This window comes from Dawidia soli (assembly GCF_018598185.1).
GTDB lineage: Bacteria > Bacteroidota > Bacteroidia > Cytophagales > Cyclobacteriaceae > Ohtaekwangia > Ohtaekwangia soli.
In genome coordinates this window covers 57,672-115,342 of sequence record NZ_JAHESC010000014.1, presented here as the reverse complement: position 1 = coordinate 115,342, position 57,671 = coordinate 57,672, and the positions used below count along the sequence as shown (strand labels likewise).

General features: G+C 52.7%; 55 protein-coding genes and 3 tRNA genes (2 of these 58 cut by a window edge). 28 read left to right on the top strand and 30 right to left on the bottom strand.

All coding sequences use genetic code 11. The features are described 5' to 3' along the window. The 6 genes from mreC to KK078_RS11640 all read left to right on the top strand — a co-directional run. A protein-coding gene (gene mreC, locus KK078_RS11665) for a rod shape-determining protein MreC (RefSeq protein WP_254090452.1) crosses the window boundary here: on the top strand, positions 1–366 show its end. 501 nt of this gene lie to the left of the window's left edge; the window shows 366 of its 867 coding nt (coding positions 502–867); its start codon lies beyond the left edge, outside the window; its stop codon occupies positions 364–366. After that, positions 363–875: a Rod shape-determining protein MreD gene (locus tag KK078_RS11660; RefSeq protein ID WP_254090451.1), complete on the top strand. Its 513-nt coding sequence runs from the start codon at positions 363–365 to the stop codon at positions 873–875. Before mreC ends, KK078_RS11660 begins: the two co-directional genes overlap by 4 nt. A 39-nt stretch (positions 876–914) precedes the next feature. Then, positions 915–2,735 carry a penicillin-binding protein 2 gene (gene mrdA, locus KK078_RS11655; RefSeq protein ID WP_254090450.1) on the top strand — a complete coding sequence of 607 codons (1,821 nt, stop codon included), beginning with the start codon at positions 915–917 and terminating at the stop codon, positions 2,733–2,735. A gap of 25 nt (positions 2,736–2,760) precedes the next feature. Next, positions 2,761–4,038 (top strand): rod shape-determining protein RodA, encoded by a 1,278-nt coding sequence (rodA, locus tag KK078_RS11650; RefSeq protein WP_254090449.1) that lies wholly within the window; start codon positions 2,761–2,763, stop codon positions 4,036–4,038. 295 nt (positions 4,039–4,333) lie between these two features. After that, positions 4,334–5,206 (top strand): SDH family Clp fold serine proteinase, encoded by an 873-nt coding sequence (locus tag KK078_RS11645; protein ID WP_254090448.1) that lies wholly within the window; start codon positions 4,334–4,336, stop codon positions 5,204–5,206. 2 nt (positions 5,207–5,208) lie between these two features. Next, positions 5,209–5,421 carry a hypothetical protein gene (locus KK078_RS11640; protein ID WP_254090447.1) on the top strand — a complete coding sequence of 71 codons (213 nt, stop codon included), beginning with the start codon at positions 5,209–5,211 and terminating at the stop codon, positions 5,419–5,421. Between the two features lie 138 nt (positions 5,422–5,559). Here the strand turns inward: KK078_RS11640 and frr are convergent, their stop codons facing one another. The 3 genes from frr to KK078_RS11625 form a co-directional block, all read right to left on the bottom strand. Beyond that, positions 5,560–6,114, bottom strand: coding sequence for a ribosome recycling factor (frr, locus tag KK078_RS11635; protein WP_254090446.1), 555 nt, complete (start codon positions 6,112–6,114; stop codon positions 5,560–5,562). Positions 6,115–6,179: 65 nt separating this feature from the next. After that, complete coding sequence (gene pyrH / locus KK078_RS11630) at positions 6,180–6,887, bottom strand: UMP kinase (protein WP_254090445.1); 708 nt, start codon at positions 6,885–6,887, stop codon at positions 6,180–6,182. A 67-nt stretch (positions 6,888–6,954) separates the two neighbouring features. Further along, positions 6,955–7,473: a biotin/lipoyl-containing protein gene (locus KK078_RS11625; protein WP_254090444.1), complete on the bottom strand. Its 519-nt coding sequence runs from the start codon at positions 7,471–7,473 to the stop codon at positions 6,955–6,957. A 254-nt stretch (positions 7,474–7,727) separates the two neighbouring features. Between KK078_RS11625 and KK078_RS11620 the strand changes: the two genes are divergently transcribed. Then, a complete protein-coding gene (locus KK078_RS11620) occupies positions 7,728–10,085 on the top strand; it encodes a TonB-dependent receptor (protein WP_254090443.1) in 2,358 nt (785 codons plus the stop codon). A 108-nt stretch (positions 10,086–10,193) separates the two neighbouring features. Continuing rightward, positions 10,194–11,054 (top strand): geranylgeranylglycerol-phosphate geranylgeranyltransferase, encoded by an 861-nt coding sequence (locus KK078_RS11615; RefSeq protein ID WP_254090442.1) that lies wholly within the window; start codon positions 10,194–10,196, stop codon positions 11,052–11,054. Between the two features lie 118 nt (positions 11,055–11,172). Here KK078_RS11615 and KK078_RS11610 read toward each other — a convergent pair whose 3' ends face one another. The 8 genes from KK078_RS11610 to KK078_RS11575 form a co-directional block, all read right to left on the bottom strand. Beyond that, positions 11,173–12,459: a PDZ domain-containing protein gene (locus KK078_RS11610; RefSeq protein WP_254090441.1), complete on the bottom strand. Its 1,287-nt coding sequence runs from the start codon at positions 12,457–12,459 to the stop codon at positions 11,173–11,175. 19 nt (positions 12,460–12,478) lie between these two features. Next, entirely contained in the window at positions 12,479–13,810 is a 1,332-nt protein-coding gene (locus KK078_RS11605; RefSeq protein ID WP_254090440.1) for a DUF58 domain-containing protein, read from the bottom strand. Next, positions 13,810–14,787 carry an AAA family ATPase gene (locus tag KK078_RS11600; protein WP_254090439.1) on the bottom strand — a complete coding sequence of 326 codons (978 nt, stop codon included), beginning with the start codon at positions 14,785–14,787 and terminating at the stop codon, positions 13,810–13,812. The genes KK078_RS11605 and KK078_RS11600 overlap by 1 nt, the downstream gene beginning before the upstream one ends. A gap of 17 nt (positions 14,788–14,804) precedes the next feature. Further along, complete coding sequence (locus KK078_RS11595; protein WP_254090438.1) at positions 14,805–16,001, bottom strand: DUF4350 domain-containing protein; 1,197 nt, start codon at positions 15,999–16,001, stop codon at positions 14,805–14,807. Continuing rightward, positions 15,998–16,780, bottom strand: a complete 783-nt coding sequence (locus KK078_RS11590; protein WP_254090437.1) for a DUF4129 domain-containing protein — start codon at positions 16,778–16,780, stop codon at positions 15,998–16,000. The genes KK078_RS11595 and KK078_RS11590 overlap by 4 nt, the downstream gene beginning before the upstream one ends. Then, complete coding sequence (locus tag KK078_RS11585; RefSeq protein WP_254090436.1) at positions 16,767–17,774, bottom strand: hypothetical protein; 1,008 nt, start codon at positions 17,772–17,774, stop codon at positions 16,767–16,769. The genes KK078_RS11590 and KK078_RS11585 overlap by 14 nt, the downstream gene beginning before the upstream one ends. After that, on the bottom strand, positions 17,752–18,720 hold the full coding sequence (locus KK078_RS11580; RefSeq protein WP_254090435.1) for a stage II sporulation protein M: 969 nt from the start codon (positions 18,718–18,720) through the stop codon (positions 17,752–17,754). The genes KK078_RS11585 and KK078_RS11580 overlap by 23 nt, the downstream gene beginning before the upstream one ends. 96 nt (positions 18,721–18,816) lie before the next feature. After that, complete coding sequence (locus KK078_RS11575; protein ID WP_254090434.1) at positions 18,817–20,082, bottom strand: dipeptidase; 1,266 nt, start codon at positions 20,080–20,082, stop codon at positions 18,817–18,819. 38 nt (positions 20,083–20,120) lie between these two features. On the opposite strand from KK078_RS11575, the gene KK078_RS11570 reads away from it, so the two are divergent. The 5 genes from KK078_RS11570 to KK078_RS11550 all read left to right on the top strand — a co-directional run bounded on the left by KK078_RS11570 (position 20,121) and on the right by KK078_RS11550 (position 23,471). Beyond that, complete coding sequence (locus tag KK078_RS11570; protein ID WP_254090433.1) at positions 20,121–20,834, top strand: RDD family protein; 714 nt, start codon at positions 20,121–20,123, stop codon at positions 20,832–20,834. After that, positions 20,831–21,079: a cytochrome b5 domain-containing protein gene (locus KK078_RS11565; protein WP_254082265.1), complete on the top strand. Its 249-nt coding sequence runs from the start codon at positions 20,831–20,833 to the stop codon at positions 21,077–21,079. The genes KK078_RS11570 and KK078_RS11565 overlap by 4 nt, the downstream gene beginning before the upstream one ends. Before the next feature lie 161 nt (positions 21,080–21,240). Then, positions 21,241–22,092, top strand: a complete 852-nt coding sequence (locus KK078_RS11560) for an N-acetylglucosamine kinase (RefSeq protein WP_254090432.1) — start codon at positions 21,241–21,243, stop codon at positions 22,090–22,092. A gap of 7 nt (positions 22,093–22,099) precedes the next feature. After that, positions 22,100–22,903, top strand: a complete 804-nt coding sequence (murQ, locus tag KK078_RS11555; protein WP_254090431.1) for an N-acetylmuramic acid 6-phosphate etherase — start codon at positions 22,100–22,102, stop codon at positions 22,901–22,903. 1 nt (position 22,904) lies between these two features. Beyond that, entirely contained in the window at positions 22,905–23,471 is a 567-nt protein-coding gene (locus KK078_RS11550) for a hypothetical protein (protein WP_254090430.1), read from the top strand. Here KK078_RS11550 and KK078_RS11545 read toward each other — a convergent pair. The 4 genes from KK078_RS11545 to era all read right to left on the bottom strand — a co-directional run bounded on the left by KK078_RS11545 (position 23,453) and on the right by era (position 26,639). Beyond that, the gene (locus KK078_RS11545; protein ID WP_254090429.1) at positions 23,453–24,079 is read right to left on the bottom strand and encodes a SprT-like domain-containing protein; all 627 of its coding nucleotides are present in this window, start codon (positions 24,077–24,079) and stop codon (positions 23,453–23,455) included. The genes KK078_RS11550 and KK078_RS11545 overlap by 19 nt on opposite strands. A 59-nt stretch (positions 24,080–24,138) precedes the next feature. Next, positions 24,139–24,330 (bottom strand): hypothetical protein, encoded by a 192-nt coding sequence (locus tag KK078_RS11540; protein ID WP_254090428.1) that lies wholly within the window; start codon positions 24,328–24,330, stop codon positions 24,139–24,141. A gap of 74 nt (positions 24,331–24,404) precedes the next feature. After that, a complete protein-coding gene (gene der, locus KK078_RS11535; protein WP_254090427.1) occupies positions 24,405–25,715 on the bottom strand; it encodes a ribosome biogenesis GTPase Der in 1,311 nt (436 codons plus the stop codon). Between the two features lie 33 nt (positions 25,716–25,748). Continuing rightward, positions 25,749–26,639 (bottom strand): GTPase Era, encoded by an 891-nt coding sequence (gene era, locus KK078_RS11530; protein WP_254090426.1) that lies wholly within the window; start codon positions 26,637–26,639, stop codon positions 25,749–25,751. Positions 26,640–26,943: 304 nt separating this feature from the next. On the opposite strand from era, the gene KK078_RS11525 reads away from it, so the two are divergent. From KK078_RS11525 to KK078_RS11500, 6 genes are all read left to right on the top strand, one after another. After that, positions 26,944–27,016: transfer RNA gene (locus tag KK078_RS11525), tRNA-Met, on the top strand. Positions 27,017–27,074: 58 nt separating this feature from the next. Beyond that, positions 27,075–27,326, top strand: coding sequence for a GIY-YIG nuclease family protein (locus tag KK078_RS11520; RefSeq protein ID WP_254090425.1), 252 nt, complete (start codon positions 27,075–27,077; stop codon positions 27,324–27,326). Positions 27,327–27,328: 2 nt separating this feature from the next. Next, a tRNA-Met gene (locus KK078_RS11515) sits at positions 27,329–27,406 on the top strand. A gap of 58 nt (positions 27,407–27,464) precedes the next feature. Continuing rightward, a complete protein-coding gene (locus KK078_RS11510; RefSeq protein ID WP_254090424.1) occupies positions 27,465–27,716 on the top strand; it encodes a GIY-YIG nuclease family protein in 252 nt (83 codons plus the stop codon). Position 27,717: 1 nt separating this feature from the next. Then, a tRNA-Met gene (locus KK078_RS11505) sits at positions 27,718–27,796 on the top strand. A gap of 305 nt (positions 27,797–28,101) precedes the next feature. Further along, a complete protein-coding gene (locus KK078_RS11500; RefSeq protein ID WP_254090423.1) occupies positions 28,102–28,566 on the top strand; it encodes an SMI1/KNR4 family protein in 465 nt (154 codons plus the stop codon). Between the two features lie 547 nt (positions 28,567–29,113). Here the strand turns inward: KK078_RS11500 and KK078_RS11495 are convergent. The 4 genes from KK078_RS11495 to KK078_RS11480 all read right to left on the bottom strand — a co-directional run bounded on the left by KK078_RS11495 (position 29,114) and on the right by KK078_RS11480 (position 35,229). Beyond that, positions 29,114–31,411: a tail fiber domain-containing protein gene (locus tag KK078_RS11495; RefSeq protein WP_254090422.1), complete on the bottom strand. Its 2,298-nt coding sequence runs from the start codon at positions 31,409–31,411 to the stop codon at positions 29,114–29,116. Positions 31,412–31,570: 159 nt separating this feature from the next. Then, positions 31,571–32,044 carry a T9SS type A sorting domain-containing protein gene (locus KK078_RS11490; protein ID WP_254090421.1) on the bottom strand — a complete coding sequence of 158 codons (474 nt, stop codon included), beginning with the start codon at positions 32,042–32,044 and terminating at the stop codon, positions 31,571–31,573. A gap of 425 nt (positions 32,045–32,469) precedes the next feature. Beyond that, positions 32,470–33,564, bottom strand: a complete 1,095-nt coding sequence (locus KK078_RS11485) for an adenylate/guanylate cyclase domain-containing protein (RefSeq protein WP_254090420.1) — start codon at positions 33,562–33,564, stop codon at positions 32,470–32,472. Between the two features lie 99 nt (positions 33,565–33,663). Next, positions 33,664–35,229: a T9SS type A sorting domain-containing protein gene (locus KK078_RS11480; RefSeq protein WP_254090419.1), complete on the bottom strand. Its 1,566-nt coding sequence runs from the start codon at positions 35,227–35,229 to the stop codon at positions 33,664–33,666. 241 nt (positions 35,230–35,470) lie between these two features. Here KK078_RS11480 and KK078_RS11475 point away from each other — a divergent pair, with 241 nt between their 5' ends. The 3 genes from KK078_RS11475 to KK078_RS11465 all read left to right on the top strand — a co-directional run bounded on the left by KK078_RS11475 (position 35,471) and on the right by KK078_RS11465 (position 38,854). Beyond that, entirely contained in the window at positions 35,471–36,088 is a 618-nt protein-coding gene (locus tag KK078_RS11475; RefSeq protein WP_254090418.1) for a short chain dehydrogenase, read from the top strand. Further along, entirely contained in the window at positions 36,085–36,306 is a 222-nt protein-coding gene (locus KK078_RS11470; protein WP_254090417.1) for a hypothetical protein, read from the top strand. Before KK078_RS11475 ends, KK078_RS11470 begins: the two co-directional genes overlap by 4 nt. 115 nt (positions 36,307–36,421) lie before the next feature. Further along, positions 36,422–38,854, top strand: a complete 2,433-nt coding sequence (locus tag KK078_RS11465) for an ABC transporter permease (RefSeq protein WP_254090416.1) — start codon at positions 36,422–36,424, stop codon at positions 38,852–38,854. Here the strand turns inward: KK078_RS11465 and KK078_RS11460 are convergent, their stop codons facing one another. Beyond that, positions 38,855–39,727 (bottom strand): DUF808 domain-containing protein, encoded by an 873-nt coding sequence (locus KK078_RS11460; protein ID WP_254090415.1) that lies wholly within the window; start codon positions 39,725–39,727, stop codon positions 38,855–38,857. 93 nt (positions 39,728–39,820) lie between these two features. Continuing rightward, entirely contained in the window at positions 39,821–40,744 is a 924-nt protein-coding gene (locus KK078_RS11455) for a WD40/YVTN/BNR-like repeat-containing protein (protein ID WP_254090414.1), read from the bottom strand. A gap of 60 nt (positions 40,745–40,804) precedes the next feature. Here KK078_RS11455 and KK078_RS11450 point away from each other — a divergent pair, with 60 nt between their 5' ends. The 3 genes from KK078_RS11450 to KK078_RS11440 all read left to right on the top strand — a co-directional run bounded on the left by KK078_RS11450 (position 40,805) and on the right by KK078_RS11440 (position 44,309). Continuing rightward, complete coding sequence (locus KK078_RS11450; protein ID WP_254090413.1) at positions 40,805–43,330, top strand: ABC transporter permease; 2,526 nt, start codon at positions 40,805–40,807, stop codon at positions 43,328–43,330. A 148-nt stretch (positions 43,331–43,478) separates the two neighbouring features. Continuing rightward, positions 43,479–43,865: a DoxX family protein gene (locus KK078_RS11445; protein WP_254090412.1), complete on the top strand. Its 387-nt coding sequence runs from the start codon at positions 43,479–43,481 to the stop codon at positions 43,863–43,865. 66 nt (positions 43,866–43,931) lie between these two features. Next, complete coding sequence (locus KK078_RS11440; protein ID WP_254090411.1) at positions 43,932–44,309, top strand: cupin domain-containing protein; 378 nt, start codon at positions 43,932–43,934, stop codon at positions 44,307–44,309. A gap of 79 nt (positions 44,310–44,388) precedes the next feature. On the opposite strand, the gene KK078_RS11435 is transcribed toward KK078_RS11440, so the two are convergent. After that, positions 44,389–45,042 carry a hypothetical protein gene (locus tag KK078_RS11435; protein WP_254090410.1) on the bottom strand — a complete coding sequence of 218 codons (654 nt, stop codon included), beginning with the start codon at positions 45,040–45,042 and terminating at the stop codon, positions 44,389–44,391. Between the two features lie 41 nt (positions 45,043–45,083). Between KK078_RS11435 and KK078_RS11430 the strand changes: the two genes are divergently transcribed. Next, positions 45,084–46,436, top strand: coding sequence for a hypothetical protein (locus KK078_RS11430; RefSeq protein WP_254090409.1), 1,353 nt, complete (start codon positions 45,084–45,086; stop codon positions 46,434–46,436). Between the two features lie 14 nt (positions 46,437–46,450). Here KK078_RS11430 and KK078_RS11425 read toward each other — a convergent pair whose 3' ends face one another. The 3 genes from KK078_RS11425 to KK078_RS11415 all read right to left on the bottom strand — a co-directional run bounded on the left by KK078_RS11425 (position 46,451) and on the right by KK078_RS11415 (position 52,162). Then, on the bottom strand, positions 46,451–47,284 hold the full coding sequence (locus tag KK078_RS11425) for a helix-turn-helix domain-containing protein (RefSeq protein ID WP_254090408.1): 834 nt from the start codon (positions 47,282–47,284) through the stop codon (positions 46,451–46,453). A 166-nt stretch (positions 47,285–47,450) separates the two neighbouring features. Next, positions 47,451–48,941 (bottom strand): SusD/RagB family nutrient-binding outer membrane lipoprotein, encoded by a 1,491-nt coding sequence (locus KK078_RS11420; protein WP_254090407.1) that lies wholly within the window; start codon positions 48,939–48,941, stop codon positions 47,451–47,453. A 23-nt stretch (positions 48,942–48,964) separates the two neighbouring features. Next, positions 48,965–52,162 carry a SusC/RagA family TonB-linked outer membrane protein gene (locus KK078_RS11415; protein WP_254090406.1) on the bottom strand — a complete coding sequence of 1,066 codons (3,198 nt, stop codon included), beginning with the start codon at positions 52,160–52,162 and terminating at the stop codon, positions 48,965–48,967. Positions 52,163–52,451: 289 nt separating this feature from the next. Here KK078_RS11415 and KK078_RS30800 point away from each other — a divergent pair, with 289 nt between their 5' ends. Further along, positions 52,452–52,670, top strand: coding sequence for an isochorismatase family protein (locus KK078_RS30800; protein WP_394370561.1), 219 nt, complete (start codon positions 52,452–52,454; stop codon positions 52,668–52,670). A 53-nt stretch (positions 52,671–52,723) separates the two neighbouring features. Here the strand turns inward: KK078_RS30800 and bla are convergent, their stop codons facing one another. Next, entirely contained in the window at positions 52,724–53,599 is an 876-nt protein-coding gene (gene bla / locus KK078_RS11410; RefSeq protein ID WP_254090405.1) for a subclass B3 metallo-beta-lactamase, read from the bottom strand. 111 nt (positions 53,600–53,710) lie between these two features. On the opposite strand from bla, the gene KK078_RS11405 reads away from it, so the two are divergent. Next, positions 53,711–54,904, top strand: a complete 1,194-nt coding sequence (locus KK078_RS11405) for a winged helix-turn-helix domain-containing protein (RefSeq protein ID WP_254090404.1) — start codon at positions 53,711–53,713, stop codon at positions 54,902–54,904. An 8-nt stretch (positions 54,905–54,912) separates the two neighbouring features. Here KK078_RS11405 and KK078_RS11400 read toward each other — a convergent pair whose 3' ends face one another. From KK078_RS11400 to KK078_RS11385, 4 genes are all read right to left on the bottom strand, one after another. Continuing rightward, a complete protein-coding gene (locus KK078_RS11400) occupies positions 54,913–55,554 on the bottom strand; it encodes an ankyrin repeat domain-containing protein (RefSeq protein ID WP_254090403.1) in 642 nt (213 codons plus the stop codon). 114 nt (positions 55,555–55,668) lie between these two features. Continuing rightward, a complete protein-coding gene (locus KK078_RS11395) occupies positions 55,669–55,941 on the bottom strand; it encodes a hypothetical protein (RefSeq protein ID WP_254090402.1) in 273 nt (90 codons plus the stop codon). 118 nt (positions 55,942–56,059) lie between these two features. Then, complete coding sequence (locus tag KK078_RS11390) at positions 56,060–56,824, bottom strand: SDR family NAD(P)-dependent oxidoreductase (RefSeq protein ID WP_254090401.1); 765 nt, start codon at positions 56,822–56,824, stop codon at positions 56,060–56,062. Between the two features lie 110 nt (positions 56,825–56,934). Next, positions 56,935–57,671 carry the 3' portion of a helix-turn-helix domain-containing protein gene (locus KK078_RS11385; protein ID WP_254090400.1) on the bottom strand. It continues 181 nt past the right edge of the window, so the window shows 737 of its 918 coding nt (coding positions 182–918); the start codon falls outside the window, past its right edge; its stop codon occupies positions 56,935–56,937.

The window sequence follows — 57,671 nt, the reverse complement described above, 5'->3', positions numbered from 1 at the left end:
GTAGTGACCTCGCTGCTGCACATCGACGTGATGGTATCGTCTGTATTGAAGCGCACCGGGCACTTCGGCTCCGTACAGTGGGATGGCCGTGACCCCGGCGTGATCCGCTTTAACTTTATACCGCGCCACGTAAAGCCGCTCGTCGGCGACACCGTGGTGACGTCGGGCTTCAACTCTGTCTTCCCCGAGGGCATCATGATCGGCACCGTGTCGGAAGTAAACCTCAGCAACGAGGCCCTGACGTACGACCTGCGGGTAAAACTGTCGCAAGACTTCCGCAAGCTGTCGTTCCTCACGGTGGTCAAGAGCGTGTATAAAAGTGAGCAGGACTCACTGGAACAGGTCGTAAACGCAATGGCGAAATGAGCAGGATCGGCATTCCCCAAATCATAGCGTTTTTTGTTTACCTGCTGTACCAGGTAATGATCCTCCAGAACGTGGTGTTGTTTCACACCGCCTTCTGCTTTTTGTATGTAGCATACCTGTTGCTGCTGCCGGTAGAGACCAATCCGCTTACGCTGATGGGCATCGGCTTCGTCATGGGCTTTGCTGTCGACATGTTCTATGAAAGCATCGGCTTGCATGCCTTTGCTTGTGTGTTTGTAATGTACGTACGCAACTATTGGCTAAGCTCCATCACACCGCAAGGCGGCTATGACAGCAACGTCACGCCGTCCATGGCCCTGGGCGGCTTTCAATGGTTTGTCGTATATGCGTTGCCGCTGGTGTTCATTCACCACCTCATGCTGTTCTATATGGAAGCAGGTGGTTTCGGAATGTTCTGGTTCACGTTGTGGAAGAGCATCGTGAGCACATTTTTTACCACGCTGGTAATTTTAATCGCGCAATTTTTGTTTCCTGGCAGAAGGCGCTAAGACGTCTGGTGACGCACTGCTAAAATTTGGAGAAACGACATGAACGAAGGCAGGAAGGAAATCATACAATTTGTATTCGTGCTGATAGGCTTTGTGTTCCTGGTAAAGCTATTTTTTATCCAGATCATCGAAGACAGCTACAAAAACCTCGCGGACGTAAACGCTATCCGCAAAGAGGTACAATACCCTATTCGCGGGATCATCAAAGACCGCAACGGCAAGCTCATCGTGTACAACAACCCGGAGTTTGACCTCATGATCATTTTGCGCGAGGTGAAGAATCTCGACAGCGCCCGCTTCTGCCAGGTGTTTGAGATCAGCCAGGACCAGCTGCGCGCCCTGTTCAAAGGCTTTCACACCGAGATCAGAAACCGCAAGGCCAACGAGCTGCAGCCCTACCCGTTCATCCGCCAGTTGTCCAACTATGATCTGGCGCGCATCCAGGATAACATCGACGAGTTCCGGGGCTTCTTCATCCAGGTGCGGACCACGCGCGCGTATGCCAGTACCGCCGCCGCCAACGCCATCGGCTACGTTAGCGAGATCTCCAAACGTCAGCTGGACAATCAAAAGGAACATTTCTACCGCCAGGGAGACTACATTGGCAAGAGCGGTATTGAAGCGTATTATGAACAGTACCTACGCGGCACACGTGGCGTCAAATACCTTATGCGCAACAAGGACGGCGTAATCAAAGGCGCGTATGAAGAAGGCAAGTATGATACACTCTCTGTGCCGGGTCAGGACCTTACATCCACGATCGACCTGACACTGCAAGAGTATGGCGAGTTCCTCATGAAAGGAAAGGCCGGTAGTATCATTGCCATCGAGCCGTCGTCGGGAGAAATTCTGGCCATGGTGTCAGGACCGTCATACGACCCTAACCTACTTACAGGTAAGAATTATAGCGAGAACTTCGTGCTCATCAGCAACGACAGTCTCAAGCCGTTGTTCAATCGTCCGCTCATGGCCCAGTATCGGCCGGGCTCTATCTTCAAAGTGGCGCAAGCCATGGTGGCGCTGCAGGAAGGAGTAATTACACCGGAAACACGCATACGCTGCGACCGTTCCATCATCAACTGCCACGGCGCGCATACCAACGAAGACCTGCGCGGCGCGATCACCAACTCGTGCAACCCCTACTTCCGCGAAGTGCTGCGGCGCATGTTGCAGAAGGGCAAAGCCAACAACCCGTTTGACGACACACGCATCGGCCTGGAAGAGTGGGACAAACACATCATGAGCTTTGGTTTCGGCAAACGCCTGGGCATCGACCTGCCCAACGAGAAACGCGGCCTGGTACCAAGCCCGGCATACTACGACCGGGCCTATACCGGCCGCCCGTGGAAGTTCTCGAACATCTACTCCATCGCCATCGGCGAAGGTGAGAACCTGGTGGTACCGTTGCAGATGGCCAATTTCGCCGCCACCATTGCCAACAAAGGCTATTACATTACCCCGCACCTGATAAAGTCGATCGGCAACAGCGGCGTACCACTGCCGCAGTATACCGAGCGGCACTATACCACGATCGACTCCGCCAATTTTCGCATCGCCGCCGATGCCATGCGCCAGGTGGTAGAGTCGGGCACGGCACAATATCGCGCCAAGCTGAAAGACATCGTGGTGTGCGGCAAGACCGGTACCGTGCAGAACGAACCAAAGTCCGACCACTCCGTGTTCATCGCTTTTGCGCCCCGCGTGAATCCGAAGATCGCCGTATCGGTATATGTAGAGTATTCCGGTCAGGGTGGCCGCGCCGCCGCGTCTATCGCCAGCCTCATGATCGAGAAATACCTGCTGGGGGGAACACAGCGCCCCAATATCGAAGACTATGTGCTGAAAGGGAAATTCGAATAACACTATCGCATAACGGAACGATACCGTGAGAAGAGAAAGAGAAGAGATCATAACCAATAAGATAGACTGGGTCACGGTGATGATCTATGGCTTCATGGTGTTCTGGGGCTGGCTGAACATATATTCCGCTACCTACGACGAGCATCAGTCCATCTTCGACTTCTCGATCAACTCGGGCCGGCAGTTGATGTTCATCGTCACCTCCGTCTTCCTGATCCTGGCGATCCTGATCATCGACATGCGCTTCTACGAAGCCTTCGCCTATATTATATACGGCCTCATCATGTTCCTGCTGTTGCTGGTGCCCTTCATCGGTAAAGAAGTGGGCGGCAACCGGTCCTGGCTGGGCTTCGGCTCCTTTGGCGTACAGCCCTCGGAGTTTGCCAAGTTCGCCACTGCGCTTGCCGTAGCGAAGTTTATGGGCACGATCGGTTTTCGCATGGATAACATCCGCAACCAGGCAGCCGTCTTTGCGCTGATCGGCGGCCCGATCCTCCTCATCCTGATGCAGAAAGACTACGGTACGGCCATGGTGTTCCTTGTGTTCCTGCTTGTACTGTACCGCGAAGGCATGTCGCCGTTCCTGCTGCTGGTAGGCCTGGGGGTAGCCGTCATCTTTATCCTTACACTGCTGGTAGAGAACAACTGGTACCTGTTCGGAGCCATTGGCGCCGCGTGGGCGATGACAATCTTTATGAACCGCCGCAAGAAAATAAAACGACTGATCGTCATTACCGTCGGCGCGGCGGTGCTTGTAGTGACTATCCTAAGCGTGGAGTTTATTTTCTCCAACCTGCTGGAGCCCCACCATCAGCGTCGCGTGATGGTGCTGCTCAATCCCGACCTTGATCAATTAGGCGCAGGCTACCACGTGTACCAGTCCAAGGTGGCGATCGGTTCGGGCGGCGTTATCGGCAAGGGTTTTTTGAAAGGCACACAGACCAAGCTCAAATTCGTACCCGAACAATATACCGACTTCATCTTTTGTACCATTGGTGAAGAGTACGGCTGGCTCGGCAGCCTGATCATGGTGGGGCTCTTCATGGCCTTGCTCTTCCGGGTTGTATTCCTCGCCGAGCGACAGAAGAACCGCTTTGCGCGCGTGTATGGCTACTCCGTGGCGTGTATATTTTTCTTCCACTTTGCGACCAATATTGCCATGACCATTGGTCTCTTTCCGGTGATCGGCATACCCCTGCCGTTCTTCAGCTACGGCGGTTCGTCGCTGTGGGCCTTCACGGCGTTGCTGTTTATTTTGCTGAAGCTGGATGCGCACCGGATGCACGTACTGCAACGATTGTAATCTCTCTATATTTTAGAGTTTTTTATAGTTCTGGTGCGCCTCCGTTGAAAAGGAATTTCTAGGGAGATATTGATAAAGTATTAAAGGTCAGTGAGTTAAAATTGTATTTTGTATTTCACTATATAATAGTAACTCCGAAGTCCACCGACACGTACATGGAGTAAATTATTCCCTCAAAGATCAAATATGTCAATTTTGATAAGAAATTGGTATATGAAAAATCGCGTAAACGTTTGTATATTGATGGTGGCAATGTCTAGCTTTTAACGAATAGCGGTGATTAAAAATTACTTTGATGAATCCAGCAGTTGATACTTCGATCCAAGAATTGCTAACAAAAAGGCTAATTGAGATAGAAAAGCATTTTGATAGTGATGTCCTCGTTTACTACGGTCCAATTCAAGACGGGATTGAAAATTCAATTCTTCAGATTATTGAAGAATTGGCTACTGATAAAGCAAAAAAGGAAAAGCTGCTCATTATCTTGACAACAGGTGGCGGAAGCGCCATTGCTGTTGAACGATATGTCAACATTATAAGACATCACTATAAAGAGGTGAATTTCCTCGTTCCTGATTACGCTTTCAGTGCGGGCACGATTTTTTGCATGAGTGGTGATAATATTTACATGGATTACTTGTCAGTGTTGGGGCCGATTGATCCTCAAGTTCAAAATAAGGAGGGCAAATTTGTTGCTGCCTTAGGATATCTTGATAAAGTAAACGAGTTGCTCGAGAAGGCAAAAAATGGGCAAATGAGCCAGGCGGAGTTCCTAATTTTAAAAGATTTTGACTTAGCTGAATTGCGAGGCTACGAACAGGCAAAGGAACTAACGATAGATCTTTTAAAGAAGTGGCTTGTAAAGTACAAGTTTAAGAATTGGAATGTTCATCACACTAATCCTCAGTTGCAAGGGCAGCCGGTGACGGAGGTCCAGAAGCTTGACCGAGCTAAGGAAATTGCAGATATGCTGAGCGACAACAATCGTTGGAAGTCGCATGGCCGACCAATCAATATTGAAACGTTAGATAAGGAACTCAAATTGCAAATTGAAGACTACAGCAAGGCAGAAAGCCGGCCTTTGATAAGGTCTTATTATGAGCTTCTAGCTGATTATGTATCGAAAAATAAATTTCCTATTTTTGTACAAACTAGAAAATTCGTTTAGCTATGGGGACTATTGAAGACAAACTGATAAACACGCTCACAACGGCGACTGAGAAGTTTGAGAATGACCCAAAGATCAAGGAGTTCGAGAAAGCTAGTTTAGAGTTCAAGAATCTTGTCCAAGCGGGCATTGCAAAAGAACGCGGTTACAATCTGTTGACTGTGGAAGATGCTCATTTGAGTAGAGCGCATTTCAATACAGCCTCGGGACTCTAACAACGAGTTGGGGTCGAGCAATGGTGCAGCGAATTAAAAACTGCCGGTTAGTAATCATCTATCATCGTAAGTAAAAAAAGACTGCCGGTGGGCAGCCTTTTAGGGTTATGGGTTGATTGATGGGCTAATGGGTCATCGTTAAACAGTCATGATCTCCGCCTCTTTCTTTTTCATGAGGGCGTCGATCTTGCTGCTGAAGTCGTCCGTCATCTTCTGCACTTTCTCCTCGGCATTCTTCACGTCGTCTTCCGACACGCCTTTGATCTTCTTCAGCATTTCATTGGTTTCTTTGCGTACGCTGCGAAGGCTCACTTTGCCCGCCTCGCATTCCTGGCTCACTTGTTTTACCAGTTGTTTTCTGCGCTCTTCCGTCAGCATGGGCACGTTGATAATCACCTGCTGGCCGTCGTTCTGCGGGTTGAGGCCCAGGTTGGCGTTCATAATGGAACGTTCGATTTCCACGATCATGCCGCGTTCCCAGGGCTTGATAAAGATGGTACGGGCATCGGGTGTAGTCACCGAGGCCACCTGGTTGAGTGGCGATGTTGCGCCGTAGTAGGCAACCTGGATGCCATCCAACATAGAAGGGCTGGCTTTTCCCGCACGGATCTTGGTCAATTCATGACCCACGTGCGTCAAAGCTTTCGTCATGGATTCCTGGGCTTCCTCCAGGTATAGTTCTATCTCTTCCATACAAATTATTCGACTTGGGCTATAAATATAACGAGTCGGCGTGAAATACACACCGCCCGCAGCGCTTAGCTGATCAGCGTACCCGCTTCTTCGCCTTTCACGACGGTTAACAGGTTGCCCTTTTTATTCATATCAAAAACAATGATCGGCAGGTTGTTCTCCTTGCAGAGCGTGAACGCCGTCATGTCCATGATGTTGAGATTCTTTTCGTACGCTTCCTGGAAGGAGAGCGTGTTGTAGCGCACGGCGTCCGGATACTTCTCGGGGTCTGCCGTGTACACACCGTCTACGCGCGTGCCTTTCAGCACCACGTTGGCCTGAACTTCTACCGCGCGCAGCGCAGCCGTCGAGTCGGTGGTGAAGTACGGGTTGCCGATGCCGGCGCCGAAGATCACGATGCGGCCTTTTTCCAGGTGACGGATCGCCCGGCGGCGAATGAACGGCTCGCATACCTGCTCCATCTTGATGCCAGACATCAGCCGTGTAAACATGCCGTGACGTTCCAGCGCGCTTTGCAGCGCCATGGCGTTGATGACCGTTGCCAACATACCCATATAATCGCCCTGAACGCGATCGATGCCGAGCGCTTCGGCCTGACCACCGCGGAAGATGTTACCACCGCCGATCACGATGGCAATTTCCACTCCCTGGTCTTTCAGCGCCTTGATTTCGCCGCAGTATTGTTCGAGAACAGTCGGGTCGACGTTCGTATTCTTCGACGACCCCTGCAGGGCTTCACCACTGAGTTTGAGGAGGATACGCTTGTACTTCATTCGTAGGATTTAGGATTGCCTGGCCAAAACGGCCGCAATATATTCCATTTGAGGTGGATTTGGAAAATCAATCCTGGAATTCGATCAGTACCTGGTTCTTCTCCACACTGTCGCCTTTCTTGATTTTGAGCGTTTTGACAATGCCCTCGCCCGGCGATTTCAGGATGTTCTCCATTTTCATGGCCTCGAGGATCAGCAGCGGGTCGTTCAATTTCACCGCATCGCCCTGTTTCACCTTCAGGTCGATGATCAGTCCCGGCATGGGGGCACGCAACGAATTGATCTTGCCCGACGAAGCGCTGTTCATGCCCATCTTTTCCAGCAACAGGTCGAACTTGTCTTTCACCTCTACCGTGTACGGCTTGTTGTTGATCTTAAAGGTGAACGACTTGGCGGTCGCATCGGCCTTCACTACCTCGGCACGGTAGCTTTTGTTTTCCAGAAGGATGTGAAAATAGCCGTCGCCCATCGGCAAAATGTCAGGCTGCAAGGCCGCCCCGTTGACGGTGTAACCGTCTTCCGTTTCCGTGATGTCAAGTGACCGTTTGTTGATAATGGCTTTGTAAGCGGACAAGGTTGTGGACATAAAAGGGCGGATTACCTATCCGAAAGATACGGGCTGCGCGCGCGTGGGGAAAGTTTTTTTGCAAAATCAATTTAGACACTATTACCTTTGCCCCAGCTTCGGTGAAAGATCCGGGGCAGGGGTGCCTTAATATAACGGGCTGAGATCATACCCAATGAACCTGATGCCGGTAATGCGGCCGAAGGGAAGGCAAGGTTAAACGGAAGCAGGCGCATTCCCCTGTGCGCTGCAGGTTTAAACCAACAGAGTATACCATGTTAAAGCATGTATTGATGGCAGCCATTGTGCTGTTGTCTGTTTGCGCGCATGCGCAACGCTTTGCTGTCACCGGCACCGTCCGCGACAGCAAAAACCAGGAGTCCATTGTCGGCGCAACGCTGCAGCTCTCAGGACTGTCGTTCTATACCACTACCGACGCCGCCGGCCGTTTCCGGTTCGACCGCGTACCCGCCGGCGAGTATACCCTCGTGCTCCGTTCACTCGGCTATACCGAGCGCACCGAGCAGGTGTCCGTCACCGCCGACCAGCAGCTGACGCTGACGCTCGACCCGTCGTATACCCTCACCGATGAAGTGGTGGTACTTTCCACGCGGGCCGACCGCAAAACCCCCACGACGTTTACCAACGTCAGCAAAGACGAGCTGGCCCGCCAGAACTTCGGCCAGGACCTTCCGCTCTTGCTCAACTGGACACCCTCGCTCGTCACCACTTCCAACGCCGGCGCCGGCGTGGGTTATACCGGCCTGCGTATCCGCGGCAGCGACGCCACGCGCATTAACGTAACCATCAACGGTATACCCTACAACGACAGCGAGTCGCAAGGCACCTTCTGGGTGGATATCCCCGATATCGCGTCGTCCACACAAAGCATCCAGGTACAACGCGGTGTCGGCACGTCCACCAACGGCGCCGGCTCCTTTGGCGGTACCGTCAACCTGCAGACGCTGTCGCTGCAACCCGACCCCTATGCCGAAGTGATGGTCGCCGCCGGATCTTTCAACACGCAGCGTTATACCGCCAAGGCCGGTACCGGGCTGATCAACAACCATTGGGCGTTTGATGCCAAAGTATCGCGGATCCTTTCCGACGGATATATAGACCGGGCCGAGTCCGATCTGTCCTCGTACTATATCGCCGGCGGCTACTACGGCAAGAAGACCGTGATCAAAGCCATTACCTTTGGCGGCCACGAGCGCACCTACCAGGCGTGGAACGGCATCGATGCGGAAACCATGAAGACAAACCGCACCTTTAACTCGTGCGGCGCCCTCTACGACGAGAACTGGAACGTGATCGGCTATTACGACGACCAGGTGGACGAATACCGCCAGGACCACTATCAGCTTCACCTCACACAACAGCTGGACGATGCCTGGAACGTAAACGCATCCCTGCATTATACCTACGGCCGCGGCTACTATGAGCAATACGAACAAGCAAAACCTTTTGCCGACCTGGGCCTGTCTGACATCGTACTGGGAGACACCGCACTGACGTATGGTGACTTCGTTACACGCAAGTGGCTCGATAATAAATTCTACGGCGGTACCTTCTCCCTGAACTACGACCGGGACAAAACCACGTTCATACTCGGCGGCGCCTTTAACCAATACGGCGACGCCCAACACTACGGCAAGATCCTCTGGGGTCAGTATATGGGCGACGTACGTACCGGCTATAAATACTACGACGGCGACGCCCGGAAAAACGATCTTAACATCTACGCCAAGTGGAACTACGACGTGCTCGAAAACCTGAACGTTTTTGCCGACCTGCAATACCGTACGGTGGACTACAAAACGTCCGGCGTCGAAGATGATCAGCTCGCCTATGACATCCAAGACACCTTCCACTTCTTCAATCCAAAGGCCGGTGTAAGCTACACGGTGTCGGAGCGGGATATGCTGTACGGGTCATATGCTATCGCCAACCGCGAGCCGAACCGCACCGATTACCTGGGCGGCACCGAGAAACCGAAACACGAACGCCTGGGCAATCTCGAAATGGGCTGGCGGCGTCAGGCCACCCGTTACAACCTGGAAGTGAACTATTACCTCATGAACTACACCGACCAGCTGGTACTAACGGGTCGTCTGGACAACGTCGGCAACCCCATCCGCGCCAACGTAGGCAAAAGCTATCGTACAGGCATCGAGGTTTCTGGCGGCATCAAGCTGACCGAGCGCCTGGCCTGGCAGGCCAACGCCACCTGGAGTGTGAACCGTAACCAGGACTACGTGGTCGATCCCGGCAACCTCACCGAAAAGAAAAACACCGCGATCATCCTGTCGCCCGAATGGATCGCCGGCAGCCAGGCAACATGGAATGCCTTCCGGAATTTTCAGGCCACCTGGCTGGCGAAATACGTAGGCAAACAATACCTCGACAACACCGAGAACGAGACGCTGACCCTTGACAGTTATTTTGTGAACGACCTGCGATTGAACTATCGCCTGCCGCTCCAACAGGTCAAACGCTGCGAGCTGAGCCTGCTGGTAAATAACGTGTTTGACGTAGAATATTCGTCCGACGGGTATTCGTATGACGGCGTCGCCTACTATTTTCCCCAGGCAGGCACCAACTTCATGGCCATGCTGACCGTCGGGTTTTAGCGACCGACGGCCGGTCACAGGACCGGTTTTTATGCCGGTCGTGGCTTTTGGCCGTGGGGAAATATAATAAATGACAACCTGTTGCTATTTTTACCGTGAACGGTATCTATGGCAACAGGTCGTACATTTCGTACATTTCTGGAATCGCTGCTCAAGCTCACCCGCTTTGGCAACCTGGTCATCATCGGCCTGGCCCAATACTGCACCGCCGGGTTTTTGATTGCCACGACCACCCTCAACGACGGCTCCCTCTTCATCCTCGCCACATCTACCGTACTGATCGCCGCCGCCGGCTATATCATCAACGACTACTACGACGTCAAGATAGACTACATCAATAAACCCGGTCGGGTCGTGATCGGCAAAAGCATCACCCGCCGGTATGCCATCCTGTTCCACGTGGTCCTTTCCAGCGCGGGTGTGCTGCTCGGGCTGATGTTGTCGTGGAAGATCGCGGCGGTAAATGTGTTGACCGTCTTCCTGCTGTGGTTCTATTCCAATAACCTGAAACGACTGCCCTTCATCGGTAACTTTGTCGTGGCCCTCCTGACCGGGCTGGCCATTCTCATCGTCGATCTCTACTACCACACGGGCAGCGTCCTGATCATTATCTACGCCAGCTTTGCCTTCTTCATGACACTGGTGCGCGAGATCATCAAAGACATGGAAGACCTAAAGGGCGATGTCACGTTCGGGTGTAAGACCCTGCCCATCATGTTGGGGCTGCGTCGTACAAAGTTTATTATTTACCTCATCCTGTTCCTGTTCAGCGCAACGGTGGTGATACTGAATTATTTTTACCAGGTAATGCCGCTACAGTATTATGCTATCTTTCTGTTTGTCCCGCTGCTGTGGTTGTTATACCGGCTTGTCCGCGCCGATACCATCCGCGACTTCGCGCGCCTCAGCGCATTTTGTAAAGTGATCATGCTTATGGGCATTTTGAGCATGAGCCTGCACGGCGGGTGACATACTAAAGACAGGTCGAGAATGAATCAATGGATAGCCCCGGCACGACTGGTGACGGATGTAGCGACGATGATGAGCACAAGAAGTATAACACGCGAGAACGAGGCGGAGGGTTTTGTCAGAATAAATGCGTGAGGTCTCTTATAAACGTAAACAGCACATAGCCAACAAACACCGTGAGCCCTGCTATCCACGACCAACGGAACGCAGCTTCCGGGTACTTCTTCCGGGTAACACCTTCATACAATAAGGCAATAGTTTCCCAGAAGACCGCAAAAGGCATCGGAAGTATATTTAATATCCACACGGTCAGTGCACCGGTAGCAAGACGTCTCTCGAACGCAGGATTCACCGCCGACATACTGATCGGTCCGCTTAGTTTGCTTCGCGAACGAGGAGCGATTACTGCGAAAATACCCCGCACGGAAGTGGTGAAATACGACGATACGAATCTTGTTCCCATTCTGGCCGCCTGTAGCCATGTACGCGACCGGTGTGTGTAGGGAATGAGCTGTTCGCTGGAGATGCCGAGCGTTCTTTTCCCGGGTTCCTGCTCAGTTCTGACGTCCGGCCAGGCGACATGTTTTTCTACCCGGATTTTTTGGTTGTTCTCATACCGCTCAATCTCCAATACGGTATGGCTGCCAGTATCCTGCTGCAGCAGGTTCTGCAGGTCTCTCAGCGACATCACCGGCGCGCCGTCCAATGTTGTAATCCGGTCGCCCGGTGCTATACCGGCGGCTTCTGCCGGCGATCCGGGACGGACGCTCTCCACGCGGAACGGCACCCGGGGTAGTAGAAAGTGTCCGTCGGAGGCGGTAATAAGGTTCAGCATGTCGTCGAGAGAAAGGGTAATATCAAATACGCTGTCACCTCGCAGAACAGTATACGTGCTGGCGCTCGGCTTGATGAGATCCTCGAATGCGTCATACTCCTTACCATTCAGTCGCACGATCTTATCTCCTGCACGAAAGCCGGCCGCTTCAGCCGCGTCCGTCGGATCGATTCCATATTGGTTGAGGTCTTCGCGCGTGAGGACGGTATCGGTCTCCGAAACAGTGTGGACGACATAGGCAACCCACGCACAGACGATCAGTGCCGTCACGCCGCTCCAGGTTGCCAGCCACCGCCGCCACAATGGGCGATCGGCAAGCTCCCACGGGTAGACCATGGCGCCTTTTTGACCTTCCGCGTTCACAGTATAAATGCGGGCAAGCAAAAAGATGGGAATATACCAGCCGATCGAGAACTTGACTCCGCTTACCCGGAACGTAAATAGCGCTTTGCCATATCCCAGGAAATAGTGCTCGCGTGCTACACCAAGCCAGCAGGACACCGCAAAGAAACCGACCTGATACACGATGTTCAGTGTGGCGAGAAGAAAGAGACTTTCAAAAATGGTCATAACGAGGGTTCGATAATAGTTAGAACAGGCCCCGTGCCTTCAGCTCCAGGTATTTGTTGATCGTATTCACGGTAAGGTTTTCCGGCGCCGTCAGCAGCGCCTGTATACCGTGGCGGCTCAGTTCTTTCACGATAAGCTTCTTGTCATACGCAAACTTCTCGGCAATGACCTTGTGGTAAATGCCGCGCACATCGGCGGCATGTGTCGTGGTCATGGCCTGCAACTCGGTGTTCTCGAAGAAGATCACGACCAGCAAGTGTTGCTGCGCCAGGCTTTTCAGGAAAGGCAGTTGCCGGTGGAGGCTATGGATCGACTCGAAGTTCGTGAACAAAAGCAGCAGGCTGCGCTGGCTCACCTTGCGGCGTACGTGCGTGTATAACGTAGAGAAATCGGACTCACGGTATGCGGTCTTCTGGTTATACAGCACCTCGAGGATCTGCGACATCTGGTTGTTCTTACGTCCCGCCGGCAGCGTGGTGCCGATGGTATCCTGAAACGTAATGAGCCCCGCCTTGTCCGATTTTTTGATCGCGATGTTGGAAATGACCAGGCTGGCGTTGATAGCATAGTCCAGCAGGCTCATGCCCTGGAACGGCATCTGCATCACACGACCTTTGTCGATCAGACAATACATCTGCTGCGACCGCTCATCCTGATAATGGTTCACCATCAGGTGTGGTCTGCGGGCGCTGGCCTTCCAGTTGATATTGCGGAAGTCGTCGCCACTCACATATTCCTTGACCAGCTCAAACTCGGTGTTCTGACCAATGCGGCGGATCTTTTTAATACCCGCTTCCGTCAGGCGGTTGGAGATGGCCATCAATTCATACTTGCGCATTTGCAGGTAGGAAGGGTATACCGGCACCACGGCATCGTCCGAGAATTTATACCGGCGGCTCAGGAAACCGATCGGCGACCGCACAAAGATGTTGAGTGTGCCAAACGAATACTCGCCCCGCTTCACCGGCCGCAGGGAATACGCCAAAGTCTTTGTTTGGCCCGGCAATACGGTGAGCTTAAAGTTTAAGTCACGCCGCTGGAACTGATGCGGTATTTCGTCTATGATCGCGATGTCCGCGGCAAAAGGATAATAATTCTCCAGGTGAATGCGGATGTCGTTCGGGTCGCCGTTCGAAAGCTTCTCGGGTGTCATGCGGTACCCGTGCAGCCCCCTGCGCAGGCGGAACAGCAGCAGCGCATCGGTCAGGATCACGGCCAGCAGCAGCAGGAAGGCAGCCTGGGGGATCAGGATGGGCCACTCCAGCACAAAGGCGAGAATGAACAACATCACTACCGCGCCCGTGGCAGTAAAAAGCCGGTTTGTTAAATATAGTGGACGAATGAGCTTCACTAGCGGGGTACTTCGATTTTGTCGACGATCTGTCTTACCACCTCGTCCGTCGTGACACCCTCCATCTCTTTGTCAGGCGTCAGCACCAGGCGGTGGCGCAGCACCGGCAACGCGATATACTTGATATCTTCCGGCGTGACAAAGTCGCGGCCGTTGATCGCCGCATAGGCCTTGGCACTGTTCAGGATCGCGATCGACGCCCGCGGCGAAGCGCCGAGGAAGAGCGCCGGGTTGTTACGCGTCTCGTGCATGATGCTGGCGATATAGTGCACCAGGTTCTCTTCAATGTGTATTTGCTGCACCGCCTCACGCACCTGCCGGATCTGGTCGACGGTCAGCACGGGGTTCACTTCGTCCAACGCCACGGTACCCCGGCGGCGGTGGTGATTCGCGAGGATCGATACTTCCTGCAGCAGCTCGGGATAGCCCACCGTGATCTTAAACAGGAAGCGGTCCAGCTGGGCCTCCGGCAGCCGGTAGGTGCCTTCGTGCTCGACCGGGTTTTGCGTAGCGACCACGAGGTAAGGATACTCGAACGGATACGTAGTACCGTCGATCGTAACCTGCCGCTCTTCCATCACCTCAAACAACGCCGCCTGCGTCTTGGCCGGGGCGCGGTTGATCTCGTCGATCAGGACGATGTTGGAGAAGATCGGACCGGCCTTAAATTCAAACTCAGTCTTTTTAACGTTGAAGACAGAAGTACCCAGCACGTCCGACGGCATCAGGTCGGGTGTGAACTGAATGCGCGAGAATTTTACCGAGATGATCCGCGACAGCAGTTTAGCCGTTAACGTCTTGGCTACTCCCGGTACGCCTTCGATCAGCACGTGGCCATCGGCCAGGATCGCCGTGATGAGCAGGTCGATCATCGCTTCCTGGCCCACGATCACTTTGCCGATCTCTTCGCGAATGCGTGTTACACTGGCGTTGAGGGCGCTAAGGTCTACGCGGCTTTCAAATGCTTTTTCTTCCATGATGATGTGTTTTGTAGCTAGGAGAGATTGAATTTTTCAATACGGTCGTTGAGGTCGATCAGGCGGTCCAGCGCCACGTCGGGCCTGGACTGGATCAGGCGAACGACATTCACCAACGCGCGAACATCGTCTGCCGGCTTGCCCGATTTGCGGATGAGTGCCTCCGTAAAAGCGTCGTCCAGCTTGGTGGTAGAAAGCCAGTAGCGCGTTCGCACGTGCTCGAGCCAGTAGGTAATGAGCTTTTCGGCAATGTCTTTGTGGTCGCCGTGCTGGTAATACAGGTCGCCGATGGTGCGAACAAACTCCAGGGTAGTGTTGGCCACCGGCTTGATGATGGGGATCGTGCGCTGACGACGTTTGGCTTCAAACAAAATGAAGAGCAGCAACGCCAGGATGGTGATGAAGTAAGCCCACCGCAGCGCAGGCGTGGTAAGGATATAGCGCAGGGGCGTCTGAGCCTCCATGCGGCCCAGCTCATAAAACTCCGTCCACAGCAGGTCGTTGTCGGGCAGGTATGAAAGCGTGGTGGCCGCAAAGCGATGGTTTTCACCCGACAGGATATAGGCGTTGGTAAAGATCATCGGCGTGCTGTTAAGAATGATCCGGCCCTTGCCCCAGGGAATCGTCACCGTCACGGCCATGCCCAGGTCGTTTACCGCAGCCACACGCACATCCAGCGAATCGTTGGTGACGGAGATGCGCTCACCCATATTTTTCCGCGGGTAGATGTAGTGTGCAGTGTCCGGTAGCCCCGCGTTGGAAAAGCGAAAGTACGTGCTGTCCTTCGTGTCGGTGATGTACTGGTTATAGCCGTCTTCGTAGAAGTAGTTGGTGATATCGATCCCGAGCGTATCCGACAGCTTGCCATACAGACTGCCCACAGAAAGGAGCGCATGACCGCCCAGCGCAACGTTTCCCAGCATCGCCTGCACCTCTTCGTCGCCGGGCGAGAAGCTCGAGGCGACGATCAGCAGGTTCATCGGCGTGTGTACGCTGTCGTACAGCTCATACAACGTCTCGTTATTTTGTACAATGTCGCGATCGGAGAACTGGTCGTGCACCAGGGTATTGAGCGCATAGCCTCCAAACGGGATCTTGTGTTTGTGGTAATACGTCACACGCCAGTCCAGTTGCCGCGGGGCCAGCAGGTTAAAGGCCACGTAGATCATGACGGCGCCGCCGAGGTAGAAGATATATTTCCAATCCTTTTTCAACGCAGGTTGGTTTTCCAGGTGTTGAAGATATTGTTCACGCGCTGGTAGTGCTCGCCCGTGATGGCGAAGTTACCATACCACGCATTTTCAAAGTAGAAGTTCAGCTCGCGAAAGCCGGTCTTCAGCTCGGCCACCGACAACTCGCGCAGGTAATCGTGGTTGGTCTTGCCCGGCTCCCAATGAATGTGCTGCCGGTCGGAGAGCAGTTTCAGGCTATACAAGAACGTTAATCGTATCGCCAGGCGGTAGGCGTGATCGGCCAGCGCATCGGCGATCAGCTTGTCAAAGTCCATCTCGTGGATGTTCTCCTCCAGCACAGTGTGGTGCAGCGTGCTCCGGCTCTTCGAACGAAGCATGTTGAGGGCGTCGATCTTCAGCAACCGCAGAATGACATAGGTCAAAATACCCACCACCAGGATGCCGACGATCACATTGCCCCAATCCGTCGATTCACCCATAAAGAATAGCCAGCGGATGATCATGACCAGCCACATCATTAACCGGTCCCACAGCCCTACCACCGCCGGGCTGTCTTGCCCGTAGTCCATCTCGGGGTCCTCCTGCATTTGCCGCAACCTGGCCGGGTCCATGCTCCGGGCCCGGATCACCGTGCTGTCGTCGGGCGGAGCAACCTCCGGCACTTTGTCATCGTCTTCCGCTTCCACGACCGCATCCACCAGGGTGTCAATGGCAGTCTCCGGCGCCGGGGCTTCCTGTGCATAAGCACCGGCCGCCAGCGTCAACAGGAAAAGAAAGAAGAACGATCTAGTAATGTTCATCGGTTTGTTTAGGAGCACTGGTTTCTCCAAAAGATTCCAGGTTGTTCAGCAGGCCCCGGGCTTCCTTGAGCTCTACCAGGTTATAGTATTGAAACGCCAGCCCCAGCAACGGGAGCGCATACAGCATGATATTGCAAATGAAATAGAGAATAAAGAACACCGATCCCACGGCGTTCCAGACAGCCGAAGGCTCCTGGAACTCGGCGCCATCCACCTCGTGCAGGAACGAGAGAACCAGAATAATATACCAGGGGATCAGGAACACACCTGAAACGACCGACTGGATCAGCGTGTTCAATGCGCCCACGCCGAAGGTGCTCCACATCTTACCCCGTATCAGGTAGATAAGTCGTTGCACACCGTCGAAGAAGCTCACCGGCTCCACGGCCCGGATGATAAAGATCATCGACAGGTTCATCCCCAGTAAACCGGCCCCGGCATAAAAGCCGAGCACAAAGAAGATGGTCAGAAAGGGACTGATAGTAGCGGCCACGCCCATCAACAGCATCAGCGGTATGGAGAGGATCGTAAAGGCGATGATGCTCAGAAAAAAGTATGCCGTCAGCGTACCGAAGTATCGCCCGAAGTTTCGGCGCACATAGCCCCACACCTCGCTTACTTCGATCTGGTTGCTGCCCTTCTCGCGGTATAGCTGCATGTAGCCATAGACACAGGCGATGGTAATCACACCCCCGATCCACAGAAAGCCCAGGATCCCGACGATCTGCAGCAGGAACGTGATCGACGTGAAGTACTCTTCGATATTTTCAACACCCGAGCCATAGGCGTTGCCACGCGCAGCCTTGCTAAAACCCAGGATCCGGTTAAAGAAGTCGTTGATGAAGATGGCGCCGACCGCTACCGGAGGCCCGGCGATAAAAAGCAGGGACCGCGACAGCGACTTGAAATTTTGCCGGATGAACTCGAACACGACACTCATCTTCTGACTAAAGTCGCGCTCTTTCTGATACTCAATCAACGTGAAGTTTTCCATGTTTGGCTAGGCGATAAGGATGGTAAACAAAATAGAACAACATGATAAAAGCAGACAGGCCGATGATCAGGACCTTCAGTCCCCAATGCATAAACGCATAACGGGTAACAAACGACTCGATAAAGCCGGCAATGATAAAGAACGGCACGAGTCCCACCGCGATCTTTACGCCGCGCAACGCGCCGCGCTTAAAGGAGGCAAGACGGGAGTACGTCCCCGGAAAGAGCACGCTATTGCCCATGACAAAGCCCGCACCGCCGGCGATGACGATCGACGTCAGCTCGATGGTGCCGTGCAGCATCACCACAGGGCCGCCTTGCGTCAGCTGTTGCTCGGTATAAAAGAATGTCATAAAGGTACCGACCATCAGGCCGTTGTAGAAAAGCAACAGTCCGGTAAAGATGGAAGACACGGCCCCGGCCGCAAAGGCCCGGAAGGCCACCATGATGTTGTTCAGGGTGATGCGAAAGAACATGTCGCTCTCGTTGCTGCTTTCATACACGGCGGTGGGGTTGCCGTTGTGAATATTGTCGAGTGTCATGTTAACGTAATAGTCGCCCAGGATCAGGCGCGTAAACGTGTCGTCATACAACGTAGAGACCACCCCTACGACACCGGCGATCATAAAGATCAGCAGCGCATACAGCATCTGCTTCCGGCTGGCATATACCGCCGAAGGGATCTCGTGCGTCCAGAACGTGCGGAAGCGGCTCCGGTCTTCTTTTTTGTTTTTGTAGATCTCCAGGTGGATCTTGGAGGCCAGATTGTTGAGGTACGTCGTGACGCGGCTGTCCGGGTACTGCGTGCGGGCGAAGGAAAGATCGTCGGTGATCTGAATGAAGACTTCGGCCAGCTTGTCAGGGGTGGATGCCGCCTGTGCGGACAGTGTTCTTTCAAACTCCTGCCACCGCGCCTGGTTTCGTTTTACAAATGCAGCCTCTCTCACAGGGATATGCTCCGCTCATGCGGATGCCAAAAATGCACAATTTCTAAACGGCATACACGCGCAGCCGTTGTCATTGGCCGAAAATATTTTTGCCGTTTACCGCCGGGCTGCCGCCAGCGCGGCGTTCCACACACGAAACGTGTTTTTGCTGCAGATCTTCTCGATGTCTTCCGGCGAGTAACCGCGTTTCAACAAGACGTACAGCAGGTTGGGATACTTGGAAACATCCTCCAGGCCCGTGGGCAGATCGCCGTCCACACCGTCGAAGTCCGAGCCTAACCCCACGTGGTCGATGCCCGCCAGCTTTACGACATGGTCGATGTGGTTGGCCACCATCTCTACATCGGTGTTCAGCGACGGGTTGTCCTGACGGAACTGCTCCACGATCGGCTTGGCCAGCGAGTCGGTATACTTCAGATGCTTCGCTTCCAATAAGGCCGCCAGCCTGGCGCGGTTCTCCTGGTTACGGTTCACGACCGCCGAGTCCAGAAAAGCATTGTAAAAGTTAATGTGGATCACGCCGCCATGCTCACCCATCTTCTGGATCATATCGTCGGTCATGTCGCGTTTGACAGTGGGTGCAAAAACACGGCACGACGAGTGCGAGGCAATGCACGGCACCTTTGTCATCGCCAGGACCTGGTAGAATGTGCTGTCGTCAACGTGTGAGATATCCACCATGATGCCCAGGCGGTTCATTTCGTTGACCACGTCGCGTCCGAAAGGGCTCAGGCCGTTCCACGTGTGCGTGGTGTCGCCCGACGAGTCACAGATCTGGTTGTCCCTGCTGTGGGTCAGCGTGATGTAGCGAACGCCGCGTTTGTAAAAGTGCTCCAGGTTCTTCAGGTCGTTGCCGATCGGGGCGCCGTTCTCCATGCCCATGGGCAAAGAGATCTTGCCTGCCCGGGTGTTGGCCTCGACCTCGGCGGGAGTACCGGCAAAGGCAAACTTGTCCGACAGCGAGTCGGTGATACCGGTCACCATGCTGATGACCGAGTCTGCATAAGCCTTGCCCTTGTCGGGCAACTGCTGGTAGGAAGCGGGAATATAGATCGACATGAACGGCGCGTCCAACCCGCCCCGGCGGGCACGCACGTAGTCAAAGTCGCCCGTATTCGACTGGAGCGGAATGCCCAGGAACTCGCGCTCCAGCCGGAAGTGCCGCACGTTGAGCCGGTAGGGCAGGTCCACGTGGCCGTCGGCCAGAATGAAGACCTGTGCCAGCGAGTCGGCCACACGGCGCAGCTGGTCGTCGGGCAGGGCCGCGTAGTCAACAGGACCGGGGCGGCAGCCGGCCAGGACCGCCAGCAGGATCGTTACAAGAGCGTAATGTTTGCGCATCGTCCAGAGTTCTATTTGCATTATCTTTACAACGGAAAAGTTATCGAATTTCCTTCCTGATGCAAACTGTAAGTGTACGGACAACGCAAAATGTTTTTATTCAATACCCCGTTGCTTCCCTGGGCGACCGCATGGCAGCCGGCCTGATTGACACCGTCATCGTCGTAGCCTACATCGTGCTCATGGCCTATGGCATGAGCCTCGTAGAGATCGACTCCGCCGCCATGGGCATTTCGGTGCTGGTCATCCCGTCGATACTCTATCACCTCCTGTTCGAAATATTCATGGATGGCCAGAGCCCGGGCAAACGGCAAATGAAGATCAAAGTCGTACGTACGGATGGTACGCCCGCCACCATCGGCAACTACCTGCTGCGGTGGCTGCTGCGCCTCATCGAAGTACAGGCAGCGCAAGGCATGATCGCGGTGATCACCATCGCCTGGAACGGCCGCGGCCAACGCCTGGGCGATATCGCTGCAGGCACGACGGTCGTAAAGCTGGTCAAGCAGCAAGACGTCACCGCCGCCGAGATCTTCACGCTCGCGGCGGAAGATTATGTGCCCCAGTTCCCCAACGTGACGATGCTCACCGACCGCGATGCCGAGCTGATCCAGCAAGCGCTGGAGGTATATCGCCGCCACGACAACCTGCATCCGGCCATGATCGTCACCGAAAAGATCAAGACCAAGCTGGGCATACAGACCGACATGACCTTCGAGGCATTCCTGACGACGATCCTCAAAGACTACAGCCAACTGACGGCCGGCAAGTGAGTACACACGAAACACTTCCCACGTACACACGCGCACAACTGGCCTTGCGCAATGGCCAGGACAAGCCGCAGGTATGGGTGGCATACAAAGGACTCATTTACGATGTGGGCCGCTCGCGTTTGTGGCGGGACGGCAAGCATTATGAGCACTGGGCAGGGCAGGATCTCACCGACGAGCTCAAGGATGCACCACACACCGATTCCGTTTTCGAAAAATTTACCGTTACCGGACGTTTATTACCATAACCGGACAAGCATAAGCATTAAAAGATTGTAAATTTTACCAGACACACGAACACATTTCATTCGGTTGTTTTTTGTTATTATTTACTCTTTTAGTTTTGCCAGGTTGAAAGACGGCATCCCCGCTTTCAATTGATTAATTTTGCCAAACCAGTAGCACGCGCATGATTCTTATAGCAGACAGCGGAGGCTCCAAAATCGATTGGAGATTCATTCAAAAAGACGGATCGATAGGCCAGGCCAACACGCCCGGATTTAATCCGTATTACCAACCCATCGAAGACCTCAAAAAGAACGTGCAGGATGTGCTGTTGCCGAAAATCAATAATCAGGGTGACGTCAGCAAGATCTTTTTCTACGGCGCCGGCGTATCGTCGGTAAAGAATCAGCTGACCATCAAGAGTGCGTTCCTCGAGTTCTTTCCCGAAGCGCAGATCGAGATCGGCTGGGACCTGCTCGCCGCCGCGCGTGCACTGTGCGGACATGAAGCCGGCATCGCCTGCATCATGGGCACCGGCTCGAACTCCTGTCTTTACGACGGTACTGCCATTGTCGACAACGTCGCCAACCTCGGCTGGATCCTCGCCGACGAAGGATCGGGCGCCCACCTGGGCCGCCAGTTCCTGGTAGACTACCTGCGCAACAAACTGCCGCAGACCCTCGCCGCCCAGTTCCACGAGCGCTTTCCGCTTACCCGCGAAGAGTTCCTCGAAAAAGTATACCAGCAGGAGCGCCCCAGCGCCTTCCTCGCAAGCTTCACCAAGTTCCTCTTCCAACACCTGAAAGAGTCGTATTGCTACGACCTGGTATACCGCAGCTTCTCGGAGTTCTATGAGAACAACGTGATGCAGTACAAAAACTACCAGGACCTCAAAGTGCACTTTACCGGCTCCATCGCCTTCTACTTCAGCGACGTGCTGCGCCAGGTGGCCAATGATAAGGGCATCACGGTCAAGAACATTTTGGAAGGGCCCATCGCCGGCCTGACCCTGTATCACCAGAACGAATCAAACTAACACACACGTGGCAGCTACCACCGAATCCTCATCGCACTACGACCACCTCGAGCAGATGAGCGTGCGCGAGCTGCTCGAAAACATCAACCGCGAAGACCAGACCGTGCCCCATGCGGTGCAAAAGGTCATTCCGCAGATTGAAGCCCTGGTGCACGTCATCGTCGACCGCATGCAGGCCGGCGGCCGCCTGTTCTACATTGGCGCCGGTACCAGCGGTCGCCTGGGCGTGGTCGATGCGTCGGAGATCCCGCCGACCTTTGGCGTACCCCACGGGCACGTTATTGGTATCATAGCCGGTGGTGACAGAGCCATTCGCCGGGCAGTCGAGAACGCCGAAGACGACGCCGAACAAGCCTGGAAAGATCTGCAGGAGTATAACATCGGCCCCCGCGACGTGCTGGTGGGCATTGCCGCCTCGGGCCGCACACCGTACGTGATCGGCGGACTGGCCACGGCGCGCAAGCACAACATCGCGACCGGATGCATCGTATGCAATGCCGGCTCAGCCGTGGCCCGGGAATCAGAATTCCCGGTGGAGATTGTGGTGGGGCCGGAATTCCTCACTGGCAGTACACGCATGAAGTCCGGCACAGCCCAAAAGCTGGCCCTGAACATGATCACGACCTCGGTCATGATCCGTCTGGGACACGTGCGGGGTAATAAGATGATCGACATGCAACTGACCAACCACAAGCTGGTGGGCCGGGCGGTGAACATGATCGTAGACGAGCTGGGCATTTCGACCGAGAAGGCTGAACAACTGCTGCGCGAACACGGTTCTGTCAGAAAGGCTATCGATAGCCAACAATGACATGCACGAGATAGAACCCTACTACAACTGGCTCAAGTATTACGATCCGGCAGAAGATGAGCGCTCGCCCTTCTACGGCAAAGAGTATAACTTCGATAAGTACTCCGAAACCATCTACGGCTATTACATCGACCCGGCCTGGGACAGCATCGGCTCGGAAACACTATACATCAAGATCCTCTACGCCGACTACGACGCCGGCTACTGTGTCATCGAGTTTATCGGCGAATGGAACGATACCCTGCACAACGACATCATGACGCTCAAGCGAAATATACTCGAGGTGCTGCTCAACGAGGGTATCAATAAGTTTATTCTGATCGGCGAGAACATCATGAACTTCCACGGCTCCGACGACTCGTATTACGAAGAGTGGTTTGAAGAAGTAGGCGATGGATGGATCGCGGCGGTAAACTTCCCGGAGTTTGTGCGCAACGAATTTCAACGCTATCACATCGACCAGTATATCAACATGGGCGGCACGCTCCAGATAGACCGTTGGCGTACCCTGCTGCCCAACGTATTTTATGATCTGGTCAGCAATTTCATTCAAAGAAGACTGAACTGAACGTCGCTTACCTGGGCGTCGGCCGGCACGAGGTAGTCACGCTTCGACTTCAGCTCGCGGCATACCACGCGCGTACGGCGCAGCTTACCCTTTTGAAAATAACGATCCTGTAATTTAAAGATGCTGCCTTCGGGAATCTCCGACAGGGTGGCGTACCGGTGGGCATCCTTGTCGAATTTGCGTAGGGCCAGGGTTAACTGGGCGTCGGCAAAGGAACTGGCCTTCGGATTGACCATGTGGCGTCTTAGGACATGTAAGATTTCTTCCGGAAACACAGTTTCCCAAAGCATGGGGACCAAAAGTTCGGTAAACATCGTCTTCCATTCCTCGCCGTGCGGATCGACCCGGGCCCCGTGTTTCAGGTATACGCGCAGGTGTGCAACCTCGTGCACATACGTTACCAGGAAAGTATAGGGATTCAGGTCATGATTCAGCGTAATACGGGGGTGACTGCGGGTATTACGGCTGGTAAAATCACCCACCTTGGTCTGCCGGCTTTTGGTCAGCTTGAGCTCAAACGGGCTCTCCTGCCACAAGGCAAAACAATACTCCACCGAAGTGGGCGGTAGGTGTTGCTGTAATATCGGTAAAACCTTGTCTGGACGCATATAAAAGCAAAAAGGCTTTAGATTACTAAAGCCTCTTGATAACAATCTTTTCAGACTGATTAGTGAGCCGGAGCAGCTGTGGTGTCAGTTGCTGTAGTGTCAGCGACTGTAGTGTCAGCTGCAGGAGCTGCAGGAGCAGGAGTTTCTACTGCAGTTGAGTCAGCAGCAGTCTCAGTTTCAGCTTTCTTGCCACAAGCAACGAATGCCAGTGCGAAGCCGCAAACAGCTGCGAATGCGATTACTTTTTTCATAGTTTACAGGTTTTAAAAAATTTACCGCAAATATACTACGATTCTTTCGATCGGTTTCAAGGGGTAATAAAATTTTATTTTTTACGGAAGATCAGCCGCACCGGCACCCCCTCGAAAGTAAAGTGCTCTCGGATCTTGTTTTCCAGGAACCGCTGGTAGGACTCCTGGATGTACTGCGGCAGGTTGCAGAAGAACGCAAACGATGGAAATCGTGCATTTACCTGTGTTATGTACTTGATCTGGATCAGCTTACCCTTGATCGACGGCGGCGGATAATGCTCGATTTCGCGCAACATGATATCGTTGAGCTTCGAGGTAGGCACCTTTTTCGTCTTGTTTTCATACACTTCGACCGCCTTCTCCACCACCTGGAAGATTCGTTGTTTTTCCAGAACGGAAGCAAAAATGATCGGAATGTAGTCGATCGGCGCCAGCTTTTCCAGAATATCCTTCTTGAACTTGTCCGCCGTCTTGGAGTCCTTTTCGATCAGGTCCCATTTGTTGACCATGATCACCATGCCCTTGCCCTGCCGTTGTGCCAGGCTGATCAGGGCAACATCCTGCGACTCCATACCTCGCGCCGCGTCGATCACCACGATCACTACGTCACTCTCTTCCAATGCACGCAACGACCGCAGTACCGAATAGAACTCGACATCGTCTTTTACCTTACCCTTTTTGCGTACCCCGGCCGTGTCGACCAGGATAAAGTCTTTACCGAAAAGTTTATAGCGGGTATGGATCGCATCGCGGGTCGTACCGGCTTCATCGGTTACAATAGTACGCTCCGTGCCGAGCAGCGCGTTGAGGAATGACGACTTCCCGACGTTCGGGCGCCCAACGATCGTGATCCTGGGAATGCCCGCGTCCGGATCTTCCGTTCCTTCTGATGGAAATACCTTGACCACTTCGTCCAGCAGCTCACCCGTGCCTCCGCCATTCTCGGCCGAGATGGGAAAGATCTCGCTGTCCAGTCCCAGTCCATAAAACTCGGCGGCCAGGATCGACTTGTCGGGTGTGTCGGCTTTGTTGGCGGCGACAAAGATCGGTTTCTTCGAGGCGCGCAGAACGTTGGCGAACTCTTTATCAAATCCTGTCAGGCCATCGCGGCAGTCTACCATAAAGATGATGACAGATGCTTCGTCGATCGCCAGCTTTACCTGCTTGCGTATTTCCGACTCGAACTTGTCTTCCGAACCGGTAACAAAACCACCCGTGTCAATGACAGTAAAGAATTTGCCGACCCATTCTGCATAGCCGTAATGCCGGTCGCGGGTCACGCCCGGCTCGTTATCCATAATGGCCTGACGTTTCTCCACCAGCCTGTTAAAAAAGGTAGACTTCCCGACGTTCGGCCTTCCTACTATTGCTACAATATTTGCCATGTTCTCTTATCCGTGTGTGCTATTTCGATCGTATTATTCCAGGTATCCGAACTGCCGCAGCTTGAACTTTTCCTTGCGCCAGTTGTCGGCCACCTTTACGTGTGTTTCGAGGAATATCTTTTTTGCGAAGAATGCTTCCATGTCCTTTCGCGCTTCCATACCCACCTTCTTCAGTGAGCTGCCCGCCTTGCCGATAATGATGCCCTTCTGCGAGTCACGTTCCACATAAATGGTCGCGGCAATGCGGATAATGTCCGCCTCTTCTTTAAAGGACGTCACCGACACCTCCGTGCTATACGGTATCTCCTGCTCATAATTCAGGAAGATCTTCTCGCGAATGATCTCCTGTGCAAAGAAGCGTTCGGTACGGTCGGTAAATTCGTCTTGCGGGAAGTACGCCGGGTGTACGGGCATCAACGTCAGCAGCTTCGGCAACAAGGTATCCACCTGCGCACCGGTTTTTGCCGACACCGTCACCACCTCGCGGAGGTTTGGCAGCGAGTTTTTCCAGTAAGCGATCTTCTCGTTGACTTGCGAATCTTTAATCAGGTCGATCTTATTTAATACAAGCAGGATGGGAGTCGTCAAATGTTTGAAGCGCTCAAAAAGCTCCGCATCAAAAGCATCTTCCACCGATACAACCAGCAAAATAGCATCTGCGTCCTCCAGCGAAACCTTCACAAAGCTCATCATGGCCTCGTGCAAAGAGTATTTTGGTTCGAGAATGCCCGGAGTATCAGAATAAACTACCTGAAAATCGTCGCCATTCAGAATTCCCATGATGCGATGACGTGTTGTTTGTGCTTTTGCGGTGATGATGGAGAGGTTCTCACCCATGAGTTTATTCATGAGCGACGACTTCCCCACGTTGGGTTTACCAACGATGCTCACAAAGCCCGCCTTAAAATTAGATGCTTCAGCCATAAATGATTTTACAAAGGTAACTTGTTTTTTATATGTGAGTAATCTACTTTTGCAAACGATTTGACCAAAGCCCCTAAAAAGGCAGAAAAACGCAGATCAATTTTCGCAGCCGGCGAACTTTTTAGAGAAATAAGTCATTATAAAGATACATCGCGGTTCGAACAACTAGTTCGGATGCTACGTAGACAAAACATATCGCGGGGTGGAGCAGTTGGTAGCTCGTTGGGCTCATATCCGCCAGGCGGCGGACACAGGTTCGAGTCCGGTATCGCAGTTGATAAGGTTATAATGATAAAAGATATATCGCGGGGTGGAGCAGTTGGTAGCTCGTTGGGCTCATAACCCAAAGGTCACAGGTTCGAGTCCTGTCCCCGCTACTAAAGAAGGCGACTCAAAAGGTCGCCTTTCTTTTTTTAATACTCTAAAATTCGTTGTATGTCATTTCATGTCTATGTCCTGCATTCCTTGCAGAATGATAAAATCTATATCGGATACACCAGCGATCTTGAATCCCGATTGAAATCGCACAACGAACTAGCAACTAAAGGATGGACCGTAAAATTCCGACCCTGGACACTCGTGCATACAGAAGTTTTTGAAACAAAAACCGAAGCGATGCGAAGAGAGAAGCAGCTCAAGTCGGCTCGTGGCCGAGAATTTGTAAGAAAAGAAATCTTAAATCAGTAATCGCGGGGTGGAGCAGTTGGTAGCTCGTTGGGCTCATATCCGCCAGGCGGCGGACACAGGTTCGAGTCCTGTCCCCCGCTACTAAAGAAGGCGACTCAAAAGGTCGCCTTTCTTTTTTAATACTCTAAAATTCGTTGTATGTCATTTCATGTCTATGTCCTGCATTCCTTGCAGAACGATAAAATCTATATCGGATACACCAGCGATCTTGAATCCCGATTGAAATCGCACAACGAACTTGCAACTAAAGGATGGACCATAAAATTCCGACCCTGGACACTCGTACATACAGAAGTTTTTGAAACAAAAGCCGAAGCAATGCGGAGAGAGAAGCAGCTCAAGTCGGCTCGTGGCCAAGAATTTATAAGAAAGGAAATCTTAAATCAGTAATCGCGGGGTGGAGCAGTTGGTAGCTCGTTGGGCTCATATCCGCCAAAAGGCGGACACAGGTTCGAGTCCTGTCCCCGCTACTACTAAAAAGCCTTCTAATTGTGGAAATTAGGGGGCTTTTTTGTGTCCGACTGAACAGGAATCGAAACGCCTGTAAATATTTGCAGATCGAGGTCCAGCGAGCACTAATGCAGCACCGTCCAGTCTACTTTTTCGATAGAAGAGCAAACTTTTCGCAGTTTGCTTTTTTATTTTGTAACCTTTGAATCTTTCTGTTTTATTCGTCCTAATGATAGGATGGCACCGGGAATCTTGTCAGTCGGTAATCGATCAATTGGTTAAAGAGTTTTAAGGTATTTAAGTGGAATCTTTTAAGATGTCGAAAATGCTCAATAAATACCTAAAAGACGTTTTAAATATACTTGAAGAAAATTGCATTGGTCTAATCCCGTGTTCGAAGGCCGAAGTTGATAATTTGGAGCATCAGGTTAAAAGCAATTTGCCAGTTGCTTACAAAGAATACTTATTAAGTATGGGAAAATACTCTGGAAGATTTAATGTCGGAACAGATTGTTTTTATCCTGACATACTTGATTTAGGCAAGTATGCAAATGACCTATTAGAGGAGAATAACACTGGTCTGATGCTACCTTCCGATGCATTTGTATTTAGCATGCATCAAGGATATCAGTTCAATTTCTTTAAGCTATTAGATGGAGATGATCCCCAGGTGTTTAGTTATTCAGAGGTATATAAAACGCCAGAATTTAGAAGAATTTCTGAATCGTTCTCAAGTTATTTATTAGCGGAATTGTCGGTCCATGGAATTAATTCTAAGTTTGGGAAGTAGCCGCCAGTTGATCCGTCGAGTCTTTGAAGAATCTGCAGATCGGAATTCAGCGAGCACGCGTGCAGCACCCCTCCAGTCTACTTGAAGAAAAGGCAACAGAGATGTTGCCTTTTTCGTTTTAAGGCTGTTAAACTTCGTATCTTTAGATATCAGGCTAAATTGTATATTATGAGAACATGCACAGTTAAGAGAAAGTAGTCACCAAATGCTCGATAGTTGCTCTGCAGATAATTGTCAATATCATCCATACTCTTGTCAGAAACCATCACACCCGTGACATCCATATCGATCGAGTCTGGCGTTTGCAGCTTTAATTTGAGATTCCCGAGCACTACCCTAAAATCAGGTCCCGTTGTAGCAAGGGTGGTAACAACTATTCGATCTTTACAAAAAATGCCCAAGAACAGGATCCAGGAAACCAATATGGCTAGTGTCCCTAGAGCCATTAACTGATATTTTGATCTCTCTGTCATAACGCTGATTTACCCAGGGGTGATATCAACATCAAACATCTCTGCACGCTCCATAGCACTCGAAAACATACTTTCTAGCGCTCGGATTTTCTCTCAGATCCCGAGAGCGATTTAATCTCTGCTTGAAGCTGAGCGATCATAGCCTTCATCTCGTTGTTCTGCTTGATCAGCTCCTGGATGGCAGCAAGCGCAACGCCCGAGGGGTCAATAGTAGAGATCGACACATCGTCATTACCGACCTGAAACAACGCGTGAAAATCCTGCGCCATCGGGCCTATATGTGATACTGAGGGATCTTCCTCCTTATAGTTCCATCGGCTTATCGATAAGCTCGCTACCTTCTCCAACACCTCTGCACCGTTCAACGGGGTAAAGTTCTCTTTTCGGTTCCTGTCCGAAGCATTGGTCCACGTACCCCCAGGTGTTAATGTTGCGCCGTTGCCGTTGGTGCCATTGGTACCTACACGTATCGCAGCAGCTCCCGGCTGAACGCCAAAACCCCAGGCAACGACATCCTTGTTCCCAAAAACCATTGTGTTGCTCACATTGACTTTAGCGAGTGCTCCGATGGCCGTTGCATTGCTGATGTCAGTAGAGAACATATCTACATCGGCACCAGACCCCAATGCCGTATTGTAAGAACCACTGTAAAGGTAGAGCAGTGCACTGGAGCCCAGCGCCACGTTGTTGGTTCCTGTTGTATTACGATGCATGGCACCATTGCCGATAGCAGTGTTGAACGAGCCGGAGGTATTCGATTGTAAAGAAACGCCTCCGACGCTCGTGTTCCAGCTTCCGATAGTATTAACCCGCATACTCCAGGCACCCACCGCCGTATTTTCGTCCCCTCGGCTTACATTCAGTGCCTGGCAACCCACCGCCGTGCAATTCCAGCTGTCATCGTTTGTGGTCATCATGGCTTGATACCCTACGGCTGTGTTTCTTTTGGCACTGACGATGGTAATGCCGCTCTGATATCCGAAGAAGGCATTCGCGGTATTGGGATCAACATCGAGCCGTCCGGCCCGCTGGTTATTCACGCGAAATGAAAGAGGAACGTTGTCGGTCGTGCCGATGAAAGACACGCCGTCTGTTGTGCCGGCATTGCCGGTAAGCGACCATCCACTGCCAGGTGTCACGGCCGCGAGCGTCTGCCAGCTGGCAGTTCCCGATGCATCGGAAGTAAGAACTTTACCAGCTCCTTGCGTCCCATCCGCGATCTTCACAGTACCAACTACGTCGAGGCTGGTCGATGGAGACTGGGTGCCGATGCCTAACCGGTTATTGATCTCGCTGTATGCACTGGTACCAAAGATGATCCTGCCTTTCGTTGCGTTAGTCGTGGAAGACAGCGAAAGGTTTTCAGAAGCGGCGGTACCACCGATCACGCTCTGGCCTCCGGCTTTGCCGGTACTCAGGTTGTTCGTGATCGTATTCGTGGCACGGGTCAGGCCCGTGGAGAACGTCAGTGCATTTTCAGCAGGCACATTCGAAGCGGCTGTTACCTGTCCTTTGGCGTTAACCGTTACCCGGTTAAAAGTTCCAATAGTGGTATTCACATCGGCAAGCATTGCTGTTGTAATGACGCCATTGCCAATGGCAGTGGCATTTCCAACACTCGTAACCGGTCCCGTCAGGTTAGCATTCGTGGTGACGGTGGCGGCATTGCCCGTCGTGTTTTGGTTGAGGATCGGAAAATCCGCCACGGCAGCAGCGGTTATAGCCGTTCCGTTGCCTTTCAATATTCCCGTCACAGGCGTTTTCAAAGTGATAGCCGGCGTGGTCGTTGCGTTGGCAACGGTCCCCGAAAAGCCGTTGGCCGTGACAACGCTCAGGGATGCAACCCCGGAACCCGACGGCCCAATGAGCGACACTCCCGTGCCCCATCCCGAAGATGTTTTAGGGCCAAAGAGACGGCTCGTGGAGGTGTTAAAATAAAAGTCTCCCGTGGTGCCTTCCGCGGCAGAAGGGTTAGCCGTTCCGTTGAGCAGAGTCTTGCCATGGAGTCCCTGAACACCTTGCGGACCCTCCGGACCCTGCGGGCCTTCCGGACCTTCGGGACCTTGGGGGCCGGGGATTGAGCTTCCCGAGGTTTTTGCATACAGTGCATATGGTACGCTCATCAGTTGCTGCGTACCTGTCAGCGTATAGTTCTTTCCGCCAGATGGGTCTATTTCCGTTCGGATATAGAATGGCCCGGACGCCCAATCAATCCCGGCAAACGTACCCACCTGCGCGGTGCCGTCTCCGATCATGATCGTAATAAGTCCGTTTTCGTTGCTGGCGGATGCATGGGTTTCCTGGTAAACAGCATCATCGGAAAGCGGATCCTGTAGAACACTGATGCGTACCCCGATTGCCGATTTGGACATCAATTCCCCTTCACTATTGCGTACAACCGCCTGGTAAGTCATTTTCTCCGGCACTTGCCCCCAAAGGATCGACGGCATAATGAAACCGACGAAAAAAAGGAAATAAGCAATACCCGATGTATCGCTCATCCTATACGCTATTTGTTTCATATCAATAAATTATTTCTTTATGATCTTGAATGTCTTTGTGGTTCCACCTCCCGTAACCTGGATGATATAGACAGCGGAAGCTATAGCCGATAATGAAATGGAGGAAACTTGTTCTTTGACCGATCCCTTAGCAAGGAGTTTCCCATTCATGTCAGCAACTTGATAGGTATAAGTTTCTGGATTGGGAAGTGTTATTTTTAAATTTACAGAAGCGTTTACAGTAGGATTGGGATACATCCAGATCCCTGCGTCCACAGGTGTTTCCGAAGAGGTATCGAGCGGTTGCTGCACACCTTCCTGCGCCTTACCGGATCCTGATTCTATAGCCAGGACGGCTATCTGGCCAACGGTAAAACTGACCGTGCCACTGTGCGCTGAAATTTGTCCCCCGGCGGCCGCCACGGTGTTCTGGCCATAAAGATCACGGCCTCCTAATAGGCAAAGTGATAGGATCCCCCAAGTGAACAGCACTTTTGCCGACATAACTGTATATTTTGGATGCAAGAGTAAAAATAGGAAGAAAGAGCATGGCAAAATCTTTATTTTGAACGTGAAACTTACCTTGGGAAAGAGTCTTACCGGGCTCCACCAAATACCATTGTATAAAACGGAAGTAATTATGGAAAAGAACTATCATGAGCAATTACGAACATTCCAGCTTGAATGACATAATCGGGAAGAATAGGTATATTCGTACACTTTGCCATGGGCGATGTTCGGTGTACTACATCATGTGAATAATATTCTTTCTTAGGTCGGAAAGTAGTTGTTGGCTGCTCATAGGATGTTCAGCGATCGCATTTGTGCGGCACGGCCTCATACCGGTCAGTACGATCAATCGCTGTAGAATCGGAAACACTCGAGAGTAGGAACCCCTCGTGTTCCAGATCTCTGCGTTTCTGACCGCGTTATTGTGGCTGAAGCGTATACAACGCTAGTTTTTCCCCCCGGCCACGCAGCTCGCTTTCTCCCAGCGATAGAACACTACACCTGTCTGAAAGATCGAGACGCTGCAGGAGCACCCCGGAGATCAGGATGTCGACCTGGTGGCTATTGCAAAGCGACTGTATCCGGGCCGTAGCGTTTAGTACGTCACCGGTAAAGATGATGTCTTTCTTGATCACGCCGATCTCACCCGTAGTGACCTTACCATAATGGAGACCGGCTTTAAAGGCCGGTGCGACTCCGAACTTCTCTAGGTAATAGGCTTTCCGATGTTCAAGCGCCCGCTGCATATCATAAAAACACTGAACGCAGTGCGCGTCTTTCAATCCCTTCTGCAAACGCCACGAGATGACGATTTCATCGCCGACATACTGATAGATCTCACCCTCATGCCGCAGGATAGGATCCGACAGATCGGCAAAATAGGCCTTCAGCATATTGAAGTATTTTAAGTGTCCTATTTTTTCAGCGATCGTCGTAGACGATTTCATATCCAGGAACATAAAGATCCTTTCCTCTTCACGCGGCGTGTGGTACCGGCCCGTCAGGAAATTGAGAAGCACCGCCGGGCCAAGGTTTTGACTTACTTCTGAATAGAATAAAGATACGACAATGACGGCCGCCATGTAGACCTCCACACGCCAAAAGGCACCGCTGGTAATAAAGAGCCGGACATCGTGAAGCGCCTCGGAATCGAAAAGATGGGTTTTAAGAACGACAGCACTATAGATCGTGGTAATGATCATCAGCATCACCACAAGGATAACCAGGTAAAGCAGCGTTTTGAATATGATTTTCTGGGCTAAGCTCATCCGGCTGAACAACCCGCGCAAATACATAGCCTCCAGCGTACCGACAACCAGCCCCAGTACTGTTGTCAACAAGAACGTAGTAAAAACTGTATCTTCGAATCGATACGGGTTTCCGGTGGCGGGGTAATACGTTTGATCTCCAAGAATGCCCTTTTCAAGAATACTATAGACTAAACCGGCACAGCCCCAGATCACACCAAAAGAAACGATCTGGAATATATTGCTTCGAAACTTGTATGACAGCATGGATACGGCGGATAACCAGCCGGAAATGTAGGCACGAAAACCCGGTTTTAAAAACATTAACAGGGAGCTTGCCAGGCGGACAGGCTCCCTGTATAGAGGTCATTTCTTCAACAGTCTTTCCGTTTTCTTCACGCCGTCTACGTCCAGGTGGATGAAGTACAATCCTTCTTTCAAATGAGAGAGGTTGACAGCTTCACCCGAAGCTACCGCTTTCGCGGGGACCACAGTATTACCTTGAGCGTCGGCAATAGTGAGCATAGCATGAGTACCCTCGAATCTTACGATGACCTTATCGGCCGACGGATTGGGGTACACGCCACTGACAACCCCGGGAGCGGTCTTGCTGGCCGTAGCGGCAGCTGTACCTTTTTCGAAGAACTCAAGTTCGGCGAGTTGGAGCAGCGAGCCACTGTTGTTATTGAAAGTAAGACGATAATAGCGGTACGACGTGCTATTGGTAAAGGTAAACACACGCTTTTGGTAACGATAGGGAAAATCTTCGCCACTGCGCGAATCCAGGTTCGTCCAGGTCGTACCGTTTGTGCTGCCCTGCAGCGTCCAGCTGAGCGGATCGCGCTCAGCCGCATCGTTGGCTGACGTAACGCTGTAATGGTCAACAACGAAGTTGCCCGTAGCCTGATATTGTACCCAGGCCGCATTGTGGAACGTCAGGTACTTGGTGTTATGGTTGTTGTCAATGAGGTTGGCAATCCCTTCGGCCGCCGGCGAGTCGCTATACTGCGCGCTAACACTGCCTCCAAGGTTGGTAATGTCATTACCATAGTTTACCGTATTGTATGGAAACGGGAATTGATGTTGTGCCTGAACGAATTGAGTTTCCCACTCGGCAGGCCATCCGAAGGCAAGCGTCGCCTGCGCTTTAAGGTTGGCGTTGGCAGCACCGCTCCAGAAATGCACAAACTCACCCCAGTTCATATCGCGTGAATAGGTGTTGCCATTCTTGGGAAAGGACTGCGCCAGCAGCACGAAGTAGTTGTTCAGCAATGCAGTACCACCGTGGTTGGCATAGATAGGGTAGAACCAATCGCGGAACCAGTAGGTGTTCGCGCGCGGAAAGTTGTCGCTGGTATTGATCATCAGGTTGTACCAGCGCGTTACGTCGTTGGTACGCCCCAACCCTACATAGACGTCGTAGTTAAAGATCTCGGCCCACTTGCTGTCGCCCCACAGCGGGCGGTGCGGCGAACCCTTAATACCTTTCGAAGCACCTTCCACGATGTGGCTCACCTCGTGCGTAGTCAGATCCAGGTCGTTGCCGGCGCCGCTGGTCCACGGGCCCGGGCCGCAGTCCGTCACATTTCGATAATCGTGGCCGGCGTCGAAGTACGTGGACGGATGCCCACCGCTGTAACGACCGGTGTGGAAGATCGCGTACAGACGGTTTTCAGTGCCATAGTTTCCGTATACACTTTTGGTGTAACGCCATACGTCACCCATGTATTGGAAAGGCCACGTAACGCTTGCGCTGACGTTGTTGTCGTAGTACACCGCCACATCGTTGTCATAATACACCCGATTCACTACCTGGTTGTGTTCAAACCAATGCTCTTGCCAGGTGGCAGGAGGTGTCTGGGCCTGCGCGGTAGCGCACAACAGCACAGCGGCTGTCAGGAATGCGATTCTGTTTGTTAACGTTTTCATCATAATTGGTTGAGTTTACTCCGGCACCGACATGAGGCGCCGCGATAAGGGTAAGGTAACACACGACCGATGCAGCGGCCGCTCTCAGTTATTGAATGGCACGCTCCAATTATTGTACGGTATAATTTTTAACCCGGGTAACGGCTGGACGATTTGGGCGTTTGTCCCATTCAATTCAATTTTTGTCCTACACCGCTGCGGATACAGCGTGGTAGCTTTGCCGACGGAATCAATATTCAACAGCATGAAAGCAAAAAAGAAAATCATTATCGTAGGCGCTACCGGAACCATGGGCAAGTACTTAGCCGCCGCATTTGAAAAGGAGCACGATGTGATCAGGGTCGGCACAACCGGTGGAGACTTTCAGGTAGACATTACGTCGACAGGATCCATCGAGCGCTTATTCCAGAAAACCGGTTCGTTTGATGCGCTGATCTGTACCGCCGGCCCCACGTACGTAGGCCCCTGGAAAAACATGACCGACAAAGAATTCCGAAAAGGTCTGGAAGGCAAATTGATGGGCCAGATCAACCTGGTGCTGATCGGGCAACACTATGTCAACCCAAAAGGATCATTCACGCTCATCACCGGTGCGTTGACATATGAGCCGGTCATAAACTTTGCCAACGCCTCAGCCGCCAACGGTGCCGTAGAAGGATTTGTACGTGCCGCGGCCATCGAGCTGGAAAATGACGTTCGTATCAACGCCGTAAGCCCGACGGTGATCGAGAACTCACCACAATACTTTCCTTTCTTCCAGGACATTCCCGTTACCATGAAGCAACTGGAGTACGGTTTCCGCAAGAGCGTCTTTGGGGCAAACACTGGTCAGGTGATCAAGCCCTACTGGGAATCGCGATGAAAACAAAGATAAAACTGATGATGGCCCTGAAGATCTGGGTCGTCATCTTCCCTTCCATCACGCTGTTCCTGTTCCTGTTTGGCCCTGCGTTTTCGACGTTACCGTTATACCAGCGTACATTTATACTGACCACCGTGCTGGTTCCCTGGACGGTGTTTATAGGACTACCGTTTATAGATGCAGTTATTCATCGGATCTCCCAAAAACAAAAGGAATAGTACGGAGAACATAGCCCGGGCATTCAGTCACTTAAAGAGGCGATTCGCAGTCGCCTCGTTGGCATTTTCATAAAATTGCCGCATCTTCATAAAACAATAGAAGCGTGTATAGAATATGAACCGTAAACCATTCTTTAACGGAGCGATCATCGCGAACTATTTCCTGTCCAGCTACCGCCATGTACTGCGGGATAAGGTCAACTCTACATTTAAGATCGCAGGACTTACACTGGCCATATTCAGCCTGATGGTGGTGACGCTTTACCTCGCCCACCAGCTGTCCTTCGACCGATATCATCCTGGTTACGAACGTATATATCGCGTCAACACCCAACGGTTGGAAAATGGCCATGCCGAGCAATATGGTATCGCACCGTTTGCGTTTGGCAGCATGCTCAAGACTGGGTTCCCGGACCTGGAAACCAGTGCCCGCTTAGGCATCTTCAATGGCAGCCACCTGCGCGTAAACGACCGTATTGTGTACGGAGGCGTCTTTTCGGTAGACAGCACATGGTTTGATATCTTTCGGTACACATTCATAAAAGGTTCTCCGAAGGCACTCACGCGACCCGGTACCATCGTACTGACCGAAACCTTGTCGAAGAAGCTTTTCGGCGAAGACGACCCCATGCAAAAGCTGCTGACCGTCAATAATGAAAAGACCTTGTATGAGGTTGCTGCCGTTATCAAAGACATCCCTACAAACTCCCATATCCGGGTAGATGCCTTTGTACCGATCCATCGCGCCGATGACTTCACCGCGCAGCAGATAATCTCACCGGTTGACTTTGTAGAGAACTCGACAGTACTATTTGTCAAGCTGCACGAGCATTCAGATCCCGCCCGGGTGGCATCGCAGCTGGAAGCCGTTGTCGATCAGCACATCGGTAAGAAACAGCGGTTAGCGGCCGGCTTCAACGTTTCGTTGCAACCATTGGAAGACATTTACCTCGCCGCGCCATTGAAATATGAATTTGCAAGAAAAGGCAGCATGGTATACCTGTATGTCTTTTTGATCCTGGGCTTATTCCTGTTTGCGATATCCTGCATCAATTATGTGAACCTGTCGTTGGCGGGATTTGTAAATCGTTCACGCGAAATGGGCGTGCGAAAGGTAATGGGCGGAAGGAGATCGCAAATTGTCGTACAGGTGGCCCTGGATACAGGGGTCTACGTCCTCGGGTCGTTTGCAATAAGTGTAGCCATGCTGTACTTGTTGTTTCCGAAGATTCAGCAATACATCGATCCCGACTTGCCGGTAGCACTGCTCACCTCACGTGCATTTATGATGACAACCGGCGGGCTGCTGTTGGCCATCACGGTTATCGCCACCGTCATACCCGCAGGTTGGTTTGCCGCCAATACTGTCGTCAATGATCTGAAAGGCATCTATGCGCGTGCAGGAAAGATGAAGTTCAACGACTCTCTGTTGTTGGCGCAGTTCGTGATATCGATTATCTGTATTGGTGCCACCCTGACCGTCTCACGGCAGATTGATTTTATCCACAGCAACGACCTGGGGATAAACCGAAAAGACCTGCTCGTACTGACCATGACCGAAGACTTTACCACGCAGAAAATGATCGCCCTGAAAAGTGCTTTGAAGTCTGTCGCCGGCGTGACACATGTATCGAATAGCTCCTTTCGCATAGGCGGTGGCTATTGGAAAGATTGGTATTCGGTACAGGTGGGAGAGGAGTTGCGGGCGGTAGAACTATACGAAGTCTTTTCAGACGATGAGCTTTTTGAAACACTGGGCATGAAGGTGCTGCAAGGCCGCGTGTTTGACGATCGGCATAAAGCCGATAGCGGTGCAGCATTTGTCATCAATGAAACGGCCGCGCGTGCGCTCGGACTTACTAATCCTGTCGGTACGCGCATATTGACCCATCCGGAAGAACCCGGCAAATGGGAAGGAACCATCGTCGGAGTGGTCAACGACATCAACATTAGCACGCTGCATCACAAAGTACAGCCACTGGTCATGCGCCTGCCCTGGCAGAATCAATACCCTGAATATTTTGTGTATGTCAGGATCGAAGGCGATGCCGGAACCATTGTGCCGGCGATCCGGAAAAAATACCAGGAACTGCAACCCGGTTACCCACTGGAAGTTGTCTCGGTCGACGATTTCTATAATCAGGAGTACAAAGCGGAAAATCGGGCCTATGCGTCACTACAGGTCGGCACATCTGTTATCCTGCTCATATCGGCGCTCGGTATATTCTCCCTGTCCGCGTATTTATCGGTCAGGAAGATGAAAGAATTTGGAATCCGTAAGGTAATGGGTGCAAGCGTCGGAAACATTGCGGGCCTCCATGTATTCCACATCTTACGCGTCGCGTTGGCCGCCGTAGGTATCGGCCTGCCTGTGGTATATTTTCTAATGGACGAATGGCTCGGAGCATTTGCCTACAGAATACAGCAGACCATCGCGAGCGCGGCCGTCGTCATCGCCATTACGGGTGTGTTGGTTCTCGTATCGGCGGGCTACGCAGCCCTGCGCGCCGGCATGGTTAATCCCGTGAAGGTGATCAACAAGGTTTGACTAGTTCCGTTTCATCAGCGAGAAAACCTTCTTGCCAACTGTTGCGATTGCCACAGCGATCAGACCGGCAACAACGCCGGCTAAAAATTCGCGGATGGTCTCAGGCAATTGCGGGAGGACATGATGTAGATACGCGATGTTGTGAACAAAGATGCCACCGGAGACCAGGATCAGGGCGATCGTGCCGACAACCCCCAGCGTTTTGATCACCAGGGGGAGTGACTTGACCAACAGTGTGCCCAGCATCGACACCACGCCCTTATTGCCGGAACGTTTGATGAGGTGATAGCCGGCGTCATCCATGCGCACGATCAGCGCCACGAGACCGTAAACACCCACCGTGGCCAGGATAGAAACAATCGACACGGTGATGATCTGCATCGTCAGGTTTTGATCCAGGACACTCCCCAACGCAATAATGACGATCTCGAGCGACAGGATGAAATCGGTCGTAACCGCCGATTTGATCTTTTTCTTTTCGGACTCGCTGCTATCTTCGTCGTCACTTTTTTCGATCACTTCGTGACCGGTCTTCGGGCGATGAAAAAGGAACTCGACAATTTTCTCAACACCTTCATACGCCAGGAAGAGCGCACCGATGATCAAGGCCGCTTTGATGGCGATAGGAAAAAAGGTGTTCAACAACAGCGCCAGGGGAACGATAATAAGCTTGTTGATGAAAGAGCCTTTGGCAATGGCCCATAACACCGGCAGCTCGCGTGACGACAGGAACCCCGTTGCTTTTTCAGCGTTCACCGCCAGGTCATCGCCCAATATGCCGGCCGTCTTGCGTGTTGCCACCTTGGCGGTAGACGCCACGTCGTCCATCAATGCTGCTACGTCGTCTAAAATCGCGAAAAACCCTGATGCCATAAGTGCTCGTGCTAAACGGCAGCAAAGATAAAATTTAAATCCAATTCCGAGATTAAGTGCTGCTTCTACAGTCTTCGCACAAGGATGAACGGCTTACTGAGACCATTGAGAGCTTCCCGCGACAACCGTGTTGCCGCTGACGATCAGTTCCGGCACCGGCAGATCTTTCGGAAGCCCTTGATTGGATAACACCCAGCCTCGTTCGCCTTGTTTGACATAGACACCATCCCACTGGCCGGCCAGTACCGTGTTATTTGTTTCGATCACCTGAAACGTATACTTGGGTGGCATGCCTTTTTGGTCACTTTTCCAGGAGACTCCTTGGTCGGCAGAAACTAAAAGCTCACTGTAGGTAAGCGCATAGATACGGTTGTGATCGACACCGAGATTATGCAACGAGCGACCCGGCATGATTTGTTTCCAATCCTGATCGCCTTTACCTTTTTTTAAGATTCCCCGATTGCAGCCGGCATAGAGATCGCCGTTAAGTTCCCGGATACCGTTTACCTGCAAACCGCTTTCCCCGAATTCCAGAAGCCATCGACGAGTCGGTTCATGCAGAACGTATAGACCACCGTTGGTACCTGCGTAGAGCTTTTGGCCGAGGCAGATAAATTTTCGGATAGTCTGATTTTTTAGACCTTGATTGAGCTGCGACCAGGTATGACCCAGATCCGTTGTGACGAAGACGCCGTTGTTTTTAGTCCCTGCAAAGATCTTATTGCTGTAGAAATAAAGAGCGTCGATCTCATCCACCGTTGGCACCGTTGCCAGTGGTGTCCACGCCTGGCTGGCAAAATTAAAGAGAAAGATCCCATGATGTTTTGTAGACAATCCCAGCAATCCCGGGGCTGCCGCTATATCCGATAAAAAAATACCATCCGGAAGACCCCTGCTTTTATTCTCCCAGGTTCGCCCATTATCCTCGGAGAAATAGACAATTCCCCGTGCAGGCGCGGTCTGTGTTTCCTGGGAGAAGCTCATGACAAACAAGATAAAAGATAACAGCATCGTCATATTTTTAGGGGTAAGTACCAAGATACATCATTCTGTTGTGATGTCCGCCCGCGAACAAAAATGCCCATCATCGACCAGGTAGTACGTCCTTTTTATACAAAAACCACCGTATTTCAGGCATGGCATTATTTTAGCAAAACAAACTCCGAAACCCAACCGCCGACGGCCATGTTACTGAATTACCTCCGCATCGCATACCGGAATCTTCTCAAGAACCGGATCTTCACGATCATCAACATCACCGGGCTGGCCTTGGGCATGGCGGCGTTCCTGTTTATCGTGCAGTATATTCGCTTCGAGCGGAGCTATGAAGACTTTCATAAGAACGGCGACAATATTTTGCGGGTTACCGTAGATTTTTACAACGGCGATCAATACGACATGACCGACTGTGAGTCGTATGCTCCCCTGGGCCCGCTGTTAAAAGATAAAATGCCCGAGGTAACGGACTTTGTCCGGATGTACGGCATGGACGGTTTAGTGAACGTACGCGCAGGTACCCGGAACTTCCTGGAAACAAAGATATACTGGGCTGATCCCTCCGTACTGACGGTCTTCACCTACCAGGTGCTGCACGGTGATGCCGCCACCGCACTCACGGCACCCTTTGAGGTGATCGTGACGGAGTCCATGGCGAAGAAATACTTCGGCCGCACCAATGTCATCGACGAGCTGATCGACGTCGACAACAATCCATACCGGGTTAAAGCTGTCATTGCCGACCCACCACCCAATACACACATAAAATTCACGTTCCTGCTCTCCAGACTTTCGTTCAAGACGTTAAAGCCCTGGTACCCCGACGATAAGTGGAACAATAATAATGAGTATACCTATATACTCACTACGCCCGGCACAGACCTGGAGCAGCTCAATAAGAAACTCCATGCACTGACAGCAACCGAGCTCAAAGGCATCTTAGAACAGGAGTACTTCGTGGCCGAACGGATAAAAGATATACACCTCCATTCCAACAAAGCATACGAGCCCGAACCTCCGGGCGACATCAAAGCCGTATATTATCTCAGCTTCATCGCCATATTCCTGATCGTCATTGCCTGGGTGAATTACCTGAACCTGTCAACGGCCCGCGCCATGGAGCGCGCACGCGAAGTAGGCGTGCGCAAAGTGATGGGCTCCCTCAAGATGCAGCTTGTGTTTCAATTCCTGTGCGAGTCCATCCTGGTAAATGTACTGGCTGGCGTGCTCGCCCTGACCATGCTGCAACTTGCCTTCCCGTTGCTTCAGGATCTTTCCGGACAACCCGTGCCACTCAACATCCTGCACGACCGTTTCTTCTGGTCATTATTCACAAGCTTGCTGGCAGCCGGCTCATTCTTGTCGGGCATCTACCCTGCCTTTGTACTGGCGTCGTTTAAACCCGTAGCCGTACTGAAAGGAAAATTCCAGTCGTCCACGCACGGCCAACTCCTGCGCAAAGGCCTTGTGATCTTTCAGTTTAGCGCAACCGTGATATTGATCATCAGCATGTGTACCGTCTACCTGCAGGTGCGCTTTTTACAGCGCTATGATCTGGGTATGAACATCGACCAAACCCTTGTACTCACCGGGAGACAGGTATCGCTACCCGACTCGGTCGCCCGCCGCGCCAGCCAGGCGCTGAAAACCGAGCTTATGAAGAACCCCGCCGTCCGGTCGGTCACCCGGGCAGGATCGCTCCCGGGGGTGAACATCCAGGAACTTAGCACGACACATGTGCTCCGGCTGGGCCAATCGTCCGCGAACGGCGGCGGGTATTTATACTCTTATATACCTATCGACGCCGATTTTATACCGTCCCTCAACATAACCCTGCTGGCAGGACGTAACTTTGAAAACGGAGTTCCCAACCACGACCAGGTGATCATCAACGAAGAAGCCGCCCGGGCGCTCGGGTTCGCAAGCCCGGAACAAGCCGTGGGTACAAAAGTCACCTTCCGCACGCGTTCTGGCGCCGAGGGCTCTACTGTCATCGGCGTGCTCAGGAATTTCTATTTCCGCTCGCCCAAAGAGCAACACCTGCCGATGTTATTCGCCTATGGCGAAAACGCTGACTATTTCGCCCTGCAGCTCACCACCGGCGACATAAAAAAGACGCTGGCATTCGTCGAAGATACCTGGCATAGAGTATATCCCAACATGGTATTCGACTACTTCTTCCTGAACGAGCGTTACGACAATCAGTACCGGGCCGACACTCATCTCTTTCAGATCATGGTTGCATTCTCGGCGTTGATCATCTTCATTGCCTGCCTCGGCCTGTTCGGACTTTCATCGTACACCATTTTACAACGCAGAAAAGAGATCGGCATTCGCAAGGTGCTTGGGGCCTCTGTCGGTACCGTGGTAAGCCTGCTCTCGCGCGACTTTATGAAAACCGTGACCGTATCCGCGCTCATGGCCGTGCCGGTTGCTTATTTTCTGATGCAGGCCTGGCTATCAGCCTACGCCGTACGGATCACCCTGCATGCGGGGATCTTCATATTCGCGATCGCCAGCGTAATCCTCTTAGCATTGATTACGGTGAGCGTCCAGACGATCAAGTCCGCCATGGCCAATCCCACGGAATCGCTAAAGCAAGAATAAAAGCACCGGGTCGTCGTCAGGACCGTTGCCTCCGGCATTTCGCATACCGGTTTGTCTGCGCGGCCTTTCATTTTGTCCATTCCCCCGGGATTCACCGAGGTTTTTGTTGGTCGATCTTTCACCTTCGCGCCAACAAAACAGCGACACTATGACACAACGAACAGAAAAGACAGTGTATACCATCGGCCTGGCCCTGACGGCACTGTGGTTCACCGCGAGCGGATTTTTCGAGATCACAAAAAATCCCATCGTATGGGACGACACCATCGCCCTGGGCTATCCGCCGCACTTCATTACCGTACTGGGGGTGGCCAAACTACTGGGCGTGATAGTATTACTCATCCCCAACCGCCTGTTCTGGCTGAAGGATTGGGTATTCGCAGGGCTCTTCTTCGACATCATCTTTGCCTTTACGTCTGGTTACAGCGTTATCGGGCTGGCCGGATGCGTAGCCCCTGTGGTAGCATTCCTGATGGTACTCGTAACGTATGTCATGTTCCGTCGTCTCCACCCCGTCATAAAGATAGGCGCATAAACGATAGCATTTCTGACGTTCGTACGCTAACATAGCACCTGCATAACACCATAACCCCGTACGAAAATGGAAAAGAAAATAGAGTCTATAAACATCATGCAGAAGTTCTCCTTGTTTGAAAAACAATGGACACCGCACATCATCGGCGAGCTAAACGGCCAGTACGTTAAGCTCTGTAAGCTGAAAGACGACTTTGTCTGGCATAGCCATGAAAATGAGGACGAGCTTTTTATGGTATTTAAAGGCACACTGCTTATGGACTTCCGCGACGGTCGAACCGTAGAAGTAAAAGAAGGCGAGATCCTGATCGTACCCAAAGGAGTAGAGCACCGGCCCCATACCAACGGCGAGCTTGTATTTAACCTGCTCTTCGAACCAAAAGAAACCCTGCACACCGGCCATGTCGAAAGCGAAAAAACCGTGAAACAGTTGGACTGGATCTAGCGGCATCCTAAAACGATACATGCAAGAAAGGGGTTGCGGCACACAACCCCTTCTTTACTTTTGCACAACGACGTCAGCTCTACTGGCGTGTGATCTTCAGGTTGGCAAACGCCCCCGAAATACCGTTATTCCACAAGCCGATGCGGCCGGTCTTGCGGTTATTGAGTTTTTTGACCACCAGCGAGGGCGTGGTGGCATGGTCCACATATACTTTTATGTCTGTAGCGCCTACTTCGATCCGGGCGTGGAACCAGTCCTCGGCGGCTGGCGCCGGCGTCACCGCTTTTTCATAGATGCCGTTCTGCTCGTCGCGCAGCCGGTTCCAGGGATAGTCGGGTTGGCTGACATATTGTACCGCATGGATCTTGCGCACCGGATCTTCCGCCCGGAAGTTGAACGGCCGGAAATACACCAGGTCATATGTCGCGCTGTCGACGCCGTGAAACGCGACCCCGAGAAAACTCATCTGAAAGACGTCATAACCCTTTAGGTCCACCTCGATGGTGCCGGTCGAAAATTCTTCGCCCGTGATCCAGGCAAGACCGTTCAGCAGGATAAACTGCTTCTTGTTTTGAGTGTCCGTTATCGAGAAGGGGTTTGGGAAATACACGTCAAACTTCCGTTCTTTGGTCAGCTGCTGCAGATCATACGACTTGATTTGTTGCGCAACAACCGGCAATGTCAGGGCCAGCAATGTTACCAACAGGAGCGGGGATTTTACGTTTGTGTTCATAAGGACAATGGATAAGATTTGTAATACAACGCAAAAATGGCGTGCGTGCCCCCTGTTATGCCGATCACAAAGCGTCCATTTACCGGTCATTTTACATTTATGTTGATCTTTACCCCATGGCGGCCGACAAAGACTATATAGAGCAGTATCGCATCCAGGTACAGACCCGCGTGTGGGGCGATCCGTACACCCGGCCGCGCCAACGCGAGCTCGAACAGCTGGCCGACCAGATCGAACAGCGCTCGGGCGTACGCCTCAGCCTCTCTACCCTCAAGCGCCTGTGGCGCGACGACGTCACCCAGTTGCCGCACCCTTCTACCCTCAACGCCCTGGTGTCAGTGTTGGACCATGCCACGTGGGCAGACTTTAAACAAGCCACGGTGCGAACACCACCCCGGGAGTCAACACCCGCCACCCTGCAACCCACTCGCCGGCGGGCCACGGCGTGGTGGTGGACCGCCGCTGCTTCCGCTGCCCTCGTCACACTGCTGGTGTTACTGCAAGCCACAAACCGCACTACCGACTACCCCCTGACGCTGCCGGCCGACATTCCCTTTCAGGCTGACAAGACCGTCACCCTCGGCGTACCCAACACCGTGCAGTTCCGATACGACGTCAGCGGCATCGACGCCGACAGCTTCTTCATTCAGCAATCGTGGGACCCACGCGATAAAGAAGCGATCGACCCCGCCGGCCACTATCGCTCTTCCGTATATTACTTGCCCGGCTTTCACCGCGCCAAGCTGATCGTAAACGACTCGATCGTACGCAAAGTCCGCATTCATATCAAAACCGACGGCTGGCTGCCGTTAGCCGAGTATACCGACAACAGTCACGAGCCCTTTTACCTCGACAAGCTGATCCCCGCAAGCACCGGCGACCTGCACATCACCGAAGCACAGCTGGCCGCCGCGGGCGTCGACCTATCCAAACGCTACCAGCTTCGCTACTACAACATCCGCGACTTCGATCACATCCGCAGCGACAGCTTTACGTTGCAAGCACGCGTAAAGCTTGACAGCATACAGCATATACCGTGTCCCAAGGCACACGTTACAATCGTGACGGAAGAAGATATTTTTTATTTACAGCTCACCACACCCGGCTGTGTAGGCGATCTATACCTCGGCATGGGGGAGACCCGGCTGCGCGGCCAGGAACACGACCTCTCCGCGCTGGGCTGCAACCTGTACGACTGGCAGACCTTTCAAATAAAGAACCAGGGCAAGCACGTTGCGATCCTGTTAAATCATCACCCCGTCTACACCTTGTCTTATAAAAAAGACTTTGGCAGAATTGTAGGTATAGTCTTCAACTTCAGCAACCCGGGTGCGATCGACGATGTGAGCTTACGGAACGGTGAAGGAAATGTTGTATACGAGACGGCGTTCTGACCACGCACTTGTGGTTAAGAGGTTGACCACTTCCCCTGCTCTGCAAGGGCCAGGTTGAGCGCCGACGCATTTGTTGTAAAGGCGTGCGGTGTCAGGCCGGTAAAAAGCTTGAAATCCTTGATGAAATGTGATTGATCGAAATACCCTGAATCGTACGCAATACTGGTAAGATCGTGCTCATTCGAATGAATCAGGTTCAGGCTATAGTTGAAACGATTGATTTTACACAACAGCTTCGGCGGCAAGCCGGTGTATTCAGAGAACAGCATGGCGAGGTACCGCGGAGAGATATTGTTACGCGACGATACTGCCGCGATGCGTTCCGTGCTGAAATTATACTTCAAGCTGTTGACGATCTCGCCCACAAACTTCAGCTTGGCCTGCCGTTTAGCCGATACATGTAAACGGCCCACCAGGTATTGCTCCAGCAACGCAATGCGTGTCTCCAGGTCAGGCGAGTCTTGCAGTTTGATGTGTAGTGTACGAAGCGTGGGGCCGAACAGATCGGTCGCGTCGATGACCTCGTTGTTGAGTGCCGACATTTTCTCTTCAAAGAAATAGGCCATCGAGTGTGGATAGAACCGGATGCCCAACATCGTGTTGGCGCCACTCGATCGAATAACCAGGGGCTTCGTGATCTGTCCCCAAAGCTCGACAGGGGCCGTAGTATAGAAATCGTTGCTCTTTTGATATTGCCAGTGGCCGTTACCCAGGTTGAAGATCACCTCCGTGTTTCCGCTGGGGTACACGGTGTCGCTGAAAGCATCGATCGGCCCCGACTCGTAGAAGTAAAAACACTTCACGAAGGGCTTCAGCGTGGGGCTCGGCTTAATCTCCTGAAATACCATGGTCGCGTAAAAGATCGTTTCTAAAGATACGGAATTCTGACAAATCCGGTTTTTCAGCCCGGTTACAGGCACAAAGAAACAACCTGGCCAGCACCGGCGATTGTAAAAAACGGAAAAAAAAGAGGCTGCCGAAGCAGCCCCTCTTTCCGTGCATATTTAACCACACCTAACGATCCCACCACACAGGCGTGCTCATGGCAAGCGTGCCACCGTTGGTTTGCCGTGCCACGGCGTCGTCGACGTTATCGCGATTCAGCGTAAACTCGCGTGTGTCGTAGGTCCGTCGCAAGGGAATTTCACGATCTTCGGTAGCGTTGGGCGCCCGCTCCAACAGCGGATAACCCAGGCGGCGCCACTCCGACCAGGGCTCATGACCCACCGCGTACAACGACAGCCACTTCTGTTCGCCGATCAGCTGACGCCAGCTGGCTTGGTCGTATGCAACGCCCGGCTGACTGATAAAGTCGTCGATAACATCCGTATCGGTGATGCCGTAATAATTCATGGAGGCCGCAATGGCGTCGTTATAAAATCCTTCCGCCTGTGATTCGCTCAGGCCGGCCCAACCGCGGGCGGCAAGCTCGGCCTTGATGAACAGCACTTCGCTATAGCTTTGAAAGATCAGCGGTGTGCTGGCATTTTCTTTCCAATAGTCGCCGATGAAAGAGATGTCGGCATTTTCTGTCTCGCCGGCAATATCATCCGTAACACCATACAACTCCCCTACATATTCGGGCGTACCGGCCGCAACAGAGGATTCCGTCGGATTGGCATATACCGCCAGGCGAGGATCATCCTGCTCCAGCATAAAATCAACCAGGGTGTTGCTGATCGCATAGTCCGTGCGATTGTCGACATGGAAGTGGTAATAGATCGGGTTGGAGTTGATCGCCTCACCCAGGTAGCGAAATACGGCACTTTCGTCGTTGCTCTCAAATACATTGCCGGGAGCTGCCAATGCCGTATTGATCGCGTCTAATGCTATGCTCTCTGCTTCCTGCACTTCCGACATCCGGATGCCTATCCGTAGCAATAACGAATAGCCGAACTTTTTCCAAAGGTTCATATCACCGCCATAGATCACATCGCCCTGCACTTCCCCCGTGACATCGATTTGTGCCGTGGCTTCTTTGAGCTCCTTCACCAGGTCGGCGTAGATCTCAGCCTGAGGTGTATACGCCGGCGCAAAGTTGGCCGTACCTTTCAGGGCCTCTGTATACGGCACATCGCCCCATTGATCGGTAACGATCTGAAACAGATAAGCTTTTAAGATCCGTGCCACCGCCAGCTGGTTCTCATGCGAACCGTAGTTCACTACTTCGGCCAGGTCTTTGGTTTCCTCGTTGGTATTCATATCGATGATCTCCTGCAGGTCGGCCAACGGACCGTTGTAGTAAGTATCAAACGATAGCTGCTCCAGATCATACCGCGAAGTGCCGGTGTATTGCGTCTCGGCAAAGAGCTGTGCATACAGGTTCGTACCGAACAGCTGCTGCTCGGCACGGGCGCTGCGCTGTGCCTGCGTCAGCAGGTAGGCCGTTGGAACACGCTCCGGTTCGTTCGGGTTAGTGTTCATTTCTTCAAAGTCGTTGGTACATCCCACCACGGCCGCGCTGGTAAAGAGGAATGCATATAGGTAGTTGAATGAATGCTTCATAATTTTTGAGGGTTGAATTGCCATTACAGTTTCAGGTTTACATTCACGCCGATCACACGGGTGCTGGGGTGCTGGCCGTTCTCCAGGCCCTGAATGTTGCCGGATCCCAGGGCGGTCTCCGGATCGATGTTCGGCGTATTCTTGTGTAAGATCGCCAGGTTGCGGCCATAGACACCGACCGAGATCCCGGTGAACGGCGTCTTGGCGAGCATGCCCGAAGGCAATGCATAGGCGAGGCGCAGCTCACGCAGCTTCACAAAGCTGGCGTCATACAGGAAGTTCTCACGAATGCCGGCAATGTTCTTGAAGTAAGACTGCGCGGCAACATATCCATCATATGCCTCACCGTTGGCAAGCACGCCCGTGACGTGCACACCACCGCCGTCGGCCACCGGGTCACGTTTGGGGTTGCCCTTGTCATTCAGACCCGCTGTTTGTTCCAGCAGGCCGGAATAAACACCGTAGCGATTCGTTGTCGAGTATATGTTGCCACCGTGACGTATGTCAACGGTAGCGCCCAACGTAAAACCCTTAAAGGCAAACGTATTGACTACACCGCCCGTCCAATCAGGCATAAACGTTCCCAATACCGTGTTGGGTTGCTGTACATACGCGCCCGAAGCGGTAACGATGGGCGTGCCGTTCGCATCTCGTCGTTGGGCGATCATCACAAACGTACCGTACGGCTCGCCGATGCGCGCATTTGTCGTAACGCTATAGTCGTTGATGATCAGGTTCTGCAGTCCCTGGTATAGCTCCACAACCTCGTTTACGTTCCGCGCCCAGTTAACGGAAATATCCCAGTTAAAACCCGATGCCGTTTTGATCGGCGTGCCAAACAGCATTACCTCAAAACCCTTGTTGCTCATTTCACCGGCATTCACATAGTACTTGTTGTATTTGCTGGCGGCAGACACATCCAGTCCAATGATCTGCTTCTCGGTCTTGGTGTCGTAATACGTGAGATCGAAACCGGCGCGGCCGTTCAGAAACGACATCTCGAGACCGAACTCGATCGTCGTTGTCTCCTCGGCATCCAGGTCTTTGTTATTGAGATTGTTTGCGACGCCGTAAGCAGGGTTCGAACCAAACGCCGTTTGGATCTGGTACGTCGTGTTCACCCGGTACGGATCCGTGTCGTTACCCACACGTGCCCAGCTCGCGCGAACTTTGCCCAGCGATACGGTAGCATTGTCGGACATCAGCTCCGAGAATACAAATGTACCCGTGGCCGAGGGATAAAAATACGACCGGTTCTTCGGCGGCAATACCGATGACCAGTCATTTCGTCCGGTGATGTCCAGGTAAGCGAGGCTTTTGTAGCCAATGCTGGCACTACCAAAGATCGACTGCACTTCCTTTTGTTGGTAAATGTCGGCGAGCAGCGGCCGGTCGATCGACGCGCTCAGGTTAAAGAAATTGGGTGAATTCAGACCACCGGACGTGCGACCGTAGTTCTGGTAGAATTTGCGCTTGCGTACGTTTGTCCCCGCCAGCAAGTGCAGCGTAAAGTCCGGGGATAACTCTTTGTTGTACGTCAGATGCAGCTCGAAGTTATTGTCGCGCACTTCGCGGACATCCTCATCGTAGTACGACTGCTGCAGCGAGCCGGTGGCCTGACGACGTTCACGACGGTCGGTATAAAAGTCCGTACGCGCCCAACCCTGAATGGCAAGATCTTTCAGAAGCTGGTACTTCAACGAGACGTCACCGAATACACGCTCACGCACCTGGTTCGTCGGGCTTTCGTATACTTCCCAAAACGGGTTGTTCCAGTACAACGGATGCAGGTTGGTAGGGCTTGAAATATTCCAGCTGCGTTGTTCACCCAACGCTGTTTTGTAGTGGCGCAGCTTTTCCATGTCCAGTTGGCGCTGGAACCACTGATTAAAGCCGGTCGAGTTATTGGTATTGCCCAGGTCGTCCGAGTAACCCGACGTGGGGATCCCTTCGTGCAGGAAGTGCGCGTAGTTGGCATGCGCCGATACCTGCAGCTTCTCCGTCAGCTTGCTTTCAACGTTTAACGAAATGTTGTTCTTCGTGAGCTCGTTGTTCGGAAAAGTACCGGTGGCATTGTAGTTGGTATAACCCACGCGAAAGTTGGTCTTATCGTTGCCGCCCACAAGCGCAAGGCTGTTGTTGCGCGTTACGCCTGTCTCATAAAAATCTTTGACGTTGTCTTTGTGCGGTGAGAACGGCGTCAGCTTGCCATAATCCGGATCATCGGGGAACCAGGAGTACCACTGGCGCACCGGCGTGCCGTCCATGCGCGGTCCCCAGCTTTCATCGGCCGCATAGTTCACCACGGGCTGGCCTTCGTACGTGGAGAAGGTTTGTGTATACCCACCACCGTATTCGTTTTGATACTCAGGGAGCACCGCTACCTTGGCAAACTCCAGGCTGGAGCTGATGTCGATGCCAATACCTTTTTTGACACCGCGCCCGCTTTTGGTGGTGATCAGAATGACACCGTTGGCCGCACGCGAGCCATAGAGGGCCGCCGCATTCGCGCCCTTCAGTACCGTGATCGACGCGATATCGTTGGGGTTGATGTCCGCGACAGCGTCACCATAGTCGGTACCGCCAAAGCCGGCTTCCACCGAACGTACACCGCTGGCGCTACCGGGAGGTACACCGTTATAGTTCGAGTTGTCGATGGGCGTACCGTCCACGACGTACAGCGGGCGGTTGTCGCCCGTAATAGACTTGATACCGCGGATCATGATCTGCGTGCTGCCGCCAAGCGAACCGGGCGAACCGTTTACGGCGACACCCGCAATCTTACCCGAGAGGGAGTTCACAAAGTTGTTGGTCTTTACGTCCGCTACCGCCGAACCGTCGACCTGCTGTACAGCATACCCAATGGAACGTTTGTCGCGCGGAATGTTCAAGGCCGTGACGACTACTTCGGTAAGTTGCCGCACGTCGCTGGCCATTTGTACATCCACCGTCGTACGATCGCCGATCTCTACTTCTTGCGTGGCCAACCCGATAAACGTAAAGACCAGTACGTTGCTGCCGGCGGGCACCGACAATGTATAATTACCATCCGTATCGGTAACGGTACCATTGGTAGTACCTTTTACCAACACATTTACCCCGGGCAAGCCTGAGCCATCTTCCGGAGACGTGATTCGTCCCGAGATGGTCCGGTCCTGTGCCCATGCTTCATGAACGAGCATAGAAAATACCGTCATGAATGCGAGTAGCATTCTTTTCATAGGTAGGGGGTTTAGGTTAATGAATGTTTGTTACGTATATCAAACTTATTCCAAAATTTTCATCCGTAAAAACGCGCTAACCCAAAATGGTGTATCGAAATAGTGGACTATATACCCCATATTGGGTTAATAGCCATTTCAAACGGTATAAAGGCCTAAAACCCCCTTAAATTTTTTTTGAATCGCCTGAAAAAATATTTATACCTGTGTTAAGATATATAGTATACTTCCCCTATTTATATAGGAATACCTTAAAAATCAGGGAAACATATAGATCGATCCGTGCATCGTGTACAATAAGTATAATCATATCCTTTTTCGGCCAACCGGTCGGATCGGGGAAATACATCTGTTTGGAATCAGGAAAATGAATATCACAGGCAGTGCTACCGACTTCTGCGTGGAGTCAACCGTGCAGTCGGCACGATCAAAAGATTACCAGGTAACAGTGGTCAAAGACGGCCATACCACCATGAGCGGCGCCCCAACCTTTCCGCCAAAGCATTGATCGATCATTACAACGGGATCTGGGAACTACTGATCCCCACCCGCGGCCGAAGACTACTTCTCCTCCTTCAACCGCCGCTCATACTCATGCCGGACCTGATTGATAGAAGCCTCAAACAACGGACGATCCGCAAACATCTCCGGCTTATAAGCATCCCCCGGCTTGCGTTTTTCATGCAGGTCGAACTGGCTGGCATGCGCGGCCACCCAAACGTCGAACGGCTGTTTTTTCAAAACCTCCAGCGTACGCCGGTAATCCTGACCCACCTGCGGATACGCCGGCATACCCTTCAGGCGCGTCTGTGGTAAAATACTCGGTATATTTACGATCAGCACTTGCCAGGTGCGCTGGTCGTCGCGGGTGTCGAGCAGAAAGCTGGTCGACCCTTTGGTATGGCCGGGGTGGTGCAATACCCGCAGCGTTGTTGTACCCAGCCGGATCGTGTCGCCATCGTGCAACAGCCGGTCGGCCTTTACGCCGGCAAACGTCGGCCCATTGCCGCCCATGATAAAGTCGGAGGCGCCACCGTCTGCCAGCACCGGCGCGTCGGCTTCCTGCACCATCATCCGTGCGCCGGTCATCTTTTTGATCTCCGCCATGCCGGCCACGTGGTCGTAGTGCGCCTGGTTGGTCAGCAGGATCTTAATGTCGGTAAATTGGAAGCCCAGCGCCTCGACGTTCTTGCGGATCAACGGCACCGACTCCGCCAGGCCTGTGTTGATCAGGAAGTGTCCCTTCGGCGTCGTGATCAGGTAAGAAGCCAGGTCATACGTACCCACATAATATACGTTACCCGCCACGCGGAACGGCTCGTACGGTTTTGACCAGGCGGAGTCATTCCACGGCAGGGGTGCAAGCGTTTGAGCGAAAGAGGAAAGAACGACGGCCATCAGGCATACCGTCAGCCGGAGACGAAGGGATGTGAACATGATATATAGGGTTTCACCGGAAAGCTACAGCTATTATCACGAATCACGATCGTCGCCCAAGGATAAAAATAGGGGATTGTAGAAAATCTTTATACTTTTATTCTTTACCCGATGGATAGCATTACCCTCACGCCCGCACAAGCCCGCAAGATCATCCTGCATGCCGCGGGACTGTGGAAGCGCGCGCCCTTTGGCAAAGGCAAAGACGCCGTGTACAAGTTCATCGACCACCTGGGCTTTTTGCAGATCGACACCAACTACGTCGTCGAACGCGCTCATCACCACGTCATCGCCACCCGCGTGCCGGGCTACCAGCCCGAATGGATAGACACCCTGCAAGCCGACGGGAAAGTATACGAATTCTGGACCTTCGCTACCGGCTACATGCCCATGCATGCGTACCGCTTCTCGCTGCCGGTACACGCGGCATTCGCCGACAGATACGACGTGGCGCCCGCGGAAGCCACACTCCAGCGCAAGATCCTCGACCGCATCGGCCGCGAAGGGCCGCTCATGGCCCGGGACTTTGAAAACGACCGCACCACCAAAAGCACCGGCTGGTGGGATTGGCGCCCCTCCAAGCGCGCCCTCGAGCACCTGCACCTCAGCGGCCAGCTCATCACACTCCGCAAAAAGGATTTTCAAAAAGTATACGACCTGCCCGAAAACGTATTGCCCGCCGACCTGGATCTCACGCCGCCCACCGACGAAGCGTTCACGCGCCACGCCATCCGCCGCGCGCTCAAAGCCCTCGGCGTTGCATCGGTAAAAGACATCGCCTATACGTGCCGGTTCGTGAAGATGCCGTGGAAGACCGCCGTGCAGCAACTGGTCGATACGGGCGAGGTATGCGCCGTAGAGATCACCGGCCTGAAAGGCGGACCGTACTACATGCTGCCCGAGTACCGCAAACGATCCATCACCCTGTCCGGCGATGTGTTTATACTCTCGCCGTTCGATATCCTCAACGTGCTGCGCCACCGCCTGCGCGACTTCTTTGAATTTGATTACCAGGTAGAATGTTTTGTGCCCGAGGCAAAACGCAAGTACGGCTACTTCTCCCTGCCGGTCCTCATCGGCGACAGGTTCGTAGCCCGCATGGATTCCAAAGCCGACCGCAAAACCCGTACGCTGCTCATCCACAACCTGCACTTCGAATCCGTCAGGCTCACCAAAGCCATGATCGCCGACATCGGCGGCGCCATCCGGGAGTTTGCCAGATTCAATCAATGCGATGCCATCGTGTTGCAGAAATGCAACGATAAGGCTGTACTCAAAACGCTCCGGCAGCAGCTTTCGGAGTAATTACAATGCTAGTGAAATAACGCCTTCAATTCGGCATCGCCGTCGTCCAGAAAATGGGAGATGTGTTTGCCGTCTTTATTATAAGTATCTCTTTCGGCCCCCGCCGCCAGCAACAAGCGGATACAGTCGACTTGCTTCCGTCGGTTCTGCCCACCGCGAAAGGTATAGCCATGCACCGCCCACAGCAAAGGTGTGCTTTCGTGATCGATGCAGCGAAGGTGTATATCGGCGCCCGCGCTGATCAACCGGTTGACAAGTTTCTCCAGGCCGGTCCACGCGGCCCAGTGCAGTGCCGTGGCGCCGCCACCGCCGGCGTGATGGATGCTGGCGCCCCGGTTGGTATACAATATGCCCGTCTGTTCGGCCAGCAAACTGGCGGCGGCAATCAACGGGGTATCCTCCCCCGGGGTTAACCCAAACCCATCCACGTTGGCGCCATGGTCCAGGAAGATCGAGGCCAGTTTCACCGCATCGTCGTCCGTATACGTGCCGGTAAAAACGCCGTCACACACGCGGTGCAGCGGATGGGCCAATGCCTGGTTCCTTTCGTCAAAGGGAAGGCCCCCGTTGGCCAACGCCGGGTCTTCGGAAAGCGCCCGCCGGAGTGCCTCATAGTCGAGGGAGTTCATGAATGTCCTGATCGCGACCATACAGGCGGAAGATACTGCTTATAGAATAAAGAAGCCACCCCCCGGGGTGGCTTCGTATAGCGGTTTCCAAAAACGGGCTATCAGAGGGCGTCGATAGTCCCGGAATGGGGCATCTTAAAGCTTTTCCATGCGCCGCAGGCTGTCCATCTTCGGCTTGATCTTCACCAGGATCGCTGCGGCCCGGATATAGTTCGGATCCTCCAGCGTGACCTTGGCCAGGCTGGCGTACGCCGCCGGGTAGTCCTTCTTTTGATAATTGTTTATCCCATTTCGGTAATGGTCAAACGGGAACAGCAAAGCCAGAATAACAATGAATACGGTAAAGCAAACAAATCCCAGCAAGGTTCTTTTGGTGAAGAGGCCCGTTTCTTTCTCGACAGTAGACATGGTCATTGGCAGGTATGGTGAAGCAAGAATTCGAATTACATTTTTCATGCCAAAAGAAAAGCCCCATCCCGGTTTGTGCCGTGTGGGGCTTCTTCGCCATCCTATATATAAAGGAGTGTTACAGGTTCATCCCGCCCGATACCTCCAGGCGTTGCCCCGTGATCCACCGCGCCTGCTCTGTACACAGGAACGCAACCACGCCGCCGATATCTTCCGGAAGGCCTACACGCCCGAGGGCAATCTTCTCCGCCAGGTGCTTATTCAAGTGGGGGTTGTCGCGTACCACGCCGCCGCCAAAGTCTGTTTCGATCGCGCCCGGCGCCACCGTGTTAACCGTAATGCCCCGCGCGCCCAGCTCCTTCGCCTGGTACCGCGTCAGCACTTCGATACCACCCTTCATCGAAGCGTATGCCGCGTAGCCCGGCTCGGTAAATCGCGCCAGCCCGGAAGAGATGTTGATCACGCGCCCGCCGTTGTTCAGTATGGGAAGCGCATGCTGCGTCAGGAGGAACGGCGCCTTGAAATGAACGTTGAAGAGCTCGTCAAACTGCGCCTCTGTCGTGTCGGCAAACGAAGCATATACACCCATGCCGGCGTTGTTCACCAGGAAGTCGAAAGACTCGGTTTGAAACATATTTTTCAGCGTAGCCCGCAGCTGATCGAAGAAAGACGAAACTTTTTTGCTGTCGCCGGCGCTCAACTGCAACGCGGCGGCCTTTACATGCAAGCCTTGCAGTTGCGCGACGACCGCATCGGCTTCTTTTTGTGCAGTATTATACGTGATGATTACGTCAATTCCGTTCTTGGCCAGGTTCAACGCCATGTCTTTTCCCAGCCCACGGCTCCCACCAGTGACCAGGGCAATCTTGTTCTTAGATTCCATCGTTGTGTTGTATTATTTTATAATACAAAGATGGCGGGCGCCGCCCCGGCAGCTTTTGCGAGGATCAATCGAAGATTTGCGAATTTCAAATAAGGGAATTAAGCCGCCGGTCAGGCGCGAAAGGCAAGGGGCGTTACAGCCGTGCGCTTCTTAAAAAAGTTCGAGAAATGCGCCACCTCTTCAAACCCCAGCGAATACGAGATCTCCGACACACTCCAGTCACTATTCTTTAACATGATCTTGGCCTCTTGCAAAATACGGTCGTTGATGATCTTCGTCGTCGTAGAGCCCGTCGACTCCTTCAACACCTTATTCAAATGGTTGACATGGATCGCGAGCCGGTCGGCATAGTCCTTTGGCGTGCGCAAGCCGAGCGACTGCTGCTGCGGCACCACCGGAAACTGCCGCTCCAACAGCTCCGTAAACAACGACGACACCCGCGCCGACGCACCGTGCGCGGCCGGCACCGTAGCCCCGGGCCGCAGCTTCTGCCCATAGTGGATCAACTCCATGACATAGTTCCGCAGCAGATCATATTTGTAAGCATAATCCGACACGACCTCCTTGTGAATACGCCGAAAGATATCGGCTATCTCCGCCGCCTCATCATCCGAGATCTCAAACACCGGACAGCCCCCCGGTTGGAACAACGGCAAATTATCCAGCATGACACCGTGCTGCGTCTTGTTAATAAACTCCCCCGTAAAAATGCAGAAAGACCCCTGCTGCCTATCTTCCTGCGGCAGCCAGTGATACGGCACCTTCGGCGTGGCAAACAGCAACGCCTGCTTCTCGATCCGGATCACCTTGTCGGCATACTCCGCGCGATTGGCACCCTGTATAAAAC

Excerpts from the sequence above, each read along its gene's own strand:
- KK078_RS11660 (WP_254090451.1), top strand. The coding sequence starts at position 363 with ATGAGCAGGATCGGCATTCCCCAAATCATAGCGTTTTTTGTTTACCTG.
- mrdA (WP_254090450.1), top strand. The coding sequence starts at position 915 with ATGAACGAAGGCAGGAAGGAAATCATACAATTTGTATTCGTGCTGATA.
- KK078_RS11645 (WP_254090448.1), top strand. The coding sequence starts at position 4,334 with ATGAATCCAGCAGTTGATACTTCGATCCAAGAATTGCTAACAAAAAGG.
- KK078_RS11640 (WP_254090447.1), top strand. The coding sequence starts at position 5,209 with ATGGGGACTATTGAAGACAAACTGATAAACACGCTCACAACGGCGACT.
- frr (WP_254090446.1), bottom strand. The coding sequence starts at position 6,114 with ATGGAAGAGATAGAACTATACCTGGAGGAAGCCCAGGAATCCATGACG.
- pyrH (WP_254090445.1), bottom strand. The coding sequence starts at position 6,887 with ATGAAGTACAAGCGTATCCTCCTCAAACTCAGTGGTGAAGCCCTGCAG.
- KK078_RS11625 (WP_254090444.1), bottom strand. The coding sequence starts at position 7,473 with ATGTCCACAACCTTGTCCGCTTACAAAGCCATTATCAACAAACGGTCA.
- KK078_RS11620 (WP_254090443.1), top strand. The coding sequence starts at position 7,728 with ATGTTAAAGCATGTATTGATGGCAGCCATTGTGCTGTTGTCTGTTTGC.
- KK078_RS11615 (WP_254090442.1), top strand. The coding sequence starts at position 10,194 with ATGGCAACAGGTCGTACATTTCGTACATTTCTGGAATCGCTGCTCAAG.
- KK078_RS11610 (WP_254090441.1), bottom strand. The coding sequence starts at position 12,459 with ATGACCATTTTTGAAAGTCTCTTTCTTCTCGCCACACTGAACATCGTG.
- KK078_RS11600 (WP_254090439.1), bottom strand. The coding sequence starts at position 14,787 with ATGGAAGAAAAAGCATTTGAAAGCCGCGTAGACCTTAGCGCCCTCAAC.
- KK078_RS11590 (WP_254090437.1), bottom strand. The coding sequence starts at position 16,780 with ATGAACATTACTAGATCGTTCTTCTTTCTTTTCCTGTTGACGCTGGCG.
- KK078_RS11585 (WP_254090436.1), bottom strand. The coding sequence starts at position 17,774 with ATGGAAAACTTCACGTTGATTGAGTATCAGAAAGAGCGCGACTTTAGT.
- KK078_RS11575 (WP_254090434.1), bottom strand. The coding sequence starts at position 20,082 with ATGCAAATAGAACTCTGGACGATGCGCAAACATTACGCTCTTGTAACG.
- KK078_RS11570 (WP_254090433.1), top strand. The coding sequence starts at position 20,121 with ATGCAAACTGTAAGTGTACGGACAACGCAAAATGTTTTTATTCAATAC.
- KK078_RS11560 (WP_254090432.1), top strand. The coding sequence starts at position 21,241 with ATGATTCTTATAGCAGACAGCGGAGGCTCCAAAATCGATTGGAGATTC.
- KK078_RS11550 (WP_254090430.1), top strand. The coding sequence starts at position 22,905 with ATGCACGAGATAGAACCCTACTACAACTGGCTCAAGTATTACGATCCG.
- KK078_RS11545 (WP_254090429.1), bottom strand. The coding sequence starts at position 24,079 with ATGCGTCCAGACAAGGTTTTACCGATATTACAGCAACACCTACCGCCC.
- KK078_RS11540 (WP_254090428.1), bottom strand. The coding sequence starts at position 24,330 with ATGAAAAAAGTAATCGCATTCGCAGCTGTTTGCGGCTTCGCACTGGCA.
- der (WP_254090427.1), bottom strand. The coding sequence starts at position 25,715 with ATGGCAAATATTGTAGCAATAGTAGGAAGGCCGAACGTCGGGAAGTCT.
- era (WP_254090426.1), bottom strand. The coding sequence starts at position 26,639 with ATGGCTGAAGCATCTAATTTTAAGGCGGGCTTTGTGAGCATCGTTGGT.
- KK078_RS11520 (WP_254090425.1), top strand. The coding sequence starts at position 27,075 with ATGTCATTTCATGTCTATGTCCTGCATTCCTTGCAGAATGATAAAATC.
- KK078_RS11510 (WP_254090424.1), top strand. The coding sequence starts at position 27,465 with ATGTCATTTCATGTCTATGTCCTGCATTCCTTGCAGAACGATAAAATC.
- KK078_RS11500 (WP_254090423.1), top strand. The coding sequence starts at position 28,102 with ATGCTCAATAAATACCTAAAAGACGTTTTAAATATACTTGAAGAAAAT.
- KK078_RS11495 (WP_254090422.1), bottom strand. The coding sequence starts at position 31,411 with ATGTCCAAATCGGCAATCGGGGTACGCATCAGTGTTCTACAGGATCCG.
- KK078_RS11490 (WP_254090421.1), bottom strand. The coding sequence starts at position 32,044 with ATGTCGGCAAAAGTGCTGTTCACTTGGGGGATCCTATCACTTTGCCTA.
- KK078_RS11485 (WP_254090420.1), bottom strand. The coding sequence starts at position 33,564 with ATGCTGTCATACAAGTTTCGAAGCAATATATTCCAGATCGTTTCTTTT.
- KK078_RS11480 (WP_254090419.1), bottom strand. The coding sequence starts at position 35,229 with ATGATGAAAACGTTAACAAACAGAATCGCATTCCTGACAGCCGCTGTG.
- KK078_RS11475 (WP_254090418.1), top strand. The coding sequence starts at position 35,471 with ATGAAAGCAAAAAAGAAAATCATTATCGTAGGCGCTACCGGAACCATG.
- KK078_RS11470 (WP_254090417.1), top strand. The coding sequence starts at position 36,085 with ATGAAAACAAAGATAAAACTGATGATGGCCCTGAAGATCTGGGTCGTC.
- KK078_RS11465 (WP_254090416.1), top strand. The coding sequence starts at position 36,422 with ATGAACCGTAAACCATTCTTTAACGGAGCGATCATCGCGAACTATTTC.
- KK078_RS11460 (WP_254090415.1), bottom strand. The coding sequence starts at position 39,727 with ATGGCATCAGGGTTTTTCGCGATTTTAGACGACGTAGCAGCATTGATG.
- KK078_RS11455 (WP_254090414.1), bottom strand. The coding sequence starts at position 40,744 with ATGACGATGCTGTTATCTTTTATCTTGTTTGTCATGAGCTTCTCCCAG.
- KK078_RS11450 (WP_254090413.1), top strand. The coding sequence starts at position 40,805 with ATGCCCATCATCGACCAGGTAGTACGTCCTTTTTATACAAAAACCACC.
- KK078_RS11445 (WP_254090412.1), top strand. The coding sequence starts at position 43,479 with ATGACACAACGAACAGAAAAGACAGTGTATACCATCGGCCTGGCCCTG.
- KK078_RS11440 (WP_254090411.1), top strand. The coding sequence starts at position 43,932 with ATGGAAAAGAAAATAGAGTCTATAAACATCATGCAGAAGTTCTCCTTG.
- KK078_RS11435 (WP_254090410.1), bottom strand. The coding sequence starts at position 45,042 with ATGAACACAAACGTAAAATCCCCGCTCCTGTTGGTAACATTGCTGGCC.
- KK078_RS11425 (WP_254090408.1), bottom strand. The coding sequence starts at position 47,284 with ATGGTATTTCAGGAGATTAAGCCGAGCCCCACGCTGAAGCCCTTCGTG.
- KK078_RS11420 (WP_254090407.1), bottom strand. The coding sequence starts at position 48,941 with ATGAAGCATTCATTCAACTACCTATATGCATTCCTCTTTACCAGCGCG.
- KK078_RS11415 (WP_254090406.1), bottom strand. The coding sequence starts at position 52,162 with ATGAAAAGAATGCTACTCGCATTCATGACGGTATTTTCTATGCTCGTT.
- bla (WP_254090405.1), bottom strand. The coding sequence starts at position 53,599 with ATGTTCACATCCCTTCGTCTCCGGCTGACGGTATGCCTGATGGCCGTC.
- KK078_RS11405 (WP_254090404.1), top strand. The coding sequence starts at position 53,711 with ATGGATAGCATTACCCTCACGCCCGCACAAGCCCGCAAGATCATCCTG.
- KK078_RS11400 (WP_254090403.1), bottom strand. The coding sequence starts at position 55,554 with ATGGTCGCGATCAGGACATTCATGAACTCCCTCGACTATGAGGCACTC.
- KK078_RS11395 (WP_254090402.1), bottom strand. The coding sequence starts at position 55,941 with ATGTCTACTGTCGAGAAAGAAACGGGCCTCTTCACCAAAAGAACCTTG.
- KK078_RS11390 (WP_254090401.1), bottom strand. The coding sequence starts at position 56,824 with ATGGAATCTAAGAACAAGATTGCCCTGGTCACTGGTGGGAGCCGTGGG.